General features: G+C 73.7%; 50 protein-coding genes (1 of these 50 running past the window's edge). 23 read left to right on the forward strand and 27 right to left on the reverse strand.

Annotation, left to right across the window (positions count from 1 at the left end):
- Nucleotides 1-108: 108 nt before the first annotated feature.
- Entirely contained in the window at nt 109-276 is a 168-nt protein-coding gene (locus ACFV3R_RS18355; RefSeq protein ID WP_086831452.1) for a DUF3117 domain-containing protein, read from the reverse strand.
- Nucleotides 277-634: 358 nt separating this feature from the next.
- Between ACFV3R_RS18355 and ACFV3R_RS18360 the strand changes: the two genes are divergently transcribed.
- Nucleotides 635-1,438: an enoyl-CoA hydratase/isomerase family protein gene (locus tag ACFV3R_RS18360; protein ID WP_385583421.1), complete on the forward strand. Its 804-nt coding sequence runs from the start codon at nt 635-637 to the stop codon at nt 1,436-1,438.
- 26 nt (nt 1,439-1,464) lie between these two features.
- Here ACFV3R_RS18360 and ACFV3R_RS18365 read toward each other — a convergent pair whose 3' ends face one another.
- On the reverse strand, nt 1,465-2,112 hold the full coding sequence (locus tag ACFV3R_RS18365) for a DNA-3-methyladenine glycosylase I (RefSeq protein ID WP_385583425.1): 648 nt from the start codon (nt 2,110-2,112) through the stop codon (nt 1,465-1,467).
- Nucleotides 2,109-2,543 (reverse strand): DivIVA domain-containing protein, encoded by a 435-nt coding sequence (locus ACFV3R_RS18370; protein WP_385583428.1) that lies wholly within the window; start codon nt 2,541-2,543, stop codon nt 2,109-2,111. Before ACFV3R_RS18370 ends, ACFV3R_RS18365 begins: the two co-directional genes overlap by 4 nt.
- A 244-nt stretch (nt 2,544-2,787) precedes the next feature.
- Between ACFV3R_RS18370 and folP the strand changes: the two genes are divergently transcribed.
- Complete coding sequence (folP, locus tag ACFV3R_RS18375) at nt 2,788-3,648, forward strand: dihydropteroate synthase (protein ID WP_385583430.1); 861 nt, start codon at nt 2,788-2,790, stop codon at nt 3,646-3,648.
- Nucleotides 3,649-3,716: 68 nt separating this feature from the next.
- On the opposite strand, the gene ACFV3R_RS18380 is transcribed toward folP, so the two are convergent.
- Nucleotides 3,717-4,469: a TIGR00730 family Rossman fold protein gene (locus ACFV3R_RS18380; protein WP_385583433.1), complete on the reverse strand. Its 753-nt coding sequence runs from the start codon at nt 4,467-4,469 to the stop codon at nt 3,717-3,719.
- 150 nt (nt 4,470-4,619) lie between these two features.
- A complete protein-coding gene (gene dapE / locus ACFV3R_RS18385; RefSeq protein WP_385583436.1) occupies nt 4,620-5,720 on the reverse strand; it encodes a succinyl-diaminopimelate desuccinylase in 1,101 nt (366 codons plus the stop codon).
- A 41-nt stretch (nt 5,721-5,761) separates the two neighbouring features.
- Here dapE and ACFV3R_RS18390 point away from each other — a divergent pair, with 41 nt between their 5' ends.
- Together ACFV3R_RS18390 and ACFV3R_RS18395 are read left to right on the forward strand one after the other, a co-directional pair.
- Complete coding sequence (locus tag ACFV3R_RS18390) at nt 5,762-6,712, forward strand: heavy metal transporter (protein WP_385583439.1); 951 nt, start codon at nt 5,762-5,764, stop codon at nt 6,710-6,712.
- Nucleotides 6,713-7,037: 325 nt separating this feature from the next.
- Entirely contained in the window at nt 7,038-7,499 is a 462-nt protein-coding gene (locus ACFV3R_RS18395) for an ATP-binding protein (protein WP_385583443.1), read from the forward strand.
- Nucleotides 7,500-7,654: 155 nt separating this feature from the next.
- On the opposite strand, the gene dapC is transcribed toward ACFV3R_RS18395, so the two are convergent.
- Together dapC and fdxA are read right to left on the reverse strand one after the other, a co-directional pair.
- On the reverse strand, nt 7,655-8,758 hold the full coding sequence (gene dapC, locus ACFV3R_RS18400) for a succinyldiaminopimelate transaminase (RefSeq protein ID WP_385583447.1): 1,104 nt from the start codon (nt 8,756-8,758) through the stop codon (nt 7,655-7,657).
- Nucleotides 8,759-8,880: 122 nt separating this feature from the next.
- A complete protein-coding gene (gene fdxA / locus ACFV3R_RS18405; protein WP_385583450.1) occupies nt 8,881-9,201 on the reverse strand; it encodes a ferredoxin in 321 nt (106 codons plus the stop codon).
- 138 nt (nt 9,202-9,339) lie between these two features.
- Between fdxA and ACFV3R_RS18410 the strand changes: the two genes are divergently transcribed.
- The 3 genes from ACFV3R_RS18410 to ACFV3R_RS18420 all read left to right on the forward strand — a co-directional run bounded on the left by ACFV3R_RS18410 (nt 9,340) and on the right by ACFV3R_RS18420 (nt 12,118).
- Complete coding sequence (locus tag ACFV3R_RS18410) at nt 9,340-10,392, forward strand: GNAT family N-acetyltransferase (RefSeq protein ID WP_385583453.1); 1,053 nt, start codon at nt 9,340-9,342, stop codon at nt 10,390-10,392.
- 124 nt (nt 10,393-10,516) lie between these two features.
- On the forward strand, nt 10,517-11,434 hold the full coding sequence (locus tag ACFV3R_RS18415) for a tetratricopeptide repeat protein (protein WP_385583456.1): 918 nt from the start codon (nt 10,517-10,519) through the stop codon (nt 11,432-11,434).
- 78 nt (nt 11,435-11,512) lie between these two features.
- Nucleotides 11,513-12,118 carry a response regulator gene (locus ACFV3R_RS18420; RefSeq protein WP_385583458.1) on the forward strand — a complete coding sequence of 202 codons (606 nt, stop codon included), beginning with the start codon at nt 11,513-11,515 and terminating at the stop codon, nt 12,116-12,118.
- Nucleotides 12,119-12,205: 87 nt separating this feature from the next.
- On the opposite strand, the gene ACFV3R_RS18425 is transcribed toward ACFV3R_RS18420, so the two are convergent.
- The 7 genes from ACFV3R_RS18425 to ACFV3R_RS18455 all read right to left on the reverse strand — a co-directional run bounded on the left by ACFV3R_RS18425 (nt 12,206) and on the right by ACFV3R_RS18455 (nt 20,087).
- Complete coding sequence (locus ACFV3R_RS18425; RefSeq protein WP_385583462.1) at nt 12,206-13,510, reverse strand: sensor histidine kinase; 1,305 nt, start codon at nt 13,508-13,510, stop codon at nt 12,206-12,208.
- Nucleotides 13,511-13,915: 405 nt separating this feature from the next.
- On the reverse strand, nt 13,916-14,653 hold the full coding sequence (locus tag ACFV3R_RS18430; protein WP_385583465.1) for an ABC transporter permease: 738 nt from the start codon (nt 14,651-14,653) through the stop codon (nt 13,916-13,918).
- Nucleotides 14,650-15,606 (reverse strand): ABC transporter ATP-binding protein, encoded by a 957-nt coding sequence (locus tag ACFV3R_RS18435; RefSeq protein ID WP_385583468.1) that lies wholly within the window; start codon nt 15,604-15,606, stop codon nt 14,650-14,652. The genes ACFV3R_RS18430 and ACFV3R_RS18435 overlap by 4 nt, the downstream gene beginning before the upstream one ends.
- A 186-nt stretch (nt 15,607-15,792) precedes the next feature.
- A complete protein-coding gene (locus ACFV3R_RS18440; RefSeq protein ID WP_385583471.1) occupies nt 15,793-17,832 on the reverse strand; it encodes a hypothetical protein in 2,040 nt (679 codons plus the stop codon).
- Between the two features lie 271 nt (nt 17,833-18,103).
- Complete coding sequence (locus ACFV3R_RS18445; RefSeq protein ID WP_385583474.1) at nt 18,104-18,679, reverse strand: DUF6113 family protein; 576 nt, start codon at nt 18,677-18,679, stop codon at nt 18,104-18,106.
- Nucleotides 18,676-19,602 (reverse strand): N-acetyl-1-D-myo-inositol-2-amino-2-deoxy-alpha-D-glucopyranoside deacetylase, encoded by a 927-nt coding sequence (mshB, locus tag ACFV3R_RS18450; protein WP_385583477.1) that lies wholly within the window; start codon nt 19,600-19,602, stop codon nt 18,676-18,678. The genes ACFV3R_RS18445 and mshB overlap by 4 nt, the downstream gene beginning before the upstream one ends.
- Before the next feature lie 290 nt (nt 19,603-19,892).
- Nucleotides 19,893-20,087 carry a hypothetical protein gene (locus tag ACFV3R_RS18455; protein ID WP_385583480.1) on the reverse strand — a complete coding sequence of 65 codons (195 nt, stop codon included), beginning with the start codon at nt 20,085-20,087 and terminating at the stop codon, nt 19,893-19,895.
- Between the two features lie 816 nt (nt 20,088-20,903).
- On the opposite strand from ACFV3R_RS18455, the gene ACFV3R_RS18460 reads away from it, so the two are divergent.
- The 5 genes from ACFV3R_RS18460 to ACFV3R_RS18480 all read left to right on the forward strand — a co-directional run bounded on the left by ACFV3R_RS18460 (nt 20,904) and on the right by ACFV3R_RS18480 (nt 27,316).
- The gene (locus ACFV3R_RS18460) at nt 20,904-21,935 is read left to right on the forward strand and encodes an ABC transporter permease (RefSeq protein ID WP_385583483.1); all 1,032 of its coding nucleotides are present in this window, start codon (nt 20,904-20,906) and stop codon (nt 21,933-21,935) included.
- Between the two features lie 133 nt (nt 21,936-22,068).
- Entirely contained in the window at nt 22,069-23,877 is a 1,809-nt protein-coding gene (locus ACFV3R_RS18465) for an ABC transporter substrate-binding protein (RefSeq protein ID WP_385583486.1), read from the forward strand.
- A gap of 181 nt (nt 23,878-24,058) precedes the next feature.
- Nucleotides 24,059-25,036: an ABC transporter permease gene (locus ACFV3R_RS18470; RefSeq protein ID WP_385583489.1), complete on the forward strand. Its 978-nt coding sequence runs from the start codon at nt 24,059-24,061 to the stop codon at nt 25,034-25,036.
- Nucleotides 25,037-25,049: 13 nt separating this feature from the next.
- Nucleotides 25,050-26,096, forward strand: coding sequence for an ABC transporter ATP-binding protein (locus ACFV3R_RS18475; protein ID WP_385583493.1), 1,047 nt, complete (start codon nt 25,050-25,052; stop codon nt 26,094-26,096).
- 14 nt (nt 26,097-26,110) lie between these two features.
- Entirely contained in the window at nt 26,111-27,316 is a 1,206-nt protein-coding gene (locus ACFV3R_RS18480) for an ABC transporter ATP-binding protein (RefSeq protein ID WP_385583496.1), read from the forward strand.
- Between the two features lie 41 nt (nt 27,317-27,357).
- On the opposite strand, the gene ACFV3R_RS18485 is transcribed toward ACFV3R_RS18480, so the two are convergent.
- The 6 genes from ACFV3R_RS18485 to ACFV3R_RS18510 form a co-directional block, all read right to left on the reverse strand.
- Nucleotides 27,358-28,257: an SAM-dependent methyltransferase gene (locus ACFV3R_RS18485; protein ID WP_385583499.1), complete on the reverse strand. Its 900-nt coding sequence runs from the start codon at nt 28,255-28,257 to the stop codon at nt 27,358-27,360.
- A gap of 180 nt (nt 28,258-28,437) precedes the next feature.
- Complete coding sequence (locus ACFV3R_RS18490; protein ID WP_385583502.1) at nt 28,438-29,550, reverse strand: ABC transporter ATP-binding protein; 1,113 nt, start codon at nt 29,548-29,550, stop codon at nt 28,438-28,440.
- Nucleotides 29,540-30,598, reverse strand: a complete 1,059-nt coding sequence (locus tag ACFV3R_RS18495; RefSeq protein WP_385583505.1) for an ABC transporter ATP-binding protein — start codon at nt 30,596-30,598, stop codon at nt 29,540-29,542. The genes ACFV3R_RS18490 and ACFV3R_RS18495 overlap by 11 nt, the downstream gene beginning before the upstream one ends.
- Nucleotides 30,599-30,612: 14 nt before the next feature.
- A complete protein-coding gene (locus ACFV3R_RS18500) occupies nt 30,613-31,677 on the reverse strand; it encodes an ABC transporter permease (RefSeq protein WP_385583509.1) in 1,065 nt (354 codons plus the stop codon).
- Complete coding sequence (locus tag ACFV3R_RS18505) at nt 31,670-32,593, reverse strand: ABC transporter permease (RefSeq protein ID WP_385583512.1); 924 nt, start codon at nt 32,591-32,593, stop codon at nt 31,670-31,672. The genes ACFV3R_RS18500 and ACFV3R_RS18505 overlap by 8 nt, the downstream gene beginning before the upstream one ends.
- A 13-nt stretch (nt 32,594-32,606) precedes the next feature.
- Nucleotides 32,607-34,229 carry an ABC transporter substrate-binding protein gene (locus ACFV3R_RS18510; RefSeq protein ID WP_385583515.1) on the reverse strand — a complete coding sequence of 541 codons (1,623 nt, stop codon included), beginning with the start codon at nt 34,227-34,229 and terminating at the stop codon, nt 32,607-32,609.
- 579 nt (nt 34,230-34,808) lie between these two features.
- On the opposite strand from ACFV3R_RS18510, the gene ACFV3R_RS18515 reads away from it, so the two are divergent.
- The 3 genes from ACFV3R_RS18515 to ACFV3R_RS18525 all read left to right on the forward strand — a co-directional run bounded on the left by ACFV3R_RS18515 (nt 34,809) and on the right by ACFV3R_RS18525 (nt 39,635).
- The gene (locus tag ACFV3R_RS18515; RefSeq protein ID WP_385583518.1) at nt 34,809-34,979 is read left to right on the forward strand and encodes a class II lantibiotic LanA; all 171 of its coding nucleotides are present in this window, start codon (nt 34,809-34,811) and stop codon (nt 34,977-34,979) included.
- A 76-nt stretch (nt 34,980-35,055) separates the two neighbouring features.
- Entirely contained in the window at nt 35,056-38,259 is a 3,204-nt protein-coding gene (locus ACFV3R_RS18520; protein ID WP_385583521.1) for a lantibiotic dehydratase, read from the forward strand.
- Nucleotides 38,256-39,635 (forward strand): lanthionine synthetase C family protein, encoded by a 1,380-nt coding sequence (locus ACFV3R_RS18525; RefSeq protein ID WP_385583525.1) that lies wholly within the window; start codon nt 38,256-38,258, stop codon nt 39,633-39,635. The genes ACFV3R_RS18520 and ACFV3R_RS18525 overlap by 4 nt, the downstream gene beginning before the upstream one ends.
- Nucleotides 39,636-39,757: 122 nt before the next feature.
- Here ACFV3R_RS18525 and ACFV3R_RS18530 read toward each other — a convergent pair whose 3' ends face one another.
- The gene (locus ACFV3R_RS18530) at nt 39,758-40,315 is read right to left on the reverse strand and encodes a MarR family winged helix-turn-helix transcriptional regulator (protein ID WP_385583528.1); all 558 of its coding nucleotides are present in this window, start codon (nt 40,313-40,315) and stop codon (nt 39,758-39,760) included.
- A gap of 142 nt (nt 40,316-40,457) precedes the next feature.
- Here ACFV3R_RS18530 and ACFV3R_RS18535 point away from each other — a divergent pair, with 142 nt between their 5' ends.
- The 8 genes from ACFV3R_RS18535 to ACFV3R_RS18570 all read left to right on the forward strand — a co-directional run bounded on the left by ACFV3R_RS18535 (nt 40,458) and on the right by ACFV3R_RS18570 (nt 49,928).
- The gene (locus ACFV3R_RS18535) at nt 40,458-41,006 is read left to right on the forward strand and encodes a phenolic acid decarboxylase (protein WP_385583531.1); all 549 of its coding nucleotides are present in this window, start codon (nt 40,458-40,460) and stop codon (nt 41,004-41,006) included.
- A 16-nt stretch (nt 41,007-41,022) separates the two neighbouring features.
- Nucleotides 41,023-41,493: a DUF3237 domain-containing protein gene (locus tag ACFV3R_RS18540; protein WP_385583534.1), complete on the forward strand. Its 471-nt coding sequence runs from the start codon at nt 41,023-41,025 to the stop codon at nt 41,491-41,493.
- 158 nt (nt 41,494-41,651) lie between these two features.
- Nucleotides 41,652-43,235 carry an amino acid permease gene (locus ACFV3R_RS18545; protein WP_385583537.1) on the forward strand — a complete coding sequence of 528 codons (1,584 nt, stop codon included), beginning with the start codon at nt 41,652-41,654 and terminating at the stop codon, nt 43,233-43,235.
- Between the two features lie 89 nt (nt 43,236-43,324).
- Entirely contained in the window at nt 43,325-43,498 is a 174-nt protein-coding gene (locus tag ACFV3R_RS18550; RefSeq protein WP_385583540.1) for a hypothetical protein, read from the forward strand.
- A gap of 196 nt (nt 43,499-43,694) precedes the next feature.
- The gene (locus ACFV3R_RS18555) at nt 43,695-44,579 is read left to right on the forward strand and encodes a serine/threonine protein kinase (protein ID WP_385583543.1); all 885 of its coding nucleotides are present in this window, start codon (nt 43,695-43,697) and stop codon (nt 44,577-44,579) included.
- A 4-nt stretch (nt 44,580-44,583) separates the two neighbouring features.
- On the forward strand, nt 44,584-46,743 hold the full coding sequence (locus tag ACFV3R_RS18560; protein ID WP_385583547.1) for a protein kinase: 2,160 nt from the start codon (nt 44,584-44,586) through the stop codon (nt 46,741-46,743).
- Nucleotides 46,744-46,773: 30 nt separating this feature from the next.
- Nucleotides 46,774-48,882: a protein kinase gene (locus ACFV3R_RS18565; protein WP_385583550.1), complete on the forward strand. Its 2,109-nt coding sequence runs from the start codon at nt 46,774-46,776 to the stop codon at nt 48,880-48,882.
- A 137-nt stretch (nt 48,883-49,019) separates the two neighbouring features.
- Nucleotides 49,020-49,928, forward strand: coding sequence for a hypothetical protein (locus tag ACFV3R_RS18570; protein ID WP_385583553.1), 909 nt, complete (start codon nt 49,020-49,022; stop codon nt 49,926-49,928).
- Nucleotides 49,929-50,052: 124 nt separating this feature from the next.
- Here the strand turns inward: ACFV3R_RS18570 and ACFV3R_RS18575 are convergent, their stop codons facing one another.
- The 6 genes from ACFV3R_RS18575 to typA all read right to left on the reverse strand — a co-directional run.
- Nucleotides 50,053-51,261 (reverse strand): ABC transporter ATP-binding protein, encoded by a 1,209-nt coding sequence (locus ACFV3R_RS18575; RefSeq protein WP_385583556.1) that lies wholly within the window; start codon nt 51,259-51,261, stop codon nt 50,053-50,055.
- Nucleotides 51,254-52,312 (reverse strand): ABC transporter ATP-binding protein, encoded by a 1,059-nt coding sequence (locus ACFV3R_RS18580; RefSeq protein WP_385583559.1) that lies wholly within the window; start codon nt 52,310-52,312, stop codon nt 51,254-51,256. The genes ACFV3R_RS18575 and ACFV3R_RS18580 overlap by 8 nt, the downstream gene beginning before the upstream one ends.
- 10 nt (nt 52,313-52,322) lie before the next feature.
- Nucleotides 52,323-53,324 (reverse strand): ABC transporter permease, encoded by a 1,002-nt coding sequence (locus ACFV3R_RS18585; protein ID WP_385583562.1) that lies wholly within the window; start codon nt 53,322-53,324, stop codon nt 52,323-52,325.
- A complete protein-coding gene (locus ACFV3R_RS18590) occupies nt 53,317-54,243 on the reverse strand; it encodes an ABC transporter permease (protein WP_385583565.1) in 927 nt (308 codons plus the stop codon). The genes ACFV3R_RS18585 and ACFV3R_RS18590 overlap by 8 nt, the downstream gene beginning before the upstream one ends.
- A 100-nt stretch (nt 54,244-54,343) precedes the next feature.
- Nucleotides 54,344-55,975, reverse strand: a complete 1,632-nt coding sequence (locus ACFV3R_RS18595) for an ABC transporter substrate-binding protein (protein WP_385583568.1) — start codon at nt 55,973-55,975, stop codon at nt 54,344-54,346.
- 785 nt (nt 55,976-56,760) lie between these two features.
- On the reverse strand, nt 56,761-56,966 hold the 3' portion of the coding sequence (gene typA / locus ACFV3R_RS18600) for a translational GTPase TypA (protein WP_385583570.1). Its footprint extends 1,699 nt past the window's final position; the window shows 206 of its 1,905 coding nt (coding positions 1,700-1,905); its start codon lies beyond the right edge, outside the window; the stop codon is at nt 56,761-56,763.

The following is a 56,966-nucleotide window of genomic DNA, read 5'->3' on the forward strand; positions in this document are numbered from 1 at the left end:
CGGCCCCTAACTTTCCCCCCGGTTAACCCCCCCGCCGGGGGGGGGCGGGGCTACCCAAGACACTCCCCCCCCCCCCCCCGGGGCCGGCGTGATCCGGAAGAAAGGCCCTCAGCCGACGACCTTCTTCAGGGCCTCACCCAGCTCCTCGGCCTCCTGCGGCGTCAGCTCGACGACGAGTCGTCCACCGCCTTCGAGCGGAACGCGCATGACGATGCCCCGCCCCTCCTTGGTGACCTCGAGCGGGCCGTCGCCCGTCCGCGGCTTCATGGCCGCCATGCTCGTTCCCCTTCCTGCAACCAGCCCATCGCAAGCCGGCGGCCTTCACAGGCGTCGTGTCACCGGCATCGAACACATTGCTTCACCGCATTATCCCGCATGGCAGCACCCGATGACCAACATCGGGTTCCGCCCCCTCCCCCGCACCCATGCGCCGGGCTGCGGCAAAACCCCCTAATTCGGGAAGCGGGCCGGGACACTTCGCCTTCCTGCGGAGACCGCCCGCCCGTCGCGTTTGACGTACATCACACGCGCGAGCCTGCTCGCCCGGGACGATCTCCGGCATCCTGAGCCCCGACCCGCCCCGCGGACCCGGCGGGCAGCCGCCCCGCGGTCCGCCCTGCCGAGGAGTAGCCCGATGGCCGACCCCGTCCTGTACGACCTGACCGACGGACTCGCGACGCTCACCCTCAACCGCCCCGACGCGATGAACGCACTCGACACCGCGACGAAGGAACTGCTGCGCGACCTGTTGCAGGAGGTCGCGCAGGACCCGGCGGTGCGGGCGGTGCTGCTGACGGCCACCGGCCGGGCGTTCTGCGTCGGCCAGGACCTCAAGGAGCACGTGGCGGGGCTGCGCGCCGAAGGGGAGGCGGGCGAGGGGGCCGGGTCGATGGACACCGTCCGCGCGCACTACAACCCGATCACCCTGGCCCTCGCCCAGATGCCCAAGCCGGTGGTGGCGGGCGTGAACGGGGTGGCGGCCGGCGCCGGGTGCGGTTTCGCCCTGGCCGCGGACCACCGGGTCGTCGCGGACACCGCCACCTTCAACACCTCCTTCGCCGGTGTCGCCCTGACCGCGGACTCGGGGGTCTCCTGGACCCTGCCCCGCCTGGTCGGCCCCGGACGCGCGATGGACCTGCTGCTCTTCCCCCGCAGCATCGGCGCCGAGGAGGCCCACCGGCTCGGCATGGTCGACCGCGTGGTGCCGGCCGCCGAACTGGCCGCCGAGGCCGCGCGCGTCGCCCGCACCCTGGCGAAGGGCCCGACCGCCGCCTACGCGGCGCTCAAGGAGTCCGTGGCGTACGCGGGCGACCACTCGCTGGCCCAGGCGCTGGAGCGGGAGGCCGTGCTCCAGGCGAGGGCCGGCGCGTCCGAGGACCACCGGATCGCGGTGGAGGCGTTCCTGCGCAAGGAGCGTCCGGACTTCGTGGGCCGCTGAACCCCCCGGGGCGCCGGAACAGATCGCTAGGACTGCTCCGCCGCGGCCCGCGCCGCGCAGTCGGCGAGGTGGTCGTTGACCAGCCCGCAGGCCTGCATGGTGGCGTACGCGGTGGTCGGCCCGACGAAGCGGAAGCCGCGCTTCTTCAGTTCCCTGGCCAGTGCCGTGGACTCGGGGGTGACGGGCTGGAGGTCGTCCAGGGTGCGGGGCGCGGGCCTGGTCACGCGGTCCGGCGCGTGGGACCAGATCAGCGCGTCGAGCTCGCCCGGCGCCAGGGTGGCGGCCACCTTGGCGTTGGCCAGCACCGCGGCGATCTTGGCCCGGTTGCGGATGATGCCCACGTCGCCGAGCAGCCGTTCGGCGTCCGCCTCCGTGAAGCGGGCGACCTCGGCGATGCGGAAGCCGGCGAAGGCCGCCCGGAAGCCCTCCCGCCGCCGCAGGATCGTCAGCCAGGACAGGCCCGACTGGAAGGCCTCCAGGGACATCCGTTCGAAGAGGGCGTCGTCACCGTGGACCACCCGGCCCCACTCGGTGTCGTGGTAGCGCCGGTAGTCGGCCGTGCCCTCCGAGGTCATGCCCCAGGGGCAGCGCGGAACGCCGTCGGGGGCCGTCTGCACGCCGCGGGAGGCGGCCGTCTCCGGAGCGGCGGCCGCCGGGCCGGTGACCTCGGTCATGCGCCCGCCACCGCCTCGGGGCCGTCCGTGGCGCCGTCGGCCGCGGCACCGGTCACCCCGTCCGCCGTCGCGCCGTCCGCCGCAGCGCCGCCGAGGCCCGCCGGGCCGGGACCGGCCGGGCGGTCGGTGCCGCCCGCGGTCTGTCCCGCCAGAGCCCGTTCCAGCTCGTCGATGCGCGCGTCGCGCTCGGTCAGCTCGGCGGCGAGGCGGTCCAGCACCTCGTCGGTCTCCGTCATGCGGTAGCCGCGGAAGGCCAGCGGCAGCCGCACCCCCTCCACGTCCACCCGGTCCAGCGGGCGGTCGTAGGGCAGCGGGTCGTGCAGGCGGTCGGGCGGCGCGTCCCGCAGGGAGCCACCGTCGCCGCCGCCCAGCACGGCGAGCGCGACCGCGGCGACCACCGCGACCATCGCGATCAGCAAGAACCAGAACACGTCCGTCTCCCGTTGGCTGTACGTCTGGGAGGAATCGTGTCACGCGGCGCGCCCCGATGCCGCGGTTGACGGCCTTCCCCGCGGCAGCGGGCGAGCCCCCGGGCCTCCCGCGGCCCCGCTCCCGGTGTACGAAGCCCTCCCGCGCCGTGCCGTCCTCCGCCCCGGGACGCCGCCGCACCGGCCCCCGCGTGTCACGGGAGGTCGTAAGGTCGCTGGGCGGACCAAGCAAGGGAGAGACGCAACGATGCTGCGGCTGGGAAATCGCGAGTTCGGCCCGGACGAGCGGGTGATCATGGCGATCGTCAACCGGACCCCCGACTCGTTCTACGACCAGGGCGCCACCTTCCGCGACGAGCCGGCGCTGGCCAGGGTGGAGCAGGCCGTGGCCGAGGGCGCGGCGATCATCGACATCGGCGGGGTGAAGGCCGGCCCGGGTGACGAGGTCGACGCCGAGGAGGAGGCACGCCGCACGGTCGGCTTCGTGGCGGAGGTGCGCCGCCGCCACCCCGACGTGGTCATCAGCGTCGACACCTGGCGCCACGAGGTGGGTGAGGCGGTCTGCGAGGCCGGCGCGGACCTCCTCAACGACGCGTGGGGCGGGGTGGACCCGAAGCTGGCCGAGGTGGCGGCCCGCCACCGGGTGGGGCTGGTCTGCACCCACGCCGGCGGCGTCGAGCCGCGCACCCGTCCCCACCGGGTGGTCTACGAGGACGTGATGGCCGACATCCTGCGGGTCACGGTGGGGCTGGCCGAGCGGGCGGTGGAGCTGGGCGTGCCCCGGGAGTCCGTCCTCATCGACCCGGGACACGACTTCGGCAAGAACACCCGGCACAGCCTGGAGGCGACCCGGCGGCTGCCGGAGATGACGGCGACGGGCTGGCCGGTGCTGGTCTCGCTGTCCAACAAGGACTTCGTGGGCGAGACGCTGGACCGGCCCGTCAAGGAACGGGTGCTGGGCACGCTGGCCACCACGGCGGTCTCGGCGTGGCTGGGGGCGCAGGTCTACCGGGTCCACGAGGTGGCCGAGACCCGGCAGGTCCTGGACATGGTCTCCTCCCTGGCGGGCCACCGCCCGCCGGCGGTGGCCCGGCGCGGGCTGGCCTGAGGCCGGCGGCCGGCCCCGGCGCCCTCGGGGGCCGTCGGAGCCGGGACGCCGGGGAGGCGCCGGGGCGCTCAGACCCCGCCGACCTCCTTGGTGACCAGGGCGACCGCCTCGTCCACGTCGTCCGTCAGGTGGAAGAGCTCCAGGTCGCGCGGCGCGGCCTTGCCCTCCGCGATCACCGTGTGGCGCAGCCAGTCCACCAGGCCGCCCCAGTACTCGGTCCCGAACAGGACGATCGGGAACCTGGTGACCTTGCGCGTCTGCACCAGGGTCAGGGCCTCGAACAGCTCGTCCATCGTGCCCATGCCGCCGGGCAGCACCACGAAGCCGCGCGCGTACTTCACGAAGCAGGTCTTGCGGACGAAGAAGTACCGGAAGTCCACGCCGAGGTTGACGTAGGGGTTCATGCCCTGCTCGAAGGGGAGCTCGATGCCGAGCCCCACCGAGGTGCCGCCCGCCTCGTAGGCGCCCTGGTTGGCGGCCATCATGGCGCCGGGCCCGCCCCCGGTGATGACCGCGAACCCCGCCTCCACCAGCGCGCGCCCGAGCCGGATGCCCGCGTCGTACTCGGGGGCGTCCTGCGGGGTGCGGGCGGAACCGAAGACGCTGATGGCCGGCCCCAGTTCGGCCAGCGCGCCGAACCCCTCGACGAACTCCGCCTGGATGCGCATGACCCGCCATGGATCGGTGTGCACCCACTCCGACGGCCCCTGGGTGTCCAGCAGCCGCTGGTCGGTGGTGCCGGAGTCGACCTGGTCGCGGCGGCGCAGCACCCGGCCCAGCCGGCGTTCCTGCGATGTGCGCGCTCCCTCGGGATTGGCCATGACGTGCTCCCTCCGACTGCCTATTGCTTTGCGCTCACCCTAAGTCGTCGCAGGTGACACAGCGGGAAATTCCCCCGGTCGGGAGCGCGGAGGCGGGTGGGACGGCGCGTCGCCGGTGCCGCGCGGCACCGTCCGCAGCGCGCCGCGGGCTCACCCCTCCAGCCAGGCGCGCAGCCGCCGTTCGCACTCCACCACGTGCTCGGCCACCACGTGCTCGTCCCGCTTGTGCGCCAGCAGGGCGTCCCCGGGTCCGTAGTTGACGGCGGGCACGCCCAGCGCGCTGAAGCGGGCCACGTCGGTCCAGCCGTACTTGGGCTGCGGGGTGCCGCCGACGGCTGCCACGAAGGCACGGGCCGCGGGGTGGGTCAGGCCGGGGCGAGCGGCCCCGGAGTGGTCGTCGACCTCGGTTTCGACCACTCCGCAGTCCGCGAAGACCTCGTGGAGGTGGGCGAGTGCCTCCTCCCCGGTCCGGTCGGGGGCGTAGCGGAAGTTCACGGTGACGGTACAGGCGTCGGGGATGACGTTGCCCGCGACGCCGCCCTCGATCCGGACGGCGTTGAGGCCCTCGCGGTACTCCAGCCCGTCGACGACCACCCGGCGCGGCTCGTAGGCGGCCAGCCGCGCCAGCAGGGGCGCCGCGGCGTGGATGGCGTTGGAGCCCATCCAGGAGCGGGCGGAGTGTGCGCGCTCGCCTGCGGTGCGCAGGTGGACGCGGAGGGTGCCCTGGCAGCCGCCCTCCACGTGGTTGCCGGAGGGCTCCAGGAGGACCGCGAAGTCGCCGGCCAGCCAGTCGGGGTGCGCCTCGGCGACCTTGCCCAGGCCGTTGTGGACGTCGGCCACCTCCTCGGCCTCGTAGAAGACGAAGGTCAGGTCGCGGTTGGGCGCGGGGACGGTGGCGGCGATGCGGAGCTGCACCGCGACGCCGGACTTCATGTCGGAGGTGCCGCAGCCCCACAGCACGCCGTCCTCGTCGAGGCGGGAGGGCAGGTTGTCCGCGACGGGGACGGTGTCGAGGTGGCCGGCGAGGACGACCCGCTCGGAGCGGCCGAGGTGGGTGCGGGCCACGACGGTGTTGCCGTGCCGGTCGACGGTGAGGTGGGGCAGCTGCCGCAGCGCCTGCTCCACGGCGTCGGCCAGCACCTGCTCCTGGTGGCTCACGGAGGGGATGTCGACGAGGGCTGCGGTGAGGGTCGCGGCGTCCGCGGAGAGGTCGAGGACGAAGGGCTGCGACTGGGGCTGTGCGGGAACCATGGCGTCAGACCCTACCGGCGCGTCCCAGTAGGCTTGCGGGCGTGTCCTCGCCCTCCCGCGTGTCCCTCCGCACCTCCTGGCTGTGGCGTCTGGCCGTGGCCTTCGCCGTGCTGGTCGGGCTGGTCGCCTATCTCGTCGTGCAGTACGTCACCGGTGGGCCGGGCGTGCCCACCTGCACCGTGGACGCGGGGCACGGCGAGGACCCCTACGAGCTGAGCCCGGAGCAGGCGGCCAACGCGGCGACCATCTCCGCGGTGGGCTCGGCCAGGGGGCTGCCGGAGCGGGCGGTGACCATCGCCCTGGCGACGGCGATGCAGGAGTCGGAGCTGCGCAACGTCCGCTTCGGCGACCGCGACAGCGTGGGCCTGTTCCAGCAGCGGCCCTCGCAGGACTGGGGCACCCGCAAGGAGATCCTCGACCCGGTCTACTCGGCCGGGGAGTTCTACACCCACCTGGCGAAGATCCCGGGCTACGCGCGGCTGCCGCTGACGGTGGCGGCCCAGCAGGTCCAGCGCAGCGCGTTCCCGCAGGCGTACGCCAAGCACGAGTCGCACGCCGCCGCCCTGGCGGGGGCGTTGACCGGGCGCGAGGGGGCCGCGCTGAGCTGCGTGCAGGCCCTGCCCAAGGGCCGGGGGGACGCGAACGGCGCGGCGAAGGTGCGCGGTGCGCTGGTCCGGGAGTTCGGCCCCGGCGTGCTGCCGCGCGCCTCGGCGGGCGCCTCGACGGGCAGCGGGGGTACGCCGCCCTACGAGTTGACGGTTCCGGTGGCCGCCGGCGGGCGGGCCGCAGCCGGCGACCGGTCCCGGCGCGGCTGGGAGTTGGCGAACTGGGCCATGGCTCACTCCGCCGACCTGCGTCTCGAACGCATCTCCTACGCCGGGCGGACGTGGACGGTGGCGGATTCCGGGAAGGGCTGGCAACAGAGGGACGCCGGCGACGGGAAGGCCGCGGAAACCGCGGACGACGGTGTACGCATCGTGATCGCTCACTAGTTCACCCCGTCCCCCGGGCGGAGGCCCGGCGCTCCCGCCCGGCGCTGCTGCGGCACGCCCGCCAACCCCTGCGCGGGCGCCCCCGGTTGCCGAGCTGAGCAGGGCCGACGGCCAACGCGGGCTCGTCACGCCGCAACTCTCTTCACCCGAATCAGGCCGGTTTTCCCCGAATCGGATAGTACGACGCGTTACCGATTCTTTACCGCGGCGCCCCGCAACCTCTCGGTGTCCGCGTCGGTAGTCACGGCGTCCGCCCGGCGGGCACCGGACGTGCGAGCCGCACGCCCTCGTCAAGACCCAAGTCCCTCTCCGTCAAAGGAGCACCATGTCCCTCCCCGTTACGCGTCGGATCGCCCGAGCCGCGCTGCTGGTCGCAGCGGGCGCAGCTCCCGTGGTCGGTGCGGCCGGCGCCGCCTGCGCCGCCGAGCCGGTCGCGGCCCCCAACCTGGGTGGACTGACCGCCGTGGACCCCGGGAGCCTCGGCGACACCGTGGACGGAGCCGCCCGCGGTGCCACCTCCCTCGTCGGTGAGGTCGGCGCGAAGACCATGAAGGAGACCGTCCCGGCCGCCGGCCGCACCGGCGGCGCGGCCGTCAAGAAGGTCACCCCCGCGGCGCAGAAGACCGCCGGGCAGGCTGCCGGCACCGCGGGTGAGCTGGTGGGCGACGCCACGCACACCACGACGAAGAACGGCCTGTCGGCGGCCACCGGCCTCGCCCCGATCACCAAGACCCTCGGCGGCCTCCCCGTCAACGGCCTTCCCCTCAACGGCCTTCCCCTGGTGTGACCCCACCCACCTCCCCGTCCCCGCGCCGGCCACGAGCCTGACGCGCCGGGCGGGAACGCACGAGGGGCCCGTGGACGCGGGAAAAGCGTCCATGGGCCCCTCGTCGCGGTGGGCCCGGGCCGGACGGGCACCGGCGTCCTGCCCGGCGGCTGCGGTCAGCCCGCGGCGACCAGCCGGCGTACCGCGGCCTGCACCCGCTCGTCGCTCGCGGTGAGGGCGATGCGGACGAAGCGGTCACCGGCCTCGCCGTAGAAGTCACCGGGGGCCGCGAGGATGCCGCGTTCGGCGAGCCAGGCCACGGTCTCCCAGCAGGATTCGTCGCGGGTGGCCCACAGGTACAGCGAGGCCTCGCTGTGCTCGATGCGGAAGCCGGCGGCCTCCAGCGCGGACCACAGGGCGTCGCGCCGGTGGGCGTAGCGCTCCCGCTGCTCGGCCACGTGGGAGGTGTCACCGAGCGCCGCGACCGTTGCCGCCTGCACCGGCGCGGGGACCATCATTCCGCCGTGCTTGCGGATCTGCAGCAGCTCGCCGAGGACGTGTGCGTCGCCGACGAGGAACGCGGCCCGGTAACCGGCGAGGTTGGAGCGCTTGGAGAGCGAGTGGAGGGCGAGGATTCCCTCGTAACTGCCGCCGCAGACGGTGGGGTGCAGCACCGAGACCGGGTCGGTGGTCCACCCCAGTTCGATGTAGCACTCGTCGCTGGCGAGCAGCACCCCGTGCTCACGCGCCCAGGCCACGGTGCGGCGCAGTTCCTCGGGGGTCAGGACGCGACCGGTGGGGTTGGAGGGCGAGTTGAGCCACAGCAGTCGCAGCCCCTGCGGGTCCACCTCCCAGGGGTCGTCGTAGGTGACGGGTTCCGCGCCGGCCAGGCGGGCGCCGATCTCGTAGGTCGGGTAGGCCAGCCGCGGGTAGGCGACCCGGTCGCCGGCGCCGAGGCCGAGCTGGAGCGGCAGCCAGGCCACCAGTTCCTTGGAGCCGACGACGGGCAGGACGTGGTGGTGGGTGAGGTCCTTGGCGCCGAGCCTGCGCTCCGCCCAGCCGGTGAGCGCGTCCCGCAGTTCGGCGGTGCCCCAGACGGTGGGGTAGCCCGGGGAGTCGCTCGCTTCCGCCAGCGCCTTCTGGACGGCCTCGGGCACCGGGTCGACGGGGGTGCCGACCGAGAGGTCGACGATGCCGTCGGAGTGCGCGGCGGCGGTCTTCTTGTAGGGCTCGAGCCTGTCCCAGGGGAAGACGGGCAGGCGGTCTGAGACTGCGGGCACGGCGTTCTCTTTCTGCTGGCGGGGCGGCCCCGGAAAACGCCGCGGTCCCGCAGGGCGGCCGGGCCGCCCGAAGGCGGCGGCGGCACGGCCGTACGGGACCGGGCGACGCGGGGTGCGGCCGTTTACTGGTTCTGCGGCGGCAGACTGGCGACGAAGGGGTGGTCGCGCTCGATCAGGCCGAGCTTGCTGGCACCACCGGGCGACCCGAGCTCGTCGAAGAACTCGACGTTCGCCTTGTAGTAGTCCTTCCACTCGTCCGGGGTGTCATCCTCGTAGAAGATGGCCTCCACCGGGCAGACCGGCTCGCACGCGCCGCAGTCGACGCATTCGTCCGGGTGGATGTACAAGGACCGGGAACCCTCGTAGATGCAGTCGACGGGGCACTCCTCGATGCAGGCCTTGTCCTTGACGTCGACACAAGGCTGCGCGATGACGTAGGTCACGCTGTCGTTCCTCCTCGTTAGGGCTGGCGGACCGGTTGGCAGTTCCGCCGCGGGTGCGCGGGAGCGCGGCGTCGTCGATGCCCGCCTCTAGTATCTCCGGTCACGGTCGCGAGACGAACAAGAGGGGCTGACAAAGCTGTGGGTTTCACCGCCGACGCGCGCATGCACGTCCGCATCACCCCCGATGACGTGGGCAGAAGAGTATCCGTCCGCCGCCTGAGCGAGGCGCCGGCAGCGGGTGCGCGGTACACCGACACCGTCGGCGAGCTCACATCCTGGGTGTCAGGTGTGCTGAGCATCACACGCCGGGACGGGGTGTCGGTGTCCATATCGCAGGACGCGCTGGTTGCCGGGAAGGTGATTCCCCCGACGCCGCCCCGGCGCCGCACCCCGAAGGTCTCCACCACCGACCTGGAACGGGTCGCGGCGCGCGGCTGGCCTCCGATGGAGAGCGAGCGGCTGGGCGCGTGGACGCTGCGCGCGGCCGACGGCTTCACCCGCCGCGCCAACTCCGCGCTGGCCCTCGGCGACCCCGGCGCCGACCTGGGGACGGCGGTGAGCGCCGTCGCGCGCTGGTACGCCGAGCGCGGCCTGCCGCCGTACCTGGTGGTGCAGGACGGCGCTACGGGCCCTGCCGGGGAGGACCTCGACGCGGCGCTGGCCGCCCGCGGCTGGACCCGCGAGGCGCCCGCCGTCCTGCTCACCGCGCCGCTCGCCCCGCTGCCGGACACCGTCGACCCCCACGAGCTGGACCGGGTGCGCCTCTCGCGGGAGCCGGACGCCGAGTGGCTGGCGCTCTACCACCACTCCGCCCAGGCCTCCCCCGCCGCACTGCGGGTGCTGAGCGGCGGGCCCTCGGTGTGGTGCGCGAAGCTGCCCGCGCCGGACGGCACGACCGCGGCGATCGGCCGGTTGGTCGTCGACGGGCCGCCGTGGTCGACGACCGGGCCGGGCACGGCGCGCTGGGCGGGTTTCGCCGCGATCGAGGTGGCGCCCGCCCACCGCCGCCGGGGGCTGGCCACCCTGGTGATGGCGGCGCTCGCCCACCGCGCCCTGGCGGAGGGGGCGAGCGCCGGGTACCTCCAGGTGGAGGCGGACAACGAGGGCGCCTGGGCGATGTACGAACGCCTGGGCTTCACCGAGCACCACCGGTACCACTACCGGCGCGGCCCGGTGGCGGGGTCCGCGTGAGGCGCGGGGCGGTGCACGGCGGTCCGTGGCGGGTCCGCTGCGTCTGCCCGGCGGCTGCGGGGCACCCGGGGGGCGGTGGCTCCCCCGCAGCCCCCCGTGACGACGACGGCCACCGGAGCGCCCGATGAACTCCGCACCCCGACCCGAGACCCACGCGCTGCCCGACCGGCGGGAGCGGTTCGCGCAGGCCGCCCGTGAGGAGCGGCCGGACCTGGCCCTGCTCTGCCTCCTGATCGGCGCGGAGGCCGACCCCGCGCTGGACGAGGCGGGGCTGGACGCCGCGCAGATCGAGCTGGACCGCCTGGCCGGGCTGCTGCCCGCCACCCACCAGCCGCCCCCGCGCCCGCCGGACACCGCGGGCGGACCCACGCCGCTCCCCTCCGAGCAGGTCGGCTCGCCCGCGTCCTGGGCCCGGGACGTCGCCGGGTTGCTGGGCGGGCGGGAGGGTTTCCACGGCGCCGACTCCGACTACCGGCGGCTGGAGTCGTCCCTGCTGCACGAGGTGCTGCGGCGCCGCCGGGGGCTGCCGATCCTGCTGTCGGTGGTGTGGCTGGAGGTGGCGCGCCGGGCGGGGCTGCCGGTGTACGGGGTGGCGCTGCCGGGCCACTTCGTCGTCGGGTTCGGGGACCCCTACGGTGACCACGCGCTGGCCGATCCCTTCACCGGCGGGCTGCCGCTGAGCGAGGAGGACGCCGCGGCGCTGGTGGCGGGCGGGGAGGGGCTCGCGCTGACGGCGCGGCTGCTGGAACCGGCGCAGCCCCTGGAGATCGTGGGGCGCGTCCTGAACAACATCCGCGCCTGGGCCGCCACCCGGCCGGAGCAGTCCGCGGTGCAGCTGTGGGCCATCGAGCTGGCGATGCTGCTGCCGAGCCGGCCGGCGCGGTTGCGGTACGAGCGGGCGCAGGTGCTGGTGCAGCGCGGCGAGTACCTGCGCGGCGCGGCGGAGCTGGAGGGCTACGCGGACATCGTCGAACCCGTCGAGCCGGGGACCGCGCAGACGCTGCGCGCCCAGGCGGCCTCGGCGCGCGCCATGCTGAACTGACCCCGCGGGTCCGGGCCGCCGGTGGCCGACGGTCCCGCGCCCGGTCCCCGGACGGCCGTCCCGCCGTAGAATCCCGGCGTGATCAGAGTGCTGCTGGCCGAGGACCAGTCGATGGTCAGGGAGGCGCTGGCGGCGCTGCTCGGCCTGGAGGGCGACCTGGAGGTGGTCGCGCAGGCCGCGCGGGGGGACGAGGTGGTGGCCGCGGCGCGCGCCGGGGCGGTGGACGTGGCGCTCCTGGACATCGAGATGCCGGGCATGAGCGGCCTGGAGGCCGCCGCGGCGCTCCGGGAGGCGTTGCCCGAGGTCCGCGTCGTCATCCTCACCACCTTCGGGCGCCCCGGCTACCTGCGGCGGGCCATGGAGGCGGGGGCGTGCGCGTTCCTGGTGAAGGACGCGCCGGCGGCCCACCTGGCGGACGCGGTGCGGCGGGTGCTGGCGGGTGAGCGGGTCATCGATCCGACGCTGGCAGCGGCCGCGCTGGCGGAGGGCGCGAGTCCGCTCACCGACCGGGAGCGGGACGTGCTGCGGGCGGCTGCCGACGGCTCGACCAACGCGGAGATCGCGCGTTCCCTCAGCCTCTCCTACGGCACGGTCCGCAACTACCTCTCCACCGCCGTGCAGAAGACGGGCGCCCGCAACCGGGCGGAGGCGGTGCGCACGGCGCAGGAGAAGGGCTGGTTCTGAGCACGGGCAGCGGACGGGGCAGGCCGGGCCGCGGGCACCGGACCCCGCACCCGGGCCGCCGTCGCCCGCTCTCCGGACGGGCCGGCCTCACGTCCTGCCTGCCGCCTCCGGCCCGTCCCCCCTGGCCGCGGCCGCGTCCGGGAGCGGCACCAGGGCCCGCAGGGCGAAGCCCCGGTGGCCGGCGGCCGGGCCGGTGTGCAGGAGGCCGTCGGCCAGGGCGAGCCGTTCGCGCAGGCCGGTCAGCCCGTTGCCCTCGTGGTGGGCGCGGGGCGGCCCGCTCCCGTCGTCGAGGACCGTGAGGCAGAGGTAGGAGCGGCCGTCCTCCCGCTCCCGGTGCAGCCGCACCTCGCAGCGGCCGGCGCCGCTGTGCCGCACGACGTTGGTGACGGCCTCCCGCACGGACCAGGCCAGGGCGGACTCGGCGTCCCGGGACAGGACGGACTCGGCGTCCCGGGGCGGCAGACCGTCCGGGACGGGGGCGACGTCCGCGGTGATCCCGGCGGCCCGCAGCGCCGCCTTCGCCCCGGCGAGTTCGACGGCGAGCTGGGGCCTGCGGTAGCCGGTGACCGCCTCCCGGACGTCCACCAGCGCCTGCCGGCTCACCTGCTCGATGTCGCTGACCTGCTGCGCGGCGTCCTGCGGCCGCTCCGGCAGCATGCGGCCGGCCAGCTCGCTCTTGAGGGTGATCAGCGACAGGGAGTGGCCGAGCAGGTCGTGCAGGTCGCGGGCCATGCGCAACCGCTCCTCGCCGGCGGCCAGCCGGGCCACCTCCTCGCGGGCGGCACGCAGCTGGGCCGTGGTGCGGATCAGGTGCTGGACGCCGACCATGGCGAACCCGCTGGCCAGGCAGGGCAGCGCGTAGGCGGGGAGGTAGTCCTCCAGGCCGTGGTAGCGCAGGGCGACCAGGACGAGCACGCCGGTGACGGCCGGGACCCACACCCGGGCGCCCCGCCAGGGCAGCACGATGCCGCCGGCGACCGAGGTGAAGATGAACATCACGAGCCAGTCGGGCCCCAGCACCAGCGAGAGCACGACGGACAGGCCGCCCATGAGCCCGGCGATGCCGTACAGGGTCCGCGCGGGGATGGGCCGGCCCACGATCCGGACCACGAGGACCAGGTAGAGGCCGACGAAGAACAGCAGCCCGAGGGTGCCCAGCGCGCGCTCGAGGGGGTTGAGGGTGACGTGGTGGCCCCCGGCCTCGTAACCGCCGGAGACCAGGACACCGACCGGGCCGACCAGGTAGATGAGCCAGAGCCCGATCCACACGGTCTTGGAGACCGCCTCCCGCCAGTTCCTGGCCGACTCGCCGATGCGGACGCGGCCCTCCTCCGGGCCGCCGGGTCCCGGCAGACCCGGCCGGTCGGTGGTGACGGTGTCGGTGGGCTGCACCGGCGTCTTCCCTTCTGCGCATCGGTGAGGCGGGCGCCCCGCCCCCGATGGTGCCCGACCGGGCCGCACTCTGCGGTTGAGGCGGACGGGGTGAGGCAGGACGGGGTGAGGTGTGCCACTGCGTCCGCGAGGCGTCGTCCGGGGCACGCCGGGGTACGCGATCCTCAGTTGACCGGGGTCCATACCGGTTGAAAGGGTGTGAATCCCCGCAACGTCTACGAGAGGGAGGCTCCATGTCCTCGAAGCGACGCCGTAAGAAGAAGGCCCGCCGCAAGAACGCGGCCAACCACGGCAGCAAGCCCCAGTCCTGACGGGGCCGCGAGCCGGCCACCGGGCCCCGGGAACCACCTCGTCGGTGGTTCCCGGGGCCCGGTGGCGTGTGGGACGCACCCCCGTGGCGTCCCGTCACGCCTTGCGGGTGTCCTTGCGGTAGCGCCAGGCGGCCAGGCCGGCGAAGACCAGGAGGTAGCCGACGAGCAGTGCCACGTCCTTGGCCCGGGGCGCGTCGCCGACCTCCATGGACTGGCCCAGGCCCGCATAGGCGTGGGTGGGCAGCCACTCGGCGATGTTCTGCACCCAGTCCGGCAGGAACGTCAGCGGCATCCACAGGCCGCCGGCGAAGGCCAGGACGAAGAAGACCAGCATGGCGACCGGACGGACCGCGTCACCGCTGGCCAGGTACCCGATGGCGACGCCCAGCGCGGCGAAGACGAAGCTGCCCAGCCAGGTCGCCACCGCGATGGCCACCCACTGCCACACCTCCAGCCGCACGCCCTTGACGGCGCCCGCGGTGGCCAGCACCAGGACGATCGAGGGCAGGCTGACGGTGGCCGCGGCGGCGATCTTGGCCATGACGTAACCGCGGCCGGGGAGCGAGGTCAGCCGCAGCTGGCGCACCCAGCCCTTCTCGCGCTCCTTGGCGATCCGCTCGCTGTTGCCGAGCAGCACCGCCGTCATGGCGCCGAACGCGGCGATGGAGACCATGTAGTACAGGTTCAGGTTCAGGGCGGTGCCCGGGACCTTGGCGCTCCCGGCACCCCCCGCGATGATCATGTACAGCACCGGCGGGTAGATCACCGAGAAGAACATGAAGCGCTTGTTGCGCAGCGCGCGGACGATCTCCAGCTTGATCAGCGTGTTCATCGTGCCGCCTCCTGGGCGGTCGCAGCGTCGGTGAGGGCGATGAAGGCCTGCTCCAGGCCGAGCCCGGAGACCTCCAGGTTGCGGGGGTAGAGGCCGGCCCCGTAGACGGCGTGGACGGTGGCGTCGGCGTCGCTGGACTGGATGCGCACCGTGCGGCCGGAGACCTCCAGCGAGACCAGCGCGGGCAGCGTTCCCAGCCGGTCGCGGTCGATGTCGCCGGCCAGGTCGAAGACGATGCGGCGCGCCCCGGCCCTGGCCTTGATCTCACTGGCCGTCCCGTCGGCGAGGACCTTGCCCCGGTGCAGGACGATGACGCGGTCGGCGATCGCGTCCGCCTCCTCCAGGTAGTGGGTGGCGAAGAGCACCGTGCGCCCGCTGCGCGCCTGGTCCTTCATCGTGCCCCAGAAGGTCTGCCGGGCGGTGACGTCCATGCCGGTGGTCGGCTCGTCCAGGACGACCAGGTCGACGGCGCCGGCGGTGGCCACCGCGAACCGGACGCGCTGCTCCTGGCCGCCGGAGAGCTTGTCGACGAGGCGGTCGGCGATGTCGGTGATGCCGGCGGTGGCCAGCACCTCCTCCACCGGGTGCGCCTTGGGATGCAGGGAGCAGGCGAGTTGCACCAGTTCCCGGACCTTCACGCCGTCCATCAGCGCACCGCTCTGCAGCATCGCGCCGACCCGGCCGGTTTCGATCGCCCGGCGCGGGGTGGTGCCGAAGACGGTGACGGAGCCGGTGTCGGGGTTGCGCAGCCCCAGGAGCAGGTCGAGCGTGGAGGACTTGCCGGCGCCGTTCGGGCCGAGCAGGGCGACCGTCTCACCGGGGTGGAGCTCCAGGCTGAGGTCGCTGACGGCTCGCACGCTGCCGTAGCTCTTGCCCACCCCTTCGAAGGTGACCACGGGTGGGGCGTCGCGCCGGGGTGGGGCGCTGGGTTGCGGGGTGGCTTGCGTCGTCATGCCACCACTGTCGCGGATGCGGCCGGCGCGGGGCAGTGTCAGCGGTCGTCAGGTGGCGGTGACAGATGTCATGGGGGGACCCCTGACCCCGTCCCCTAGGGGCCGCGGCAGCCCCGGCTGCGCCGCGGGGCGGGACGCGGGAGGTGTCCTCCGCGTCCCGCCCCGCCGGCGGTGTGTCCCCGGCTCTCAGCCGGCGTCGCCGAGGACTTGCGTCCGCCCGGCCGGGTCGGTGGACCGCAGGGCCTGGTTGAGGGCGACCGAGACGAGCTCGGGGGTGACCGGCTTCGGACCCGAGGCGGTCTCGACGGTCTCCCCGTCGAAGGTGGCGCCGTAGAGCGCGTGCAGCGCCTTCAGGTCGTAGTGCGGCTGGAGTTGCCCGCCGGAGACGACCGTCATGGACAGGAACTTCGGGATCGACTTCTCCGGGCTGAAGGAGATCGAGTGGACGGCGTCGGTGCGCACCGTCACCATCCCCGACATGGCCGGCTCGGCGAAGGTCTTCATCGCCTTGTCGATGGCCGCCTTGGTGACCGCCGGCTGCTGCTCGGTGGCCTTGAGGTGCACCGGCACGTTGCGGCCGTCCACGGCGCGCTGTTCGTAGGCCGCGGCGACGGCCTTGCCGGAGGCGCTCGCGTCCACGGCCCGGTAGGTCTGGCCGTAGTGCGGCACGGCGCGGCCGTGCTCGAAGGTGATGCCGCCCGCCTCGGCCGCGTTCGCGGGGCCCGTGGCGGTGCGCAGCGCGGCCGTCAGCTTCTCGTCGTCGACGACGACGGCCGGGTCGGCGGCGTGCGTCTGCCCGAAGAGGGAGCCGATGACCGAGACGGGGTTGTAGTCCCGGCCCGAGGCGTGCTCGACGGTGGCGTCGGTGTCGATGCGCAGACCGGCCTTGGACGGCTGGAGGGAGACCGACTTGCCGTCGACGTCCAGGGTGAGGGGGGCCGTGGGCCGGTCGCCGAGCGCCTTGTCGAGCTTGTCGACGGCGTCCTCCCGGTTCATCCCGCCGATGTCGACCCCGAGGGCGGTGGTGCCGTTGGGGATGTCGGCGTGGTCGAGCAGCAGCCCCGCGCCGTAGGCGACACCGGCCACCACCACGACGGCCGTGGCGAGCAGGACGAGCTTGTTGCGGCCCTTTTTCTTCGGCGGGTTGATGGGCTCGGGGATGGGCGGCAGCGACTTGCGGGGGCCCTCGTCCTCGGCCGGCACGACCGGTCCGGCGTCGAAGGGCGAGCCGTCGAAGGGCGAGGGGGCCGGCTTGTCGTTCGCGGACACCCGCGGGATGCCGCCGGGGGCGGTGTCACCCGCCCCGCGAGGCGCGCCGCCACGGGGCACCCCGCCGGCGATCCCCGGCGGGGTGCCGTGGTCGGGGGCGGGCGGCTGCGGGGTGAGGACGGCGGTGTCGTCGGCTGCGACCGGGTGGCCGCCGGTGGCCGCCGGGTCCTCCCGGTCGGTGCGCCCCGGGCCGGCCGGCGCGCCGGCGAAGCCGGGCGGCAGGTCGAGCGAGCCGCTGCCGAGGCCGGGGCCGGTGGTGGGGCCGGCGGGGCGGGGCGGCCGGGTGCCGGCGGGCGGGGTGCCGTACGGGCTCCCGTGGGCGCCGTACGGGTCGGCGTCCGCCGCCGGGGCCGGGCTGTCGAAGGGGCTGCCGGGCGGGGTGGCCGGCCCGTCGAACGGCGAGGCCGCCGGGGTGTCGAACGGGGTGGCAGGCGCGGGCTCGTCGAACGGCGAGGGCGTCTGGCCGGTGGCGAACGGGTCGGCCGCCTGGCCCGTGGCGAACGGGTCGGCTCCGCCGCGGGCGCCCGGCGCACCGGGGCCTGACCGGTCCGGCCGGCCCGGGTCGCCGGCCGGGCCGGGGCCGGTGCGCTGGGCCGGGGGCTGCTGCGCCGGCCCGGACGCGCCGGGGGCGCTCTGTCCGCCGCGCGGCTTGCGGGGCGCGAACCAGTCGCTGGCGCGCTCCGGTTCCCGCTTCTCCTCGGCGGCGGCCGCGGGGGCCTCGGGCCGTGGTGTGGCGCCGGTGCGCGAGGGCAGGGGCTCGGCCTCGGGGACCTCCTCGGCCTGCGCCTCGGGGCGGGGCGCGTCGTCCGTCACCGGCGTGCGGACCACGACCGGCGGGATGGGCCGCGACCCCGGAATGTTGATCTTGATGCGGGTGGTCAACGTGGTCTCGGTCTTCGGCTCCTCCGACCGCGACTGGTCACCGGCGGTTGCGGCCTTCTCAGGGTCCGGGGACATGCCGTACGGCGTGGTGCCCGAGGGGTACGCGGTCGCACCGCGCCCCTGACCGGAGGACGAACTGTCAGATTTACGACTCAAAGCAGGATCTCCCGGATTGGCTCCGCCGCTCGTCAGAGATGGTCCCCCAGCCCGCGGCCGGTAGGCGCCCCAGGGCGGCTCGGCGGCGCCACCACCATACTTGCCACCGCCGGTGCGCACCCTCCGCCCGGAAGAAGGGACCCGGACGGCGGACCGGACACGCCGTCCGCCGTCGCGTCACCAGCCGACGTCAGCCGCCGAGTCGGGACGCCCGGGGGCCCGCCGAGGCCATGTGCGCGGTGGTGGCGCAGATCACAGCGACGGCGATACCGCCCAGCAGGAAGAGGTAGGAGCCGGCACCGGCGGCGAACAGGAAGTCGCCCTCGGGGCGGGCGCCGGCGAGGCTGATGACCGCCACCAGCCAGCCCGCCGCGGGCACCAGCGCCCCCCAGGTGCTGCGCACCAGCCGGGCACCACCGTGCAGCACACCGGCGGTGGCGGCCAGCGCCAGCACCAGTCCGCCGGGGAACCAGGCGGCCTGCAGCAGCGCGCCGGCCCCGGCCACCAGCACGCCCAGGAGCAACAGCGCCACGCCCAGCAGGGCGTTCAGGTAGCCGGGGCGTGCGCGGGTGCCGTCCGCACGCCCGGCGGCCTTCGACGCGCCCCGCGCGTCGCCGTGCGGGGCGGCGCTCCGGGCGCCCGCCTGTGGTGCCGGCTTCGCTCCGGCACGCCCGGTGCCGGCCCGCTGTCGCCGCCCGGCCTCGCGGGCCGTGCCGGTCCCGTCCTCGGAGCGCCGTGGTTCGCGGGGCCCCTTCGCGGCGCTCACGCCGCCTCCCCGTCGCGTCCGGCGCCGCCCTCGTCACCGCTCACGCCGGCGAACAGGTCGCTCTCCCACTCCCCGGGCGGGGCGGCCGGCGTTCCGCGCACCAACTGGTAGTACTCGGTGGCGAACAGGGGCTGGCCCTTGTCGTTGGAGAGCGCGAAGAACGGGCCGTCGACCGAGATCTGCGTGACGTGCTCCCGCATGGCGGCGGCCTTGGCCCGCGCGTGCACCTCGCCGCCGTCGATCGCCGCGGTGACGAGGTCGTCGTCCACCACGCCGGGTACGTCCTCGACCGCGGCCACGCCCGGGAACCCGTGTCCGGTGGCCCGCAGCCGGGCGAAGCCCTCCTCGGCCACCGAGCGGGGCAGCCGGTTCCAGTAGACCTTGGCGACCGGGTGCGCGGGGCCCAGGTCGGCGCGGAAGGACGGGTCGGCGGCGAGGTCGACGGCGCGCATCGCCACCCGGTGGGCCTGGATGTGGTCGGGGTGGCCGTAGCCGCCCTCGGTGTCGTAGGTCACCACCACCTGGGGGCGGACCTCGCGCAGGACGGCCACCAGGTGGGCGGCGGCCTCGTCGAGGTCGGCCTGCCAGAACGCCCCGGGCCGCTCGTTGCTCGCCACGCCCATCATGCCGGAGTCCCGGTAACGTCCGGCGCCGCCGAGGAAGCGGTGGTCGCGGACGCCGAGGGCCCGCATCGCCGCGGCGAGTTCGCCGACGCGGTGCTCGCCGAGCGTGTCCTCGCGGTCGGCGGTCAGGTGGGCCAGCCCGGGCGGGATCACCTCGCCCTCCTCGCCGCGGGTGCAGGTCACCAGGGTGACGTGGGCGCCCTCGGCGGCGTACCGGGCCATGGTCGCGCCGTTGTTGATCGACTCGTCGTCCGGGTGCGCGTGCACCAGGAGCAGACGGCGGCTGGGGAGGTCGGTCATGGGTCCAGCCTACGAGGCGGCGGCCTCCGGCCCGCCGGGTGTACCGGGGACGGCCCGGTCGCCGTCCGGTCGCACCAGTGCCGTGTCCTCCCGGGCCCGGGGGCCCGCGCCGGCCGCCGTCGAGACGGCCGGGGGCCGGGCACGCCGGACGGCCGGACCCACGGCCTTCCGCCGGCCCCTTCAGCCCTCAGCCGGGGAGGGGCGCCGGGGCGGCCCCGCCCACCCGCTGCCCGCCGGGCTGCCGGGACGGGCGGCGCCGGGCTCGCCGGGCGGCGGGGTGCGCGGGACGCTCAGAACTTGATGCCGCCGATCATCCCCGCCACGTTCGACGTGAGCTGCTTGATGGTCGGCGCGATGGACGAGCTGGCGAGGTAGAAGCCGAGGAGCACGCAGACCAGTGCGTGCCCGGTCTTCAGTCCGGCCTTCTTGACCATCAGGAAGACGATGATCGCCAGCAGCACCACCGCCGAAATCGAGAGTGCCACGGCGGCTCACCTCCACATACGCTCAGTCGGGACGCACTCGGATGTTGTGGGACACCGGGGCGCACCGGGCAGCGCGAACGAGGGCGACCCCTCGCACGCAGAGGTCACCACAAGCAGCTCTCCCCGGAAACCGGCCCCCGTAGGGATCATAACTTTCCGCTCACGCGCATATGTCGGGTGCACAGGTGCAGAGAGGGGGCGCACGGCCCCGGCAACGTGGTGCCTAAGGCTTGCAGTTGACGTTCCGTCAGGTCAGCGCCGTGCATGCTCGCCGGACGCCCCATGACGCACATCACCCACTCGTGGGACGGAGCGGCACCGGCTCCTCCGCCGCCCGATCCGGCCACCACGGCCCCCGCACGCGACCCTCACCGGACCGCCACACCGGCAGCGCACCGGCACACACGGCGACCGGCCGGGGCGGCGAGCCACCCCGGCCGGTCCACGGCACCCGCACGGCCGTACACCCAGAAGACTCCACCGCGCGCATATCGGTGCCACTACAGGGGGGTTGCCGTCGCGTTAAGCCGCATCCGGGCCACCGACGGCCCGAAGGCTCCCGCCGTGCACCCGTCCGGGCCGAGCCGTCCGGTCGCGCACCGTGGGCGGGGGCGCCCATGCCGGGCCGTCCCCGCCCCTGTCAAGCACGCCCGGGCGTCGATCTGCCCACTGTTGCCTCAAGAAGCGGACGGACGCAGGTCAGGTGCCCCCATCCCCTTGACTCGGTGTTGCGGGTCTTGCGAAAGTCCGCAACAACCACGCACGTCACCGACGGCGTGACCGTTTCAAGAGAACCTGGCACGGGGGGACTTCGCGATGACCAGTCCGTCCCAGGCCGCCCTCACCCCGCCGGGGACCCCGGAACCGGGTACCGGCGGACTGAGCGCCGAGACCGGCGGCGCGGGCGGTGAACCGGTCGGGCGCTCCCCCGGCCGGCTGATGTGGCTGCGCTTCCGGCGGGACCGGGTCGGCGTGGTCAGCGCCTGCGTGGTCCTCTTCTTCTTCCTGGTGGGGCTGGCGGCACCGCTGATCTCCGCGGTCTACGGCAAGGACCCCTACACCCGCTACGGCCAGATCACCCCGGGCCTGCTGTACAACGGCTACCCGGCCGGCGCCAACGGCGGCGTCTCCGGCCAGTTCTGGTTCGGGCTGGAGCCGGGGCTGGGCCGCGACGTGCTGATGCAGCTCGTCTACGGCATCCGCTCCACCCTGTTCCTGGCGCTGGCCATCACCGTCCTCTCCGTCCTCACCGCGATCGTGCTGGGCGTGAGCGCCGGCTACTTCGGCGGCCGGACCGACTACCTGCTCGGCCGCCTCATCGACCTGCTGATGGCCTTTCCGCAGCAGCTGTTCTTCGTCGCCTTCGTCCCGGTGGTGGGAGCGGCGTTCGTGGCGCCCGGTGACGAGATGCCCACCTGGCTGCGGGCGACCATCCTCATCGTCGTCATGTGGTTCCTGGGCTGGATGGCGCTGGCGCGGCTGCTGCGCGGTCAGGTGCTCTCCCTGCGGGAGCGGGAGTTCGTGGAGGCGGCACGGATCTCGGGTGCCTCGCCCGCCCGCATCATCCGCCGCGAGCTGCTGCCCAACGTGGTCACCCCGATCCTCGTCCAGGCGACGTTCATGCTGCCGTCCTTCGTGACGAGCATCGCCGGTCTCTCCTTCCTGGGCGTCGGCCTGGTCGAGCCCACCCCCGACTGGGGGCGGATGTTCGCCAAGGCCGCCGACTACTACCACCGGGACATCACCTACCTGTTCTTCCCCGGCGTCTCGATGGTGGTGTTCATCGTCGCGTTCAACCTCCTCGGGGACTCCGTCCGCGACGCCTTCGACCCGAAGAAGGCCCGCTAGCCGGGTGGCCCTCCCCCGGCCCGGGCCGGCCCCCGGCCCCCGTGAACCCACAGCAGCGTCGACCCGAGCCGGCCGCCCGCCGGCCGCGCCCGGGCCGGCGACCGGAACAACGACAGGCAGGTGCATGCACACCGTGTGGAGAAGATCGCGTACAGGCAGGGTCCGCGCCTCGGTCCTCGCGCTGTCGGCGGGGGCCCTGGTCCTCACCGCGTGCAGCGCCGGCGCCAAGCCGGAGGGCGGCGGGGCGGACGACGGCCGCAAGGACGCCCAGCGCCAGCAGGCCCAGGTCATATCCTTCGGCGGCGCGGACGTCTCCAAGGGGCCCGCGCCCGGGATATCCGGTGCCCGCAAGGGCGGGACGCTCACCGTCTACCAGCGGGACGACTTCGACACCCTGGACCCGGGGCAGATCTGGACGCCGGACGAGTCGGCCGTCGAGACGCTGCTGACCCGCCGGCTGACCACCTACCGCCACGACGAGGACGGCAAGTACACGGTCGTCGGCGACCTGGCGACGGACAGCGGCGAGATGTCCGACGGCGGGAAGACCTGGACGTACCACCTCAAGGACGGCATCAGGTTCGAGGACGGCTCGCCGATCACCTCGCAGGACATCCGCCACAGCGTGGAGCGGCTCTTCGCGCCCTTCATGACCGACGGCCCCAACTACCTCCAGCAGTGGCTGGCCGGCGGGACCGACTTCCGCAAGCTGCTGCCGGGCGGCGGCTACGACGGCAAGCACCTGCCGAAGTCCGTGCTGGAGACCCCCGACAGCAAGACGGTCGTCTTCCACTTCCACAAGGCCGTCGGTGACCTGCCGTTCGCCCTGACCATGTGCGGGTACGGCGTGGTGCCGCACGGGGCGAAGGACACCAGGGAGAAGTACGCCAAGAAGCCGCTGTCCTCCGGCCCCTACAAGGTGGCCCCCGGCTCGTACCAGAAGGGCAAGGGCATCCGGCTGGTCCGCAACACCGCCTGGGACCCGAAGACCGACGCCACCCGCCACCAGTACGTGGACGCCTTCGACGTCCAGTCGGGGGTGGAGTACTCCGTCTCCACTCAGCGTCTGATCTCCGACAGCGACCAGAACCGGACCGCGGTCAGCTTCACCAACCAGGTCGACGCCGCCAACCTGCAGAAGGTCGCCGACGACCCGGACGTCAAGAAGCGCTCGATCTCCGGCTACCAGCCGTACGTGGGCAACATGGTCTTCAACATGTCCCGCCTGAAGGACAAGCGCATCCGTGAGGCGATCGCCTACGCCCTGCCCGTCCAGTCGATCGTGGACGCCTACGGGACCCCGGGCGGCGGTGAACTCGCGGGCGGCTACATCGGCCCCACCCTCTCCGGCTACAAGGACATCGACCCGTACGGGAAGCTGAAGAAGCCGCAGGGCGACGTGGCGAAGGCCAAGAAGATCCTCAAGGCGGCCGGCAAGTCCGGCATGAAGCTGACCTTCGCCCACCGCGACGACGAGGAGTCGCAGAACTTCGCCGTGGCCGTCGCCGACAACCTCCACAAGGCGGGCTTCGACGTCCAGAACGTCACCATCTCCGCGGACAGCTACTACAAGACCATCGGCAACCTGAAGAACCCCTACGACATCTTCCCGACCTCCTGGAGCAGCGACTGGCCGAGCGCCTTCTCGGTCATCCCGCCGACCCTGGACGGCCGCCTCATCGCCGAGGGCGCGCCCAACTACTCGCACTACGACAACCCCGCGGTGAACAAGGAGATCGACCGGATCTCCCAGATCACCGACACCAGGAAGGCCGCCGACGAGTGGTTCGCGCTCAGTGAGCGCATCCTCAAGGACGACCTGCCGCAGCTCCCCACCCTCTACTACAAGTACGTGCAGGTGGCCGGCTCCAAGGTGGGCGGGGTCGTCGCCGACGACATCCTGAGCGGGGTCGACCCGACCAGGCTGTACGTCAAGCAGTAGCCGCCGGCGGGCGCGGTCCGCGGCGCCCGCCACCGGTGCCGCGCCCGCCTCCCGTCTCCGGCGCACCCCGTCGGGCGCGCCGGCCACCGGCGTCCCCGCGCCGCCGGCGGGGCCCGGGCCGCCGGTGCCGCCCGGGCCCCGCCACCACCGCCCCCGTGCCCCACGAGAGCTGCGACCCGTCATGCTGCGATTCCTCTTCCGCCGGTCCCTCGGCGCGCTGGTGATCCTGGTACTCATCAGCGCGTTCACCTTCTTCCTGTTCTTCGCCGCACCCCGCGACCCCGCCCTGACGGCGTGCGGCAGCCACTGCAACGCGCAGTCGCTGGCGCTGATCCACCACAACCTGGGCCTGGACCGGCCGGTCCCCGTCCAGTACTGGGAGTTCATGAAGGGGATCTTCGTCGGGCGCCAGTTCTCGCTCGGCCCCTGCCCGGCGCCCTGCTTCGGCTACTCCTTCTCCGACGGCGTCCCCGTCTGGAACACCCTGGTGGACCGGTTCCCCGTGACGCTCTCGCTCGCGCTGGGCGGGGCGGCGGTCTTCCTGACGGTGGGCCTGGGCACCGGGATGATCGCCGCCTGGCAGCAGGGCAAACTGGTCGACAAGGTGTTCAGCTCGCTGTCGCTGGTGCTCGGCTCGATGCAGATCTACTTCGTCGGCCCGATCGTGCTGGCGCTGCTGGTGTACAACACCGACCTCTTCGACCAGCCGGCCTACGTGCCCTTCACACAGAACCCGCTGCACTGGTTCACCGGGCTGATCATCCCCTGGTGCGTGCTGTCGATCATCTTCACCGCCCAGTACACCCGCATGGCGCGCTCCGCCCTGGTGGAGCAGCTCGCCGAGGACCACGTGCGCACCGCGCGGGCCAAGGGCATGTCCCGGGCGACGGTGTTCTTCCGCTACGCCTGGCGCGGTTCGCTCATCCCCATCGTCACCATCTTCGGTATCGACCTCGGCTCGCTCTTCGGCGGCGCGATGATCACCGAGAAGACCTTCGCCCTGCCGGGGCTGGGCCGCCTCGCGGTCGACTCGGTGGCCCAGGTGGACCTGCCGACGGTGATGGGCGTGATGCTCTTCTCCGCCTTCTTCATCGTCGTCTTCAACATCGTCGTGGACGCCGCGTACGCGGTCATCGACCCGCGCGTCCGTCTGTCCTAGGAGTCCTCCCCACGTGTCCACCACTCCCAAGCCCGAGGGCGCGCCGGCCCCCTTCCTCTCGGTGCGCGACCTGCACGTGCGCTTCCGCACCGAGGACGGTGTGGTCAAAGCCGTCGACGACCTCTCCTTCCGCCTGGAGCGGGGGCGGACCCTCGGCATCGTCGGGGAGTCCGGGTCCGGCAAGTCCGTGACCAACCTGGCGGTGCTGGGCCTGCACAACCGGGCCGCCACCGAGATCAGCGGCCGGATCACCGTGGACGGCACGGAGATCGTCGGGGCGTCCGAACGCACTCTGCAACGGCTGCGCGGCAACACCATGGCGATGATCTTCCAGGACCCGCTGACCGCCCTCTCGCCGTACCACACGGTGGGCCGGCAGATCGCCGAGCCGTACCGGAAGCACACCGGTGCGAGCCGGCGCGCGGCCCGGGAGCGGGCCGTGGAGATGCTGGGCAAGGTCGGCATCCCGCAGCCCCGCCGCCGGGTGGACGACTACCCGCACCAGTTCTCCGGCGGCATGCGGCAGCGCGCCGTGATCGCGATGGCCCTGGTGTGCGACCCCGCGCTGCTCATCGCCGACGAGCCGACCACCGCGCTGGACGTGACGGTGCAGGCCCAGATCCTCGACCTGCTCTCCGGCCTCCAGCAGGAGTTCGGCTCCGCCATCATCCTGGTCACCCACGACCTGGGGGTGGTGGCCCACCACGCCGACGAGCTGCTGGTGATGTACGCAGGTCGGGCGGTGGAGCGCGGCCCGGTGGACGAGGTCCTCCACCGGCCCCAGCACCCCTACACCTGGGGGCTGCTCAGCTCGGTGCCGCGGCTGTCCGCGCGCACCGACGAGCCGCTGGTACCGGTCCCCGGCTCGCCTCCGAGCCTCCTCGCCCCGCCGCCGGGCTGCCCCTTCCACCCGCGCTGCGCCTTCACCGAGGTGGTGGGCGGTGACCGCTGCGCGACCCGGCGCCCCGCGCTGCCCCCGGGCCGGGGAGCGGCCTGCCACCTGGCGGCGGAGGACCGGCAGGCGCTCTTCACCGAACAGATCGAACCGCGGCTGGTATAGGGAGCACGACGACCATGGCTGAGAAGACCGAGCTGCCCTCCCCCCGTGACGGGGCCGCCGGCGCCCGGGCCGCAGGCGGTCCGGCCGGCGCGCCGCCCACCACGCCCCGCCCCGCCGACGGGGTGCGCGGCGGTGACGCCCCGCTCGGCGAGCCCCTCCTCGTCGCCGAGAACCTCACCAAGCACTTCCCGGTGCTGGGCGGCTTCCCCTTCCGCCGCCAGGTGGGCGCGGTGCGGGCGGTGGACGGGGTGGACCTGACCGTGCACGCCGGTGAGAGCTTCGGCCTGGTCGGCGAGTCGGGGTGCGGCAAGTCCACGACGGGCCGGCTGCTGACCCGGCTGCTGGAGCCGAGCGGCGGGCGGATCACCTACGCCGGGCGGGACATCACCCACGCGAGCCGCCGGGAGCTGGCGCCGGTCCGCTCCGAGATCCAGATGATCTTCCAGGACCCCTACTCCTCGCTCAACCCGCGGCAGACGGTCGGCACGATCGTCGGCGGGCCGATGGAGGTCAACGGCATCGACCCGCCCGGCGGCCGGGAGCGCCGGGTGCGCGAACTCCTGGAGACGGTCGGCCTCAACCCCGAGCACTACAACCGCTTCCCCCACGAGTTCTCCGGCGGCCAGCGCCAGCGCATCGGCATCGCCCGGGCCCTGGCGCTGGAGCCGAGGCTGATCGTGGCGGACGAGCCGGTGTCCGCCCTCGACGTGTCCATCCAGGCGCAGGTGGTCAACCTGCTGCGGCGGCTGAGGGACGAACTCGGCATCGCCTTCCTCTTCATCGCCCACGACCTGGCGGTGGTGCGGCACTTCAGCCGCCGGGTGGCGGTGATGTACCTGGGCCGCATCGTGGAGGTGGGGGACCGCGAGGACGTCTACGAGCGGCCCCGCCACCCGTACACGCACGCACTGCTCTCGGCCGTCCCGGAGGTGCGGCCGGCCGGCGGGGAGGGCACCGGGCCCCGGGAGCGCATCCGGCTCGCCGGGGACGTCCCCTCCCCCGTGGACCCACCGTCGGGCTGCCGCTTCCGCACCCGGTGCTGGAAGGCCCGGGACAAGTGCGCCGAGGAGGTCCCGGCGCTGGCCCAGACCCCCGGCAACCGTGCGGGCCACCTGACGGCCTGCCACTTCCCGGAGGAGCCCACCGTCACCGCCCGCGAGCGGGACGTGGTGCTCGATCCGGCGCTGGCGGCCGCCGAGGCGGAACGCGGGCAGGAGTAGGCGGGCCGCCGGGCCGCCCGGTCCGGTGCCGCAAGGGGCCTTCAGGTCTTGCGGCCCACCACCGCGTACACGTTGATGTCGGCGTCGGTGACGTCGTTGATGTCCGCGTAGCGGGTCCGCTCCACCGCGTCCAGTGCGGTCCGGCGCCGGGCGTCGGGGCAGGGCGGCCGCCGGGTGGCGCCGTCGGGGCGCCAGTGGTGGGCGGGGACGGTGCCGGGCGCCAGCGGGATCAGGCCGTTGTCGGTGACGAAGCGCTCGACCGCCGTGCGGGGGCGCAGCCAGAACGGGAAGCCGCTGGACCGGTAGATCGCCGCCACCTGCCCCATGGGCCCGGGGTTGACGTCGGCGGTGAGGTGGCTGAGGACCAGGTGGCTGCCGGCCGGGAGGGCGTCCACCAGGGTGCGGACGGCCTCCTGGGCCTGGAGGTCGGGCAGGAAGTGGAGGATGGCGGCGAGCACCAGCGCCACCGGCCGGTTGAAGTCGAGGGTGCGGCGGGCCGCGGCCAGGACGGCCGCGGGGTCGCGCAGGTCGGCGTCGACGTAGTCGGTGGCGCCGCGCGGGTCGCCGGCCAGCAGCACCCGTGCCTGGGTGAGGACGACGGGGTCGTGGTCGACGTAGACCACGCGGGCCTCGGGGGCGGCCCGCTGTGCGACCTGGTGGACGTGGTCCTGGGTGGGCAGGCCGGTGCCCACGTCGAGGAACTGGCGCACCCCCGCCCCGGTCACCAGCGTCTGCACGGCCCGCCGCACGAAGTCGCGGTTGTGACGGATGTCGAGGTAGCCGCGGGGGTTGGCGGCGAGGGCCGCGGTGGCGGCGACCCGGTCCGCCTCGTAGTGGTGCGTGCCGCCCAGCAGGACGTCGTAGAGCCCGGCCGGGTGCAGCCCCGTCGCCCCGCTCGCCGTCTCGCCGGAGCGGGTGACGCCGCCGCGCGGCTCGGTCATGGCGGATGCTCCCTGCGGTGGTGGGGGGACGGGCGCGGCCCGCGGTCGGTTGCGGAACGCGACCGGCTCTCCCCGCGCACGTGTGCGAGGAGCCGGCCGGAGGCATGTTAGGTGACGAGGCCACGCAGTTGGGCGCCAACCCCCATGGTCCGGCCAGGGTTTGACCGGAAGTGGAGTGGTTCAGTCCAGCTCCGGCCCGGTCCGCTCGGCCGCGAAGTGGCAGGCCGAGGGGTGGTGCAGCGGCCCGCCGTGGCCGGCGAAGGCCTGGGGGACCGCCAAGGGCGGGGTCGTGGTCGCGCAGACCTCGCGCGCCTTCCAGCAGCGGGTGCGGAAGCGGCAGCCGGAGGGCGGGTCGACGGGTGAGGGCACGTCGCCGTCGAGCAGGATGCGTTCCCGGCCGCCGCGGGAGGCCGGGTCGGGCACGGGGACGGCGGAGAGCAGCGCCTGGGTGTAGGGGTGGGTGGGGTGCTCGTAGATCTGCTCCTCGGTGCCGGTCTCCACGATGCGGCCGAGGTACATCACCGCGACCCGGTCGGAGAGGTGGCGGACCACCGACAGGTCGTGGGCGATGAAGACGTAGGCCAGCCCGAACTCCCGCTGGAGGCGGGCCATGAGGTTGACGACCTGCGCCTGCACGGAGACGTCGAGGGCGGAGACGGGCTCGTCGGCGACGATGACCTCGGGGCGCAGTGCCAGGGCCCGGGCGATGCCGACGCGTTGGCGCTGGCCGCCGGAGAACTGGTGGGGGTAGCGGTCGGCGTAGTCGGGGTCGAGGCCGACGGTGCGCAGGAGTTCGCGGACCCGGGTGCGGCGCTCGCTGCGGGGCACGGCGCCCGGGTGGACGGCGAAGGGCTCGGCGACGATGTCGCCCACCGTCATGCGGGGGTTGAGGGAGGTGTAGGGGTCCTGGAAGACCATCTGGATGTTGCGGCGCACCGCTTTCAGGGCGTGGCCGGACAGGCGGGTGATGTCGGCTCCGGCGTGGTGGACGGTGCCGGCGGTGGGGCGGGTGAGTCCGACCAGGGCGCGGGCGACGGTGGACTTGCCGCAGCCGGACTCGCCGACGATGCCGAGGGTCTCGCCGCGGCGCAGCGCGAAGGAGACGCCGTCGACGGCGTGCACCGCGCCGACCTGCCGCCGCACCAGGACGCCGCGGGTGACCGGGTAGTGCACCGCCAGGTCGCGGACCTCCAGCACGGGCGGTTCCCCGGCGGCTGCCGTGCCGCCGGGTTCGGGGGCGGAGACGGCGCCGCCGCCCCCGTCCTCCCAGGGCGTCTGTGCCTCACCGGCCATCGCGGGTCTCCTCCCAGAAGTGGCAGGCGCTGGTCCGGTCGTCGTCGACGCGGTGGAGCGGGGGCCGGTCGGTGCGGCAGATGTCGCGGGCGACGGGGCAGCGGGGGTGGAAGGGGCAGCCGGCGGGCACGGCGGTGAGGTTGGGCGGCAGGCCCTTGATGGCGGGCAGTTCGTGGCCCTTGCGGTCCAGGCGGGGCACGGACTGGAGGAGGCCACGGGTGTAGGGGTGGGCGGGTGCGCGGTACAGCTCGCGGACGGGGGCGGTCTCGACGATGCGTCCGGCGTACATCACGGCGATGGTGTCGGCCACGTCGGCGACCACCCCGAGATCGTGGGTGATGAGGACCAGGCCCATGGTGTACTCGCGGCGCAGCTCGTCGAGGAGGTCCATGACCTGGGCCTGGACGGTGACGTCGAGGGCGGTGGTCGGCTCGTCGGCGATGACCAGGGCGGGCTGGAGCGCCAGCGCCATGGCGATCATGATGCGTTGGCGCATGCCGCCGGAGAACTGGTGGGGGTAGTCGCCCACCCGGGCACGGGCTCCGGGGATGCGGACCCGGTCCATCAGGGCGACGGCGCGGGCCCGGGCCTCCTTGCGGGAGACGCCGTAGTGCACCTCGAACATCTCGCCGAGCTGGGCGCCCACCGACAGGACGGGGTTCAGGGCGGACAGCGCGTCCTGGAAGATCATCGCGAGCTGCGCGCCGCGGACCCGCCGCCGCTCCTCCGCGGGCAGGGTGAGCAGGTCCCGGCCGCGGAAGAGGACCTGGCCGCCGGTGACGTGGGCCGGCGGGGTGTCGAGGATGCCCATGACGGCGTGGGCGGTGACGGACTTGCCGGACCCGGACTCGCCGAGCACCGCGAGGGTCTGCCCGGAGCGCACCGCGTAGCTGACGCCGTCGACCGCGCGGGCCACGCCGTCCCGGGTGCGGAACTCCACGCTCAGTTCCCGAAGTTCCAGCAGGGGTTCGTGGTCGCCGGGGTCGCGGAAGGGCAGCGGTCCGGGCCCGCCGCGGGGGGCCTCGGGGAGGGTGGTGAAGGTCGTCATGGCGTGCTCTCTCCTCAGCGGAGCTTCGGGTCGAGGGCGTCGCGGACCGCGTCGCCCAGCATGATGAAGGCGAGGACGGTCAGGCTGAGGGCGCCGGCCGGCCAGAGCAGCATGTGGGGGGCGTTGCGGATCTGCCGGGAGGCGTCGGAGATGTCGATGCCCCAGGAGACGGTGGGGGGTTTGAGGCCGACGCCGAGGAAGGAGAGCGTCGCCTCCAGGGAGATGTAGGTGCCCAGCGCGATGGTGGCGACGACGATGACGGGGGCGACGGCGTTGGGCGCGATGTGGCGGAGCAGGACGCGGGCCGGGGAGGCGCCCAGGGCGCGGGCGGCCTGCACGTAGTCGGCCTCCTTGACGGTGAGCACCGAGCCGCGGGCGATGCGGGCGATCTGCGGCCAGCCCAGCAGCACGATGAAGGCGACGACGGGCCACACCGATCCGGAGGGGACCACGGAGAGGAAGACCAGTCCGCCCAGCAGCATGGGCAGGGCGAAGAAGACGTCGGCGACGCGGCTGAGGATCGCGTCCCACCAGCCGCCGAAGAAGCCCGCGAGGCCGCCGAGGACGCTGCCGAGCAGGGCGGCGCCGGCGGTCGCGCACACGCCGACGGTGACGGAGGCCCGCGCGCCGTGGACGGTGCGGGCGAACACGTCGCACCCCTGCGTGTCGAAGCCGAAGGGGTGGCCGGCGCGGGGGCCCTCCTGGCTGAGGGCGATGTCGCAGTCCAGGGGGTCGGTGCCGGTCAGCAGGGTGGGCCGGATCGCGAGCAGGACGAAGAAGACGATGAGGGCGGCGGAGACCAGGAAGACGGGGTTGCGCCGCAGGTCGTGCCAGGCGTCGGACCACAGGCTCCGGTTGCGGCCCCGCACCTCGCCGCCCTCGGGTGCGCCGACGGGTCCGGGCCCTTCGGGTGGCGGGGGTGCGGGCGTGGTGCCGGGCCGGCCGGGGCCTGCGGCTTCCGGGCCGCGGTGCCCCGGGGGTGCGAACGGCGCGGTGCCGGGGCCGCCCGGCCCGGCGCCGGGCGCGCCGGGCTCGTCGCCCTCGGGGGCGGTGCCGGGGTCGAACACCTCGTCAGACATAGCGGATCCTCGGGTCGAGCACGGCGTACAGGAGGTCGACGAACAGGCCGGCCAGCAGGAAGACGATGACGAGCACCGTGACGAAGCCGACGACGGTGGGCGAGTTCTGGCGGACGATGCCCTGGTAGAGCTCGTAGCCGACGCCGTGCACGTTGAAGATGCGTTCGGTGACCACGGCGCCGCCCATCAGCGTCCCGATGTCCGCGCCGACGAAGGTGACGACGGGGATGAGGGAGTTGCGCAGCACGTGCCGCAGGACCAGGCGCCGCCGCGGTACCCCCTTGGCCACGGCAGTGCGGACGTAGTCGGCGCGGACGTTCTCGGCGACCGAGGTGCGGGTGAGGCGGGTGACGTAGGCGAGCGAGACCAGCGCCAGTACCGCGCCGGGCAGCAGCAACTCGTCCAGGGGTGCGCCGGGCGTCACGGCGGGGCGCACCAGCCCCCACTTCACGCCGAGCAGGAACTGGAGCAGGTAGCCGCTGACGAAGGTGGGGACGGAGACGACGAGCAGCGTCATGACCAGGGTGGTGCTGTCCAGGGCGCGGCCCCGCCGCAGTCCGCCGAGAAGGCCGAGGGTCACGCCGAGGACCACCTCGAAGGCGATGGCGACGAGGGTGAGGCGCAGCGTGACGGGGAAGGCCGTGGCCATCTTGCCGAGCACCGGCTGCCCGTCGAAGGCGGTGCCGAAGTCGCCGCTGAGGATCTGGCCCATGTAGTGCAGGTACTGCTGCCACAGGGGGTGGTCGAGGTAGAGCTCGCGGCGGATCTGAGCGGCGGTGGCGGGGTCGGGGGCCCGGTCGCCGGAGAGGGCGGCCACCGGGTCGCCGAGGGCGTAGACCATCACGAAGAGCAGCAGCGTGGCACCGAGGAAGACCGGGACCATCTGGAGCAGCCGCCGGATCACGTAACGTCCCATGGCTTGGCTCGCCTCAGTCCTTCTTGACGCTGATGTCGGTGTAGACCGGGACGCTGAAGGGGTTCAGCGCGACGTGCTCGACGCGGTCGGAGTAGCCGCCGATGCCGTTCTGGTACCAGAGGGGGATGGACGGCATGTCCTTGACGAGGAGCTGTTCGGCGGCCTGGTAGGTGGCGTTGACGCGGTCCTCCTGGGCCTGTGAGTTGGCCTTGTTCACGGCGGCGTCGAAGCCCTTGCTGCTCCAGCCGGACTCGTTGGCCGAGGCGCCGGTGGTGAAGACGCTCTGCAGGAAGGACTGCGCCAGCGGGTAGTCCATCTGCCAGGCGGTGCGGAAGGGGCCGGTCATCTTCCGGCGGGTGATGCGGGAGCGGAAGTCGGCCAGGGTGCCGACGGGCGAGCCGTCGCAGACGTGGTGGCGCAGGGACTTGTTGATGCTGTTGCAGAGCGCGTCGACCCAGAGCTTGTGGGAGCCGACGTCGGCGTTGTAGGTGATGGTGAACCGCCCGCCGGGGATGCCGCCGCCCTTGGCGACCAGCTCCCGGGCCGCCGCCGGGTCGTACCGGCAGGCGTCACCGCACAGGCCCGCCTTGTAGCCGTTGCGCGGGCCGAGGGCCTGGGCGGTCCAGTCGGTGGCGGGGGTCCGGGTGTCGCGGAAGATGCGGCGGGTGATGGCGGCCCGGTCGATCGCCTTGGACAGGCCGCGCCGCACGGAGGCCGCGCCCTTGGTGCCCCACTTCTTGTCGTAGAGCGGGAAGGCGACGGTCTGGAGCACCCCGGCGGGCTGGTTGATGTAACGGCCGCCCAGGTCCTTGGCCACGAACTTGAGCTGGGTGGCGGGGACGTCGTCGACGACGTCGAGGTTGCCGGCGAGCAGGTCGGTGTAGGCGGTGTCGGTGTCGGTGTAGACCTGGAGGTCGACGCCGCCGTTGCGGGCCGGGTCGGGCCCGGGGTAGTCCTTCCAGGTCCGCAGCTTCATCAGCGCGCCCCGGGCGTAGGACTCGATGCGGTAGGGCCCGTTGCCGACGGGTCTGCGCAGCCAGGCCGCGTGGTCGGTGAAGAAGGCGCGGGGCAGCGGCATGAAGGCGGTGTAGCCCAGGGTGTTCGGCCACAGGCCGAACTTCTGGTTGAGGGTGACGGTGAAGGTCAGGTCGTCCTTGACGTGCAGCCCCCGCATCCTGGTGGCGGTGGGCCTGGCGCCCTCCTCGGCGGGGTGCACCCGGTCGTAGCCGTCGATGTAGGAGAAGAAGGGCGCGCCCTGCTGGCGGTTGCGGGTGGCGGCGCCGTAGTTCCAGGCGTCGACGTAGGAGTGGGCGGTGACCTTCTCGCCGTTGCTGAAGGTCCAGCCGGGCTTGAGGCGGACGGTGAAGTGCGTGGAGTCGGTCGTCCGGATGGAACGGGCCATCATGGGCTCGGCCACGGCCGTCTTCGGGTTGTAGCGCATCAGCCCCCGGAAGACCATGTCGAGGACCTTGCCGCCCTGCACCTCGGTGGTGTTGGCGGGCTCCAGCGGGTTCTGCGGGTCGCCCCAGGAGGCGCGGACGACGCTCGGGTCCTGCCCCCCGCTGCCGCAGCCGGCGGCCAGGCCGGAGGCGGCCACCAGGAGGGCGGCCGCGGTGACGCGTGAGGCCCGGCGCATCGCTGCCTCCTGCGGGTCGGTCGGTCCGGCGGTCCCGGCCGTCGCCGGTCCGGGCTCGCCGCCCACAGTGGCACGATTTGTATGCTTTTCGTCTTCCCGGCGCGACGGTCGACCCACCGGCGGGTGGAACTACGCCCGAACGCACGAAGCCACCCGCCCACCGGACGCGGCCCCCTTCAAACGTCGACTTCCGGACGGACGGGCCGCCCGGCCTCCCGCACCCGCCCGACCGCGCCCCCGCCACTGCGCGGCTCCCCGCCACCCGCACCCCCACCCCTGCACACAGCGCCCGTGCGGTCCCTGGCCGAAGCGCCGGCGCCGTCGGCCACCGGTCCCGCAACCGCCGCGGCGGGGCGCCGGCGGCGACTGCGGGGGCGGGTCGGCGCGGCGGTGGCGGACGAGGCCGCGGGCACCGGGAGCGCGGCACCACTGCCGGGGCCGACCCGGTCGGCGGGTGCCGGCCGGCTGGCCGGAAACGTCACTTGTTGGCGGTCACAGGAGCCTCATACGTTCTACCCGGGGTTCGAACAGAACTCCGGCAAGTTGTGCACGACCCCTCACAACTGACCGGGAGGCCCTATGCCCACCACTGCCGAATTCGAGAACCTTCTCGACGCGGACCTGGACCTGGACGTCCAGCTCTCCGACGTCGCCGCCGACAGCGAGGGGCTCGGCTTCGCACGCCGCAGCTACACCTCGCCCAACCTGACGTACAGCACCCAGTCGCGGTGTCCCACCTGCTGCGCCTGAGGTGAGGGCCGCGGCCCCGGCTACGGGAGAGGGGCCGCGGCCCGAGCAGGCACCGGGGAGCGAGATGGCGGGGGAGATGAGCGAGGACTTCACGGCGGTCGAGCCGCTGCTGCTGCGCATGACCGGCGTACCGCGCCACCGGCTCCCCGCCACCGGGGACCCCGCCTCCCCGGGCCTCCCGGCGGCGCTCGCCGACCCCGTCCTGCGCGAGGCCGTCGAGGTGGCGAGCTCCAGCCTGGGCGAGGCCCTGGACCGGCTCGCGGCCGGTGCGGACCCGGGCCCCCGGCGGCGGCGGAGCCTGGCCGCCTCCACCACCCGCTACGCGCTGCGGCTGGCCACCCGCCCCACCCCCTTCGGCCTGTTCGCCGGGGTCGCCCCCGCCCGGACCGGGCCGCGCACCCGGTTCGCGGTGACCGGGCCCGGCAGCAAGGCGGCCCGCCCCGACGGCCAGTGGCTGCGGGACCGGGTCCGCGACTGGTGCGCCGGCCCCGAGGTGCGCCGACGCACCGACGTCGTCTGGAACAACCTCGTCAGCAGCGCCGACGGCCGGTTCCAGCTCGGCGAGGGCGGCGCCGAGGTGTCCGTGCGCCGCAACGCCCTGGTCACCTGGGTCCACGAGCGGGCCGCCGCCCCCCTCCCCTACCGGCTGCTGCTCCAGGAGGCCACCGCGGCCTTCCCGCAGGCCACCGAGGCACGGATCGACGACGTGCTGGCGAGCCTCCTCACCCACGGCCTCCTGCTGGCCTCCCTGTCACCGCAACGCACCGACGCCACGGCGCTGGACACCCTGGAGGCGGCCCTGACGCCGCTGCCCGGTGCCCGCCGCGAACTGCACGCCGTGCGCCGGGCGCTCGACACGTACGGCCGCACCGCACCGGGTGAGGGCCGCGCGCAGTGGCGGGCCCTGACCCGGCGCATGCGGACCCGTGAGGCGCAGCCCTCCCCGCCCGTCCAGGTGGATCTGCGCATGGCCGTGGAGGCCGAGCTGCCCCCGCAGGTGACCGCGGAGGCGGAGCGCTACGCCGCCGCCATGTGGGCGATCTCCGAGGAGTGGCTGACCCACCGCCACATGCGCGACTACCAGCTCCGCTTCCTGGAGCGGTACGGCACGGCCACCGCGGTCCGCCTCGCCGACCTCACCGACCCGCACCGCGGCCTGGGCTTCCCCGAGGGCTATGACGCCCCCCTGGACCGGCAGGCGCCCACCGCCCCGCCGGACGGTGAGGCCTCCGCCCGGCGGCGCGCCCTGGTGGCGGAGCTGACCCAGGAGGCCCTCGTCGGCCGGGACCGCGAGCTGCGCCTGACCTCCCAGACCGTCGAACGGCTCGCCGCCGGTCACCGCCACCCCGACCTGCCCGCGCCGCGCTCCCTCGAACTCTGCTTCCAGCTCCTGGCCGGCAGCGCCGCCGCCCTGGACGCCGGTGACTTCCGCCTCCTGGCCTCCCCGCACGCCGCCGCCTGGCTGGCCGGGGCCACCGCCGGCCGCTTCGCGTCGACCACCGGCACCGAGGAGGAACTGGCCCGGCTGGTCAGGGCCGGCGTCGAGCCCGGCGACCTCCCCGCCCAGGTGACGTTCCGCCCCAGGAGCGGCCGGGCGCTCAACACCAGCCAGGTCCCGCTGCTCGTCCCGCACGAGATCCCGGTCGGTGCCTTCCCCGAGCGTCGCGGCGCGGAGGTGGTGGACTGGCGCGGCCTGCTGGTCTCCCTGGGCCCCGCCGGCTTCCGGCTGACCTGCCCCGACAGCGGGCGCGAGGTGGTGCCCTTCGTCCCGCACCTGGTGGCCCTCGACCACGAGGCGCCCCGGGTGGTGCGGCTGCTGGTGGACATGGTCTTCGGACGCGGCAGAACCTGGACGGGCTGGGACTGGCGTGGACTGGAGGTGCTGCCGGTCCTGCCGCGCGTCACCTTCGGCAGGGTGACGGTCTCCCCGCTGCGCTGGCTCCCCGACCGCCACCTGAGCGGAGCGGCGGCGGGCGACGCGGGGGACGGCGCCTGGGAGGCGGCGGTGCACGGCTGGCGCGAGCGCTACCGCGTCCCCGACCGGGTGCAGGTGGTGCGCGGCGACCGGGTCTACGGCATCGACCTCACCGACCCCTGGCACCGCTGCCTCCTCCGCGAGGAGGTGCGCGGCGGCCGGCCGGCGCTCTTCGAGGACCCGGCGGCCGACGGCGACGGCCTGGGCTGGGCGGCCGGCCACCGCACCGAGATCGTCGTCCCCCTCCTCCGCCGCGACCTGGCCCGGCGGCTCACCGAGCCCGCGGCCGGCCCCGCCCCGGCCGCTCCCGGCGCCCCGGCCGTGCGGGCGGACCGGCCCGCGCCGCGCCGGCTCCCGGTGGCCGACCCGGGCTCCGGCTTCGCCCTGCCGGGAGAGGGCTGGCTGTACGCCAAGGTGTACGCCGCGCCCGAGACCCACGACGCGCTCCTCGCCACGCGCCTGCCCGCCCTCCTCGACGAGGTCGCCGACCACCTCACCGGGTGGCACTTCGTCCGCTACCGCGACCCGGAGCCCCACCTGCGCGTCCGCCTGGCGGGCGAGCCCGGCGCGCTGCGCGGCACGGTGCTGCCGCGACTGACGGCATGGGGCCGGGCTCTGCGCACCGAAGGCGCCCTGCGCACCCTCACCCTCGACACCTACGAACCGGAGACGGCCCGCTACGGCGGCCCCGCGGCCCTCCCCCACGCCGAGGCCGTCTTCCACCTCGACAGCCGCTCGGCCACCGAACAGCTCGCACGGCGCCGCCACGGCGGTCCGCGGCTGCCGCCGGCGGTGTGGGCGGTCCTCAACCACGTGGCGCTGCTCGACGCCCTGGGCGACCGGGACTGGCCGGCATGGGTGTGCGGTGCCTACCGCAGACGTCCCGACCTGCTCGCGCCCGAGGACCGTGCGGTGGCCCGGGAGCTGGTCGTACCCGGCTCGGCAGCCCGGCTCCTGGGCGAGCGCCTGGACGCTCCCCGCCTGGCGGACCTGTGGACGCGGGACCCGGCGCCCCGCCGCTACGGCCGGCTGTTCCTCCCGGCCGGCCCCGGGACCGCCGGCGACGGGTCGGAGCCCGGTGGAGCCGCCCGCACCGGGACCCCGTGTGACGGGGCGGCTCGTGACGAGGTCTTCCGCAGCCTGCTGCACATGCAGCACAACCGCCTCCTGGGCACCGACCGGCAGGCCGAGGACCGCAGTTGCGCCCTGCTGCGCGCCGTCGCCCAGGACGTGGCGGGCCGCCGCCGGCACCTCTCGGCGCCCGCCTCACAAGCCGCAGGAACAGCACGGGGGCGGGAGAGGTGACCGGGACGGGCGCCGCGCGTGCACATCTCGGGCCCGTACCGGCCCAGGACGGCACCGCCTCCGCCTCCGGCCCCGGCACGCCGCCGGCCTCCCGGCAGGCCGCCCGCCACGTCCGCGACCTCCTCCTGGATCAGCTCGCCGACCCGGTCGCGACCGCTGCGGCGACCGGTTCGGCCGGAGCCGCCCACCGAGAGGCGGAGCTGCTCCAACCGCACTGGGCCGACCTCTCCCTCTCGGCCGGCCACCCGGGCGTGGCCATGGCCTTCGCCGGCATCGCGGCCACCTCGCCGCAGCACCGGGCGCGCGGCCACGCCTACCTGTCCCACGCCATGACGGCCCTGGCGAGCCACCGCCACGTGCCGGAGGGGGTGTTCCACGGACCGGGCGCGGTGGCGGTGGCCACCCTCGTCGCCCACCGCGCGACCGGCGGCTACCGCACCGCGCTGACCCGCCTGGACGGCTACCAGCGCCGCATGGTCCGCGCCGCGCTGCCGCCGCTGCCCGACGGCCCGGTCCCCACCAACGGCCAGTTCGAGGCGGTGCGCGGCGTCACGGGCATCGGCCGCTACCTCCTGGCCCGCCGCGAGACCTGCGAGGCGGAGCTGCGGAGCGTCCTGTCCTACCTGGTGGCGCTCGCCCTGGGCGAGGTGGCGTACGCGGGCGAGCGGGTCCCGCGCTGGTGGACGACGGCCACCGCCAGGGAGGGCCAGGCCGGGGAGTTGCCGCACGGCCACCTCAACCTCGGCCTCTCCCACGGCGTGCCGGGTCCGCTGGCGCTGCTGTCCCTCGCCTGGAGCTCCGGCGTCGTCGTCGACGGTCAGCGCGAGGCCGTGGAACGCATGACGGCCCTGCTGACCGACTGGGCGGTCCCGGTGCCCGGCGGTCTGGCCTGGCCCGGGTATCTCACCCTCGACCACTGGCGCCAGGGCCCCGGCAGCGCCCCTGCCCAGCGGCGCCCCTCCTGGTGCTACGGCGCACCGGGCGTCTCCCGGGCGGTGCAGCTCGCGGCGCTGGCCTTCGACCGCGCGGACTGGCACACGCTGGCGCAACGGTCCGTCGGGGCCCTGCTGGCCGAACCGCCCGGCCGCTGGCAGGTGGCGGACGCCGCCCTGTGCCACGGCTGGAGCGGCCTGCTCCACGTGCTGGGCCGCATCGCCGACCACTGGCCCGAACCCCGACTGCACGCAGCCCGCGAGGAGTTGGCCACCCTCGTCCTCGACACCTTCGACGCCCGCCTCCCCTTCGGCTACCGCACCCCGGACGGCACCGACCTGCCCGCCTTCCTGGAGGGCTCCGCCGGGGTGGCGCTCGCCCTGGACGCCTACGCGGAGGGGCGGGTGCTCGGGGGGTGGGACGAGGTGCTGGTGGTGGGGTGAGGGGATGGGCGGCGCGGAACGCGTCCACCTGAAGCCCTCGTCCACGTGCCGGCTGCGTCCGCGGGCACCGGGTACGCCCCGGAGGAGCCCGTAGCAGGGCGCCGAGGACGCCTTAGCCCGCGTCACACCCGCCCCTCGCCCCCCGCCCCGTTCGCGTCCTCCAGCGCCGCGACCAGGCGCTCCAGGGCGGGCAGCGCCTGGTTCAGGGCCAGGCGGTCGGTGTCGGGCAGGTCCTCGACGACGCGGGTGAGGGCTGCGGCGCTGGCGCGGTCGTAGCGGTCCAGCAGGTGCAGGGCTTCGCTCGACGCGGTGAGCACCACGGTCCGCTGGTCGTGCTCGGGCCGGACCCGTTCCACCAGGCGCGCGGCGGACATCGTCCGCACGAGGTTGCTCACGGTGGACGGAGCCACGCGCAGTCGTGCGGCCGCCGCGCCGGGGCTGAGGCCCTCGGGGGACGAGGAGAGCGTGCGCAGCAGCTCGATCTGGGCCTCCGGGAGGTCGGGCAGCCCCTCGGCGTTGCGGGTGGCGCGCAGCACGGCGCGCCGCAGCGGCCCCAGCAGGCCGCTCAGTCCGGCTGCCACCTGCGCCCCGCCCCGCGCCACCTGCGCCCCGCCCCGCGCCTCCGGCGTGCCGTGCCACGCACCGCTCTGCCCACCGGTCGCCCTCTCCAGGTTGCTCATGCACCCATTGTGAACCCCCGCACACTTACTTTTGCCACAAACATGTTTTGTGTCAGAGTTGTTTTGAGGGCGACGGTCCGGACGGGCAGCGAGGCACGCCGGCGGGCCGCCGCACGCAGTACCGCACGAAGGAGCACCCCCCGTGACCACCACGACCACCGGCACCCACACGCCGACCACTGTCGAGAACCCCGTCCCGCCGCAGGACCTCTCCCGCATCACCGGGCACCGCTTCATCTACACCTACGCCAACGGCTGGCAGTACGAGATGTACGTGAAGAACGCCACGACCATCGACTACCGCATCCACACCGGGATGGTCGGGGGGCGCTGGGTGAAGGACCAGGAGGTCGACCTGGTGCAGCTCGCGGACGACGTCTTCAAGGTCTCCTGGAACGAGCCGACCGGCACCTCGGTCGTCGTCAACGTGCTGCCCGGCCGGCGGGTCCTGCACGGCACCATCTTCTTCCCGCAGTGGATCGAGCAGGACGGCAGCCGGACGGTGCTCTACCAGAACGACCACCTGGACGAGATGCGCGCCTACCGGGACGCCGGCCCCACCTACCCGATCTACGTCGTGCCGGAGTTCGCCCGCATCACCTTGTTCGAGTACGTCGGCGAGGACGACGAGAGCGTCGTCGCGGTGGGCCCCGAGGACCTGCCCCAGGGCTTCGCCGACCGCGTCAACTGAGCCGGGCGGCACCGTCATGACCGCTGCTCCCGCCGCACCGCCGCTCACCTTCTTCGCCCACCTGTCGGTGCAGGTCGACGCCGCCCACGACCTCGGGGAGGCCCCCGACGGGCACCGGCGGCTGGTCCCCCTGACCGGCGGCCGCTTCGAGGGGCCGGAGGTGCGCGGCACCGTGCTCGCGGGCGGGGCCGACCACCAGGTCCTGCGCACCGCAACCCTGACCGAACTCGACGCCCGCTACGCCCTGGAGACCGACCGGGGCGAGCGGATCGCCGTGCACAACACCGGCATCCGCTCCGGCAGCCCGGAGGACATCGCGGCCCTGGCCCGGGGCGAGGAGGTGGCGCCGGAGCGCGTCCACTTCCGGAGCTTCCCCCGCCTGACCACCGCCGCCCCACGGCTGGCCCGGATCAACGAGCGCCTCTTCGTCGCGCCGGGACGGCGCCGTCCGCACAGCGTGGAGCTGGACCTGTTCCTGCTCGGCTGACAGCACGGGAGGGACGCCGGCCCGGCGCCGCGCCGCAGGGCCGGCGCCGGGCCCCGTCCCCGGCGCCGCACCGGCGGGAAGGGGTCCGCCCCGCTCCCCGGCGTGAGCGACCACCCGCCCACCGCATGTCATGCTCACAACCTGGGCATCGCTGGTCCATGACGACTTCCCGCGATCCCCGCGCGCACCCGCCCTCCCCCAGCGACCCGGCAGCGGGGGCCGGGGCGGGCGCCGGCGACTCCCCCGCCGCCGGCTCCGACGAGGAGCGCCTCGCACAGCTCGGTTACGCGCAGACCCTCGCCCGCCGCATGTCGGCGTTCTCCAACTACGCGGTGTCCTTCACCATCGTCTCGGTCCTCTCCGGCTGCATGACGATGTACCTGTACGGCATGACGACCGGCGGCCCGGTGCTGATCACCTGGAGCTGGGTCGGGGTCGGGCTGATGACGCTGCTGGTGGGGCTGGCCATGGCGGAGATCTGCTCGGCCTACCCGACCTCCGCGGGGCTGTACTTCTGGGCGCACCGGCTGGCGCCACCGCGCTCGGCCGCCGCCTGGGCGTGGTTCACCGGGTGGTTCAACTTCCTGGGCCAGGTGGCGGTGACCGCCGGCATCGACTTCGGCGCCGCCTCCTTCCTCGGCGCCTACCTCAACCTCCAGTTCGGCTTCACCGTGACACCGGGCCGTACGGTGGCGCTGTTCGCCGTGATCCTGCTGCTGCACGGGCTGCTCAACACCTTCGGTGTGCGGATCGTGGGCCTGCTGAACAACGTCAGCGTGTGGTGGCACGTGGTCGGCGTCGCCCTGATCGCCGCGGTGCTGGCCCTGGTGCCCGACCACCACCGGTCCGCCTCCTTCGTCTTCACCCACTTCGTCAACGGGACGGGCTGGGGCAGCACCACCTACGTCGTCCTCATCGGGTTGCTGATGGCCCAGTACACGCTCACCGGGTACGACGCCTCGGCGCACATGACGGAGGAGACGCGGAACGCCGCGGTGGCGGGCCCGCGCGGCATCGTCCGGTCCATCTGGACCTCGCTGATCGCGGGGTTCGTGCTGCTGCTCGCCTTCACCTTCGCCATCCGCTCCTATGACGGGGCCGTCAGCTCACCGACCGGGGTGCCGCCGGCGCAGATCCTGCTGGACGCGGTGGGCGCGACGACGGGGAAGCTGCTGCTGCTGATCGTCATCGGGGCGCAGCTGTTCTGCGGCATGGCCTCGGTGACCGCCAACTCCCGCATGATCTACGCCTTCTCACGGGACGGCGCGCTGCCCTTCTCCCGGGTGTGGCACACGGTCAGCCCGCGCACCCGCACGCCCGTGGCCGCGGTGTGGCTAGCCGCCGCCGGGGCGCTGGTCCTGGGCCTGCCCTACCTGATCAACAGCACCGCCTACGCCGCGGTGACCTCCATCGCGGTGATCGGCCTGTGCATCGCCTACGTCACCCCGACCCTGCTGCGGCTGGCACGCGGCGCGGACTTCGAACGCGGGCCGTGGCACCTGGGGCGGTGGTCGCGGCCGGTGGGTGTGGTGGCGGTGGCCTGGGTCGCGGTGATCACCGTGCTGTTCATGCTGCCGCAGGTCTCGCCGGTGACCTGGCGGACGTTCAACTACGCGCCGGTGGCGGTGCTGGTGGTGCTGGGGTTCGCCGCGCTGTGGTGGATGGCCTCGGCCCGGCGCTGGTTCCTGGCCGAGGCCCCCGTGGCAGCGGAGCACGGGGCGGGGCCGCCGGCCGCGAGGTGAGGTCCCCGGCGGAACCCACTGGGCGGCGGGCCGCGCGGGGCGCCATGATGGCCCGGCAACGGCCCGTCCGCCCCCGGAGGCTTCCCTCGATGCGCGTGAACCGACTCGGCACCACCGACGTCACGGTCAGCGAACTCGGTTTCTGCGGCGGCCCGTTGGGCGGTCTGTTCGCCCCGTTCGACCAGGCCACGGCGGCCGGTGCGCCGGCCGCCGCCTGGGACGCCGGCTCGGCGGGCCTCCTGGACGAACGGGCACCCGCGTGACGAAGGGGCGGGGTCTGCGGGACGGCCCCGCGCCACGTGCCGGCTGCGACCGCCCGGCCGCGTCGGCAGGCGTCCCCGACGACGCGGACCGTCCTCCGTGACCTGGGCGCCCACAGCCCCGAAGGGCGCACGGCCCTCGCCGGGCGCCCGGTGCGGGGCGTCGCGCGCCCCCGTATAAGCTCTGCGCACTGCGAGCTTGACGGGGGTACGCATGGAGGGGCTGCGGTCGGACGATCCGCCGCGGATCGGCGGGTACGTGACGCTGGGGAGGCTGGGGCCGCCCGAGGACGCGAGGTGCGACCGGCGTTACCTGGCGCGCGGCGCCGACGGGCGGCACACCGCGGTGGTCAGCCTTCCGCCGCCCGGCGCCGATCCGGCGCGGTGGGCGGCGGAGGCGCAGTGGGCGCAGCGGCTGGCCCAGCCGGGCTTCTGGCAGGTCGCGGAGATCGGCGGCACGCCCGCCTTCCCCTGGCATGCCTCCCCCTACCGGCCGGTGCTGCCGCTGCCGGCGGCGCTCGCCGCGTACGGCGGTCCGTTGCCCGAACCGGTGGTGCGGACGCTGGGCGCGACCCTCGCCGAAGCGCTCGCCTCGGCGCACGTCCTGGGGTTGGCGCACGGCGGTCTGTCCCCGGCGGCCGTGCTGCTGACCGCCTACGGCCCGCTGCTGGGCTGCTTCGGTGCGGCGCGCGCCGCCGCGCCGGAGGGCGTCGCGCGCTCCGGGCTGCCCGGCCTGGACCCGGGCTGCCTGGCACCCGAGCAGGCGGTGGGCGGTCCGGTGGCCCCGGCCGGTGATGTGTACGCGCTGGGCGCGGTCCTGGCCTACGCGGCCACGGGCCACACCGTCCCGGAGCGCGAGGAGATACCCGGGGGCCTGCGCGACCTCGTCTCGGCCTGCCTGTCCCGGGACCCGGGCAACCGCCCCGACCCCGCCCGCGTACCGGGCGCCCTGGCGCCGCAGGCGGCCTACGGGGCGCTGACCGCGGCCACCGAGCCGGTGTCCTGGCCCGGCCCGGTGGTGGCGGCGCTGGCCGCGCAGTCGGCGGGCCTCCTCGCCGCGGACCTGAGCACCGGGGAGCGCTGACGCCGTGGTCTCCCCCCTCACCCACGAGGACCCGCCCGCCCTGGGCCCGTTCCGGCTGCTGGCCCGGCTCGGCGGCGGCGGCATGGGCACCGTCTACCTGGCCCGGTCGGCCGGTGGCCGCACGGTGGCCGTGAAGTCCCTCCATGCCCACCTCGCCGCCGACACGACCCTGCGCACCCGGTTCCGTCTGGAGACGGACGCGGCCCGTGTCATCGGCGACCGTCACGGCGCACACGTCGTGGCCGCCGACCCGCAGGCGCCGACCCCGTGGCTGGCGACCGAGTACGTCCTGGGGCCGCCGCTGGACGAGGCCGTCCGCTCCGGCGGGCCGCTGCCGGAGCCGGCGGTGCGTGCCCTGGGCACCGCCCTGGCCGAGGGCCTGGGCCGGCTGCACCGCTCCGAGGCGGTGCACCGCGACCTGAAGCCGTCGAACGTGCTGGTGACGGCGGACGGGCCGCGCATCATCGACTTCGGCATCGCCCACGCGGTGGGCGACGAGCACCGCACCAGCCTCGGCGGTGTGGTCGGCACGCCCGCGTTCATGTCGCCCGAGCAGGCTTCGGGCGGCGAGCACGGCCCGGCCGGTGACGTCTTCGCCCTGGCCGGGGTGCTGGTCTTCGCCGCCACCGGACGCGGCCCGTTCGGCGGCGGGGCCCCCACCGACCTGCTGTACCGCGTGCGGTTCGGCGAACCCGACCTGGGCGCGACGGGCCCCGGGCTGCGCGCCGTCCTCGCCCGCTGCCTGGCCAAGGACCCCGCCCAGCGGCCGTCCACCGCGGAGTTGGCGGGCCTGCTGGGCGGCGCCGTCCAGGACCGGGGCGCCTTCGCCGCCCTGCTGCCCGACGCGGTGCTGCGCGACATCGCCCGGCGCAGCGACGAGGTGTGGCGGGAGCCGCCGCCGCGCACCGCGCCGCCGGCACCGGCCGAGCCGCCGCGGGTGGGCACCGGCCGCCCCGGGATGTCGCGGCGGCGGCTGCTGGCCGTTGCCGGGGGCGCGGCCGTGGGCGGCGTCGCGGTGGGCGGCGGGCTCTGGGCCTGGCTCGGGGGGTCCTCCGGCGGTGGCGGCGCGGGCGGCCGCACCGGGGCGAAGCCGAAGACGCCCACCCCGCTGTGGAGCACCAACATGTGGTGCCCCGAGACCGGCGGCGAGGCGATGACCGCGGGACGGAACCTGGCACTGCGGGCCGGCATCGTGCTCCAGGGTGTCAACGCCGAGTCGGGGGCCTCCACCTGGCAGGCGAACGTCGCGGACGTCTGGCGGTCGGCGAGCGACGGCCGGAAGATGTACGCGCTGCGGGAGCACGACGAGGGCGCCGCGCTGGCGGTCTGCGAGGTCGCGCCGACCGACGGCGAACTGGGCAAGCCCTTGGCCGAGTTGTCCGCGTTCACCGGCAAGGAGGCCCGGAACCAACTGCTGTGCGTGGCCGACGGCGTCGCCTACCTGGTGGCGCGGGCGGCGTCCGGCGGCCACTGGTACCTGGTCGCCGCGGATCTGGGGTCGGGGCGGGAGCGCTGGCGCTCCCCCGTCGGGGCACCCGAGGAGGAGAACACCCCGAAGATGCTGTGGGGCCGGGTGGCCGGCTCGCGGTTGGTCACCTGCCAGGCGCCCGTGATGGACATCCACTTCGTCACACTGGCCGCGCACGACAAGACCGACGGGCACAGGCTGTGGTCGACGAGCGAGGGGTTCACCGGCAAGCCGCCCACCCCGCCCGCCCTCGACGCGCACAACATCTACCTGGGCGACGAGACCCTCACCGCCCGCAGGATCTCCGACGGAGAACTGGCGTGGATGTTCGGCCACGACCGCAACGTCGGCGACAGCGCGGGCGAGACGCGGCTGTACGGGCCGCCCCTGGTCCACGACGGCGTCGTCTACTGCGCCGAGGCCGATCGCGGGACGGTCGTCGTCGACGCCGTCTCGGGGACGCTGAACTGGCAGGAGAAGGGGTTCTCCGGAAAGAGCCTCAGGGACGTGACGCCCGCGGTCGGTGACAGGTACCTGTACGCCGCCGACGACCAGGGGGTGCGCGCCGTCGACCTGCGCACCCGCACCGCGGTGTGGACCTACCGGACCACCCCCCTGGTCCTCAGCGCCGACCGCACCCACGGCCACCTCCTGGTCCGGCAGGAGAAGCAGACCACCGCCCTGCCCCTCGACTGACCATCCCTTCCCCCCAGGAGAGCGACCGCCGTGAAACCGCTCGGCCCCGGAGATCCCCTGCGCCTCGGCCCCTACCGCGTGCTCGGCGTCCTGGGTGAGGGCGGCATGGGCAAGGTCTACTTCGGCACGGACGCCGCCCGGCAGCCGGCCGCGGTGAAGGTGCTGCTGCCCGAACTGGCGCAGGACGAACACCTGGCGCACCGCTTCGTGCGCGAGGCGCAGACGGCACGCGCCGTGACGAGCCCGGGCGTGGCGCGGGTGCTGGGCGCCGACCTGGAGGCGGGCCGCCCGTGGATCGCCACCGAGTTCCTGGCGGGGCCGACGCTGGACGAGGCGGTGGAGCGGTTCGGGCCACTCGGCGACACCGCCTGGCGTGAACTGGCCGGCTCCCTGGCGCGCACGCTGGGCGACGTCCACGCGGCCGGACTGGTCCACCGCGACGTGAAGCCGTCCAACGTCGTGCTGACCTCCCACGGGCCCCGGCTGATCGACTTCGGCATCGCCCGCCCGGAGCACGGCCTGACCCTCACCCGCACCGGGCAGATACCCGTCACCCCCGGGTACGGGGCGCCGGAGCAGGTGCTGGGCCGGCGGGTGGGCCCGGCCGCGGACGTCTTCTCCCTCGGTGCCGTCCTCGTCCTGGCCTCGGGCGGCCGTCCGCCGTACACCGGCGCCGAGGTGACGGCCGTGCTCTACGCGGTGGTCCACGGCGACCCCGACCTGAGCGCGGTCCCCGAGGCGTTGCGGTACCTGGTCTGGCCGTGCCTGGCCAAGGACCCGGCGCAGCGGCCCACCCCGGCCCAGGTCGCCGGGGCCGTGGCCGCGCCGCACGGCGCCGGGAAGGTCTGGCGCTCGGGCCCACTGGGCGAGGAGATCCGGCGCCGGGAGACCGCGGCGCGGCGGCAGGCCGACGACGAGGCGCGGGCCGGCACACGGACCCTCACCGCGACCGGCGCCCCGCCCGCCGCGGGGCTCTCCCGGCGGCGGCTGCTGTCGCTGGCGGGCGGCGGGGCACTGCTGCTGGCCGCCGGCGGCGGCGGGACGGCGTGGTGGCTCGGGCACGGCGAGGACACTCCGTCCGACCCGTTCGACGTCCCGCCGGCCGTGCACGTGGCGGCGGCGAAGCCCGGCTCCTCCGCCGGCACCCCGGAGCCGCTGTGGGGACCGCACCCGGACGTGGCCGACCCGGGGTCGGGGCCGCCGCTGCCGGTCGGTGACGTCGTGGTGTTCGCGGCTTCCGGCGGTGGTGTCGCGGCCCGCCGGGTGACGGACGGCAGGGCGGCCTGGCAGGTCGACGCGGCCGCCGACGCCGGCTACCTGTCGATCGGCGACCGGCTGGTGGCCACCGCCGACGCTGACGGGACGCTGCGCACCTTCGTGGCCTCCACCGGCTCGCCCCGGTGGACGGCGGACGCGGACGCCAAGCGCCTGCTCGCCGCCGACGCGCGCCACGTCCACCTGCTGACGTCCGAGGGCGCCCTGCGGTGCGTGTCGACCGCGACCGGCCGGGTGCAGTGGACCCGGAAGCCTCCGCTGCCGCTCACCGGGGGTGCCCCGGCAGCCGCCCTGGGCGCCGGGCACCTGGTGCTCTGCACGGACGGCGGGGACGTGATGGCGGTGCGCGCGCAGGACGGGGTGCGGGCCTGGGTCCGCAAGGGGCAGGCCGCCGGCGCGCTGGCACCGGCGATCGACGGCGGCATCGCCTACCTGGGCGGCCACACCCTGGCCGCGGTGGACATCGCCGGCAAGAAGGAGAAGTGGAGCCGGGACACCATGCTCCCGGTGCGGGACGGCAGGTACGGCTGGGGCCCGCCGACGGTGGCGGGGGGCGTGGCGTACGCGGTCGACGGTGACGCGCTGAAGGCCCTGAAACCCGACGGCTCGCAGGCGGCGGACCCGGTGATCGTGGCGGGCGTCGCCCCGCCCTGGCGACCGCCGGTGGTGCAGGGCGGCAGCGTGTGGCTGGTGGAGAGCGGGGACACCGGGGTGAGCGGCTACCCCCGGACGGGCCCGGGCAACGCCGCCACAGCCACCCAGACCTTCCCCCTCACCGGCGGCCAGGCGCGTTACGCCGCCGGGGACCGCAACCGCCTCTTCGTCCTCAACCAGGGGACGCTGCTGGCGCTGCCGGTCTTCTGAGGACGGCCGGCCCCGCCGCGCCGGACGGCGGCACCCACCACCACAAGCTCGTACACACGTTCCCCACACTGACCTCACATGGCTATATATTCATCACGCGCATCACCCGATGCACCATCATGTGGGGGTTCTTCAGCATGCACACAGTTCTGACGGGGCATCGCCTCAGACGTACCGGGGCAGGTCTCGGTCTCGCCCTGGCGCTGGCCGCGGGGGGTGTCCTGGGTACGGGCGGGGCGGCCTTCGCCGGCACCGCCACCGAGGCCTCGCTCTCCTTCAGCGGGGACGCCGGCGACTACATCAGCGGCGGTGGCTCCTACTCCTACGCGACCGCGTCGAACGACCGCCTCAACGTCTCCGGCAGTACCGACCACAGCCACGTGAACGTCTCGGTCGACGGAGCCAACGGCGACTGGTGGTACCTGGACCTGGCGGCGCCGGCCGGGCAGGAGCTTCAGGCGGGCACGTACACCGGCGCGACCCGCTACCCGTTCAACGAGAGCGCCGAGCCGGGCCTCTCCCTCGACGGCAACGGCCGCGGCTGCAACACCCTGACCGGGTCCTTCACCATCACCGACATCGCCTTCGCCCCCGACGGGTCCGTGCAGGACCTCGACGCCACCTACGAGCAGCACTGCGAGGGCGGCAGCGCGGCGCTCCGCGGTGAGGTGCACGTGGCCAGCCCCGAGCCGCCCCCGGCACTCGACCTGGGCCTCGGCGTGGCAGTGGACGGCACCGCGAGCGCCCTCAACGGCAAGGCCTCCGTGCACGGGACCGTCACCTGCACCAAGCCCGTCGACGTGACCGTCTCGGGCAAGGTGACACAGGTCAAGAAGCACGTGCTGATCCGCGGCGACTTCACCGGCTCCGTGAACTGCACGCCGGGAGCCCCCGTGTCCTGGACCGCGCAGGCGGACCCGACCGGCACCACCCCCTTCCAGCGGGGTGACGTCCAGGTGGACGCCACGGCGAGCGCGACCGACCCCGACTACGGCAGCGCCTCCTCGGTGGACCAGACGGCCGTGGTGCACCTGGTCAAGGGCTGAGCCCTGCCGCCCTGGGCGCCGCCGCGGAGCGGACCACCCGGGGCGAGGACCCGGCTGGAAGCGAAGAGCCCGCCGTGACCCGGATGGGTCCGGCGGGCTCTCCCGCAGGGGCGGTGGGCGGCGCTCAGGCCACCTCGACCGTCCCCACCACGTCCTTCTCCTCCGCGAAGTGGCAGGCCGACTCGTGGGCGGCCAGCGAGCCGGAGCCCGCGAAGCGCTCCGGCACGGCCAGCACCGGCTCCTCCTTCGCGCACTTGTCCTGCGCCTTCCAGCAGCGGGTGCGGAAGCGGCAGCCCGAGGGCGGGTTGGCCGGGGAGGGCACGTCGCCGCTGAGCAGGATGCGCTCGCGGCCCTCGCGCGCCTCCGGGTCCGGGACGGGCACGGCCGACAGGAGGGCCTGGGTGTAGGGGTGGGTGGGGTGGTCGTAGATCTGCGCGTCGGTGCCGATCTCCGCCATCCGGCCCAGGTACATCACGCCGACGCGGTCGGAGATGTGCCGGACGATCGACAGGTCGTGGGCGATGAAGAGGTAGCTCAGGCCGAACTCGTCCTGCAGCTTCTCCATCAGGTTGATGACCTGCGCCTGCACCGACACGTCGAGCGCGGAGACCGGCTCGTCGCAGATGATGATCTCCGGGTTGAGCGCGAGGCCGCGGGCGATGCCGATGCGCTGGCGCTGACCGCCGGAGAACTGGTGCGGGTAGCGGTTGATGTACTCGGGGTTGAGGCCGACGACGTCCAGCAGCTCCCGGACCCGCTTCTCCCGGTCCCCCTTCGGCGCGACCTCCGGGTGGATCTCGAAGGGCTCCCCGATGATGTCGCCCACCGTCATACGGGGGTTGAGCGAGGTGTAGGGGTCCTGGAAGACCATCTGGATGTTGCGGCGCACCGCCTTGAGCGCGCGTCCGGACAGCTTGGTGATGTCCTGGCCCTTGTAGAAGACCTCACCCGCGGTGGCGGTCTCCAGCGTCATCAGCAGCCGGGCGACGGTCGACTTGCCGCAGCCGGACTCGCCGACGATGCCCAGGGTCTCGCCCGGGTACAGGTCGAAGGAGATGCCGTCGACGGCCTTGACCGCGCCGATCTGCTTCTTGAACAGGATGCCCTGCGTCATCGGGAAGTGCTTGACCAGGTTGCGCACCGAGAGGATCGGCTCGCCCCGGTCGCCGGGCGCCGCGGCCGGCTGGGCCTCGGCCACCGGGGCGTTGGCCGCGGCGGCGCCGGCGGCCTTGCCGGTGGCGTCCTTGCCCGTGGCGGCCCCGGTCGCCGTGGCCTTGGTCCCGCCCTCGGCGGCCGTCTCGGCGTCCTTCGCCGGCTTGCTCGGCTCAGCCATGGAGGGTCTCCTTCCAGAAGTGGCACGCGCTCCCGCGGCCGGGCAGTACCGTGCCGTCGTCCTCCGTGACGGTGTGCAGCGGCGGCACGTCGGTGCGGCAGACGTCCTGCGCCTTGGGGCAGCGCGGGTTGAAGGCGCAGCCCTGCGGGACGTGCAGCAGGTTGGGCGGCAGACCCCTGATCGCGTAGAGCTCCTGGCCCTTGTGGTCCAGGCGCGGGATGGAGTCGAGCAGGCCGCGGGTGTACGGGTGCGCGGGGCGCTTGTACAGCTCGTGGACGGGCGCGGTCTCCACGATCCGGCCGGCGTACATCACCGCGATCTTGTCGGCGACGTCGGCGACGACGCCCAGGTCGTGGGTGATGAGGATCAGGCCCATGTGGTACTCGCGCTGGAGTTCCGCGAGCAGGTCCATGACCTGCGCCTGCACCGTCACGTCGAGCGCGGTGGTCGGCTCGTCGGCGATGATCAGGTCGGGTTCCAGGGCGAGCGCCATCGCGATCATGATGCGCTGACGCATGCCGCCGGAGAACATGTGCGGGTAGTCGCCCACCCGCGCCTTGGCGGCCGGGATCTTCACCCGGTCCATCAGCTCGACGGCCTTCGCCTTGGCGTCCTTCTTCGACATGCCCTGGTGGACCCGGAACATCTCGGCGAGCTGGTAGCCCACGGTCAGGACGGGGTTGAGCGAGGACAGGGCGTCCTGGAAGATCATGGCGATCTTCGGGCCGCGGATGCGGCGGCGCTCCTCGGCGGACATGGTGAGCATGTCCCGGCCCCGGAAGAGGATCTCGCCCTGCGGGATACGGGCCGGGGGCATGTCCAGGATGCCCATGATGGCCTGGGCGGTGACGGACTTGCCGGAGCCCGACTCGCCGAGCACGGCGAGCGTCTCGCCGGCGCTGACGTCGTAGGAGACTCCGTTGACGGCCCGGACCAGGCCCTCTCCGGTCTTGAACTCCACGTGCAGGTCGCGTACTTCGAGCAGCGGCCCGTCGTGGTCGGCTTCCGCGCGCGGCCCGGGGACGGGCGCGGTCTTCTCTGCGGTGGTCACAACGCCTCCCTCAGCGCAGCTTGGGGTCGAGGGCGTCGCGCACCGCGTCGCCGAGCAGGATGAACGCCAGCACCGTCAGGGACAGGAACGCCGCCGGGAAGAGCAGCACGTGCGGGGCGTCCCGCAGCGTGTTCTGCGCGTTGGAGATGTCCACGCCCCAGGAGACGGTGGGCGGCATGAGACCGATGCCCAGGTAGGACAGGGTCGCCTCGGCGGCGATGTAGACGCCGAGGTTGATGGTGGCGACCACGATGACGGGGCCGATGGCGTTGGGCAGGATGTGCCGCATCAGGATGCGGGGGGTGCCGGCGCCGAGCGCCTTGGCGGCGGTCACGAAGTCCGCCTGCTTCTGCGTGATCACCGCGCCGCGCATGACGCGGGCGCCCTGCATCCAGCCGAAGACCGACAGGCCCAGCACGACCGTCCACACGGTGCGCGTGGGGAACGCCTGGAGCAGCACCAGGGCGCCCAGCAGCAGCGGGATGCCGAAGAAGATGTCCGTCAGACGGGAGAGCAGCGAGTCCAGCCAGCCGCCGAAGTAGCCGGCCATCATGCCGATGAAGCCGCCGATGACCGAGGTGGCCAGGGTGACGAAGACGCCGACGGTGATCGAGGCGCGGGCCCCGTGCACGGTCCGCGACCACACGCTCTGACCCTGCTCGTTGTAGCCGAACCAGTCCTCCTGGAAGACGTGGCTGAACTTCGGCGTGCCGAGGTAGTGGTGGGCGAGGTCGGCGTGGTTGGGGTCGGTGGCGCTGAAGAGCGAGGGCACCGCGGCCATCAGCACGAAGAGCACCAGGAGCACGACCGACACCCAGAAGATGACGCGGCCGCGCAGGCTCTTCCAGGCATCGGCGCCCAGGCTGCGGGGCTTGCTCGGGCCCTTGTCCGTGAAGGCCTCGGCCGCGGCGAGGGTGGCGCCGCTGACGTCCGGTGCCGCGGTCGGGCCCGCGGTGACGGGAGCGGCAGGGCCGACGGCCGCTCCGGACTCGGGTGTCGTCTTCTCAGGCATAGCGGATCCTCGGGTCCAGGACGGCGTACAGCAGGTCGACGAGCAGGCTCATGACGAGGTAGAGCAGGACGAGCACCGTCACGATGCCGACGACCGTCGGCCCCTCACTGGTCTGGATGGCGTGGTAGAGCGTGTTTCCCACCCCGGGGACGTTGAAGATGCCCTCGGTGACGATGGCACCGGCCATCAGGTATCCGAGGTCCGTCCCGAGGAAGGTGACCACCGGGATGAGGGAGTTGCGCAGCAGGTGGACGCCGATGCGGCGCCGGGCGGGCAGCCCCTTGGCCAGTGCGGTGCGCATGTAGTCGGCACGCGCGCTCTCCCCCACGCTGGTCCGCGTCAGCCGTGTGACGTAGGCGAAGGAGAGGCTGGCGAGGACCAGTGCGGGGATGAAGAGCTGGCCGAGGTTGGTCGGGTCCTGCACGGTCGGCGTGATGATCTGCAGTTTCATGCCGAAGACGAACTGCACCAGGAAGCCGATGACGAAGACCGGCACCGAGACCACGACGAGCGTGAAGACCAGGACGGCCTGGTCCAGGAAGCCGCCGCGGCGCAGGCCGGTGGCCAGGCCCAGGGCGACACCGATGACCGCTTCGAGGACGAAGGCGAACACGGCGAGCCGGATGGTCACCGGGAACGCCTGCCCCATGAGGTCGGCGACGGACTGGCCGGTGAAGCTCTGGCCGAAGTCACCCCGGAAGACGTTACTGACGTAGTGCCAGTACTGGACGAGTACGGGCTGGTCGAGTCCGTACTCGTGGCGCAGTCTGGCGACGGTGGCCGGGTCCGCGGCCTTGCTGCCGAACAGCGCCTTGATGGGGTCACCCGGGAGCAGGTACACCATCAGGTAGATGAGCAGAGTGGTCCCGATGAAGACCGGGATCATCTGGAGCAGTCGTCGTACGACGTAGCGCCCCATGGGGTTCCTCCTGTCCACCGACAGGGCGGGGGGCCGCTCCACGCCGCCCGGCGCGGAACGGCCCCCCGTCTCCTGTCGTCAGTGCCGAGTAGGCGGCCGACTACTTCTTCTTGACCTCGACGTCAGTCCAGATGGCCTGACGGAAGCTGTCGAACTTGACGTTGGTCACGTTCTGCGACCAACCACCGTTGGTCTCATCGAAGAAGAGCGGGATGGACGGCATGTCCTTGGCCATCTGCTCGGTGACCTCTTGGTACTTCTTGTTCGACTCGGCCACGCTCGGAGCGGCGTCGGCCTCCTTGATGAGGCTGTCGACCTTCTTGCTGCTGTAGGCCATGTCGTTGGCGCCGGCACCGGTCTGGTACTGGGCCTGGATGAAGTCGGTGATGTTCAGGTAGTCCTGGACCCAGGCCATACGGAAGGGCTGGTCCATCTTCTTGTCGGTGATCTGGGTGCGCATCGCCCCGAAGGTCGACCAGGTCTTCAGCGTGCAGGGGACACCGGCGTTCTGCTGGATGTCGTTGCAGACCGCGGTCGCCCAGTCCTTGTTGCCGCCACCGTCGGTGTTGACGTTGATCACCAGCTTGCCGCCGGGGACGCCGCCACCCTCCTTGATGAGCTGCTTGGCCTTCTTCGGGTCGAACTTGCAGTACCCGCCGCACTCGTCCTTGGTGTAGCCGTCCACCGAGGGCGGCACCCAGCCGTCCGCCGCGGTCTTGGAGCCCTTGAGGACGGTCTTGGCGATGGTGGCGCGGTCGATGGCCATCGACAGGCCCTGGCGGACCTTGGCCTTCTCCGGCTTCTGCCACGCCTTCTGGTACATCGGGAAGCCGATGGCGGTGTTGCCGCCGAAGACCTGCTGGACGGCGCGCCCGTTCAGGTCGGTCTTGTACTTCGTCAGCGCCGACGGCGGGACCTGGTACATGATGTCGAGCTTGTTCGACACCAGGTTGTTGTAGGCCGCGTCGGGCGAGGTGGAGAAGACGAAGTCGATGCCGCCGTTCTTCGGCTTGTCGTCGCCGGCGAAGTTCTTGACCTTGCGGACCTTGACGCCGACCTTGTGCTGCCAGTCACCCACCATCTTGTAGGGACCGTTGCCGATCGGGTGCTCACCGAAGGCCTTGGTGTCCTTGTAGAACACCTTGGGCAGCGGGAAGAACGGGTCGTAGTACAGCTGGTGCTTGAAGGTCGCGACAGGGTGGCTCAGCGTGATCGTGAACTCGGTGTCGCTGATCTTCTTCAGGCCCGACATCTTGTCGGCCTTCGGGTCGCCCTTGTCCGGGTGGACGTCGGAGTAACCCTGGATGGGCTCGAACCACGAGGCGTTGAGCTGGTTGTTCTTGACGTTGGCGCCCCAGTTCCAGGCGTCGATGAAGGAGTCGGAGGTGACCTTCTCGCCGTTGGAGAACGTCCAGCCCGGCTTCAGCTTGACGTCCCAGACCTTGCTGTCCTTGGTGTCGACGGACTGCGCGACCTCGTTGACGAGGTTGCCCTTGGCGTCGTACTGGACCAGACCGCGGAAGACGTTGGCCAGGATGTAGTGGCCGGCGACCTCGTTGGTGTTGGTCGGGATCAGCGGGTTCTGCGGCTCGACGTCGTCGTACGAGTAGACGCCGTTGGGGTCGATCGCAGCCTTGTCGTCACCGCTGCCTCCCCCTCCGCCGCACGCTGTAGCCGACAGGGCGATGACGATCGCCCCCGCGACCCAGGTGGCGCTCTTGGCACCGCGCATGGGACTGCCTCCTCAAGAGTCCATCACTTCACGGAGAGGGCCGGTCGTCCGCTGACACCCCTGACAGCCGTGGACCAGCCCCCGTGGCTCGCGAGTCGAGGCGCTCCCCACAGCGCGTGACCCATTGACCCGAGCACAATGGAGTAAGTCTCAGGCACGAGGAACCGATAAACCACGCGTAAGGGGTTTCGGTTTGGTCACATCCGATAACAGTGAGTTCGTAATTCGGACAAACCGAATACCAGCACTCGCACACGAAACGGACTTGTAACCTCGGAACTCGCGACGATCCGTCCGAATAACGGACACCTGGTGACGCTGTGCAACCGACGGGCGACGAAAGGGAGTTGACGCGGGCTCGACATTGCGCTTATACCCACCGCGCCGGCGGGGCGGAGGCCGTTGCGAACAGGTCCAGTCCGCCCGCCTCGGCAAGCGACCGAAAAGGCTGGGGGGAGGTTAGCGCGCCTCGGGCGATGCGTCTCCTGGCCTGTCAGATCACGGCCGGAAATCACGGGTTGCCTGCCAAAGTCTCGATGACACCCGCCTCTGGCCTGCGAAGTGACGGATCACCCCTACAGGAACACTGGCCGAAAATATGCGCTCAACCCTCGGAGGCGACCACCGCGCGCCGGCCGGCGGCAGCACGCGCCACCGCACCTCGCAGGCCCCCCGGTGTGCGGCGCGGCGGTGTTGGGGCCGCACACGGCGGAGGGCCGCCCCGTTGCGGAGCGGCCCTCGTCGCAGGCGTTCTCCGGTCCCCCGCGGGCGACCGGAGCGCGAGGTCAGTTGTGCTTGGCGCGCGAGGCCGACCGGGCGCGCTCCCGGCCGTCGAGGACGACCTTGCGGATGCGGACGGTCTCCGGGGTGACCTCGACGCACTCGTCGTCGCGGCAGAACTCCAGCGACTGCTCCAGGGAGAGCTTGCGCGGCGGCACCAGGGACTCGGTGACGTCAGCGGTCGCGGACCGCATGTTCGTCAGCTTCTTCT

Origin of the sequence: Streptomyces sp. NPDC059740 (assembly GCF_042733155.1) — a bacterium.
In the GTDB taxonomy this organism is placed as follows: Bacteria; Actinomycetota; Actinomycetes; order Streptomycetales; family Streptomycetaceae; genus Streptomyces.

Bases quoted from the DNA above. Each gene is read 5' to 3' on its own strand.
- ACFV3R_RS18595 (WP_385583568.1), bottom strand. From the start codon at position 55,975: ATGCGCGGTGCCAAGAGCGCCACCTGGGTCGCGGGGGCGATCGTCATC.
- ACFV3R_RS18430 (WP_385583465.1), bottom strand. From the start codon at position 14,653: ATGAACACGCTGATCAAGCTGGAGATCGTCCGCGCGCTGCGCAACAAG.
- ACFV3R_RS18360 (WP_385583421.1), top strand. From the start codon at position 635: ATGGCCGACCCCGTCCTGTACGACCTGACCGACGGACTCGCGACGCTC.
- ACFV3R_RS18435 (WP_385583468.1), bottom strand. From the start codon at position 15,606: ATGACGACGCAAGCCACCCCGCAACCCAGCGCCCCACCCCGGCGCGAC.
- ACFV3R_RS18540 (WP_385583534.1), top strand. From the start codon at position 41,023: ATGACCGCTGCTCCCGCCGCACCGCCGCTCACCTTCTTCGCCCACCTG.
- ACFV3R_RS18480 (WP_385583496.1), top strand. From the start codon at position 26,111: ATGGCTGAGAAGACCGAGCTGCCCTCCCCCCGTGACGGGGCCGCCGGC.
- folP (WP_385583430.1), top strand. From the start codon at position 2,788: ATGCTGCGGCTGGGAAATCGCGAGTTCGGCCCGGACGAGCGGGTGATC.
- ACFV3R_RS18415 (WP_385583456.1), top strand. From the start codon at position 10,517: ATGAACTCCGCACCCCGACCCGAGACCCACGCGCTGCCCGACCGGCGG.
- ACFV3R_RS18365 (WP_385583425.1), bottom strand. From the start codon at position 2,112: ATGACCGAGGTCACCGGCCCGGCGGCCGCCGCTCCGGAGACGGCCGCC.
- ACFV3R_RS18570 (WP_385583553.1), top strand. From the start codon at position 49,020: ATGCACACAGTTCTGACGGGGCATCGCCTCAGACGTACCGGGGCAGGT.
- ACFV3R_RS18500 (WP_385583509.1), bottom strand. From the start codon at position 31,677: ATGTCTGACGAGGTGTTCGACCCCGGCACCGCCCCCGAGGGCGACGAG.
- ACFV3R_RS18490 (WP_385583502.1), bottom strand. From the start codon at position 29,550: ATGGCCGGTGAGGCACAGACGCCCTGGGAGGACGGGGGCGGCGGCGCC.
- ACFV3R_RS18545 (WP_385583537.1), top strand. From the start codon at position 41,652: ATGACGACTTCCCGCGATCCCCGCGCGCACCCGCCCTCCCCCAGCGAC.
- ACFV3R_RS18510 (WP_385583515.1), bottom strand. From the start codon at position 34,229: ATGCGCCGGGCCTCACGCGTCACCGCGGCCGCCCTCCTGGTGGCCGCC.
- ACFV3R_RS18550 (WP_385583540.1), top strand. From the start codon at position 43,325: ATGCGCGTGAACCGACTCGGCACCACCGACGTCACGGTCAGCGAACTC.
- ACFV3R_RS18520 (WP_385583521.1), top strand. From the start codon at position 35,056: ATGAGCGAGGACTTCACGGCGGTCGAGCCGCTGCTGCTGCGCATGACC.
- ACFV3R_RS18440 (WP_385583471.1), bottom strand. From the start codon at position 17,832: ATGTCCCCGGACCCTGAGAAGGCCGCAACCGCCGGTGACCAGTCGCGG.
- ACFV3R_RS18590 (WP_385583565.1), bottom strand. From the start codon at position 54,243: ATGGGGCGCTACGTCGTACGACGACTGCTCCAGATGATCCCGGTCTTC.
- ACFV3R_RS18460 (WP_385583483.1), top strand. From the start codon at position 20,904: ATGACCAGTCCGTCCCAGGCCGCCCTCACCCCGCCGGGGACCCCGGAA.
- ACFV3R_RS18530 (WP_385583528.1), bottom strand. From the start codon at position 40,315: ATGAGCAACCTGGAGAGGGCGACCGGTGGGCAGAGCGGTGCGTGGCAC.
- ACFV3R_RS18485 (WP_385583499.1), bottom strand. From the start codon at position 28,257: ATGACCGAGCCGCGCGGCGGCGTCACCCGCTCCGGCGAGACGGCGAGC.
- ACFV3R_RS18515 (WP_385583518.1), top strand. From the start codon at position 34,809: ATGCCCACCACTGCCGAATTCGAGAACCTTCTCGACGCGGACCTGGAC.
- ACFV3R_RS18505 (WP_385583512.1), bottom strand. From the start codon at position 32,593: ATGGGACGTTACGTGATCCGGCGGCTGCTCCAGATGGTCCCGGTCTTC.
- dapE (WP_385583436.1), bottom strand. From the start codon at position 5,720: ATGGTTCCCGCACAGCCCCAGTCGCAGCCCTTCGTCCTCGACCTCTCC.
- ACFV3R_RS18470 (WP_385583489.1), top strand. From the start codon at position 24,059: ATGCTGCGATTCCTCTTCCGCCGGTCCCTCGGCGCGCTGGTGATCCTG.
- ACFV3R_RS18355 (WP_086831452.1), bottom strand. From the start codon at position 276: ATGGCGGCCATGAAGCCGCGGACGGGCGACGGCCCGCTCGAGGTCACC.
- mshB (WP_385583477.1), bottom strand. From the start codon at position 19,602: ATGACCGACCTCCCCAGCCGCCGTCTGCTCCTGGTGCACGCGCACCCG.
- ACFV3R_RS18585 (WP_385583562.1), bottom strand. From the start codon at position 53,324: ATGCCTGAGAAGACGACACCCGAGTCCGGAGCGGCCGTCGGCCCTGCC.
- ACFV3R_RS18575 (WP_385583556.1), bottom strand. From the start codon at position 51,261: ATGGCTGAGCCGAGCAAGCCGGCGAAGGACGCCGAGACGGCCGCCGAG.
- ACFV3R_RS18495 (WP_385583505.1), bottom strand. From the start codon at position 30,598: ATGACGACCTTCACCACCCTCCCCGAGGCCCCCCGCGGCGGGCCCGGA.
- ACFV3R_RS18380 (WP_385583433.1), bottom strand. From the start codon at position 4,469: ATGGCCAATCCCGAGGGAGCGCGCACATCGCAGGAACGCCGGCTGGGC.
- ACFV3R_RS18395 (WP_385583443.1), top strand. From the start codon at position 7,038: ATGTCCCTCCCCGTTACGCGTCGGATCGCCCGAGCCGCGCTGCTGGTC.